The organism is Dehalobacter sp., assembly GCF_030063005.1.
In the GTDB taxonomy this organism is placed as follows: Bacteria; Bacillota; Desulfitobacteriia; order Desulfitobacteriales; family Syntrophobotulaceae; genus Dehalobacter; species Dehalobacter restrictus.
The window spans coordinates 37,579-95,249 of record NZ_JAPDHR010000001.1 but is presented as its reverse complement, the minus strand read 5'-3'; the positions used below and the strand labels follow the sequence as shown (position 1 = coordinate 95,249).

The window sequence follows — 57,671 nt, the reverse complement described above, 5'->3', positions numbered from 1 at the left end:
ACTATATGTAGCCCTTATTCACGCACCTGTCTACAACAAAAATATGGAGCAGATCGCAACGTCGATAACCAACCTTGACTTGCACGATATTGCCCGAAGCTCAACTACTTATGGAGTGAATACCTATTATGTTGTCCATCCCGGTCCGGCTCAGCAGGATCTAGCCCGGCGGATCATGGGCTTTTGGCGGGAAGGGTATGGCGCTGAATATAATCCCAATAGATATGAAGCTTTTGAGAAAGTGAAGCTTGCCTCGACGCTGGAAGAAGCTGTCCAGGAAATCAAAATCAAGAATCCCGGCAAGAAATTATTCACGGTTGCAACGGATGCGAGACTGTACCGGAATACGATTGAATATTCCGACCTGCGCCGGAAGCTCGAGGAAACTGATGAGGACTTTCTGCTGCTTTTCGGAACAGGTTGGGGCATCATAAAGGAAGAAATGGAAAAAGCAGATTATATTCTGAAGCCGGTTTACGGTTTCGGAGACTATAATCATCTGTCTGTCCGTTCAGCTGCGGCAATTATTTTGGACAGGCTCAGAGGCCATTAATTGGTTATTTTTTGAATTGACAAGGCACAAGAATAAAGTGTTTTTTTTCGGAGAAAATAGTGCTGGGGTGAGCTTATGAAAAACACTTTAATTCTGGGTGGGGGAATCGGCGGTATTGTTGCCTCCAATATTCTTAAAAATGTGGCGGGGGATTCCATGCAGGTAACGGTCGTGGACCGGGAACTCAATCATCACTTTGCAGCCTCTTATCCACTCCTTATGATCGGTCAGCGAAAACCAGCGGATATAACAAGGAAGTTAACCAATTTAAAAAAGAAGAATATCCATGTTTTGCATCAGGAAGTACAAAAAATTGATTTAACCGGACATCAGGTCTCAACAAATCAGGGAGTCTTGCCTTTTGACTATTTGATTATTTCTTTGGGAGTGGAGTATCACACGGAGACCGTACCCGGATTCACAGAATATGCTTTAAATGCTTATGATTTTGATGGGGTAAGAAAGATAAATCAGCAATTAAACAATTTCTCCTCCGGACGAATTGTTTTTTTTATATCCAGCTTGCCATACAAATGTCCATCTGCTCCTTATGAAATAATGTTTCTTTTGGACCAGTTTTTTCGGAAAAGGGGAATTCAAAATAAAATTGAGCTTACCTTGGTGACGCCAGATTACTCCCCGGAGCCATTAGCCAAGCCCAAGGTTGGGCAAAGTGTAAGGAAAATGCTTGCTGAAAAAGGGATAAAATTGATCACGGAAGCGAAAGTGCTCAGGATTGAGGAAAAAGCTTTGATCCTGGATCATGACACGAAAATTGCTGCGGATCTTTTGTTAGGTATTGCGCCTCACTGGACCCCGGAGGTATTACGAAAGTCAAATTTGGTGGATAGCAGCGGATTTGTTCAAGTAGACCTTCACACTTTGGAAACAAATTACCCGACAATCTATGCCATTGGTGATGCTGCAGCGGTAAAGCTTCCGGTAATGGGGGCCTACGCACCGAAAGCCGGTGCGTTTGCGCATTACCAGGCGGATGTTGTGGCAAGAAATATCTATCTTCTGTCCAGGGGGGCAAAGCCGGAATATACCTATAAAGGAAAGGGTACCTGAATCATGAATACCGGGTTCGGTCGGGCCCGATATTCATCGGTTCAGTATTATAAAAAACCAAGCCCATCGATCTCTCTATGGAAGCCAACGCGGACAGCCTATTTGGCAAAACTTGGATTTGAAAAATACTGGTTTGGCCGTTTTATATAATCCTGGAATCAGAAAGATCAGAAAAACAGAAATGAAAAGCAGATATGAAGGACAAGCAAAAATTGACGCTGTATCGAAAACTTGAAGAAATTAACTAGAGGAAATTAACTAGAGGAAATTAACTAGAGATTTAGTAAAAAAGATATAGCATATTGCGCATTTTTGGTGTGTGTGGTAATATGATACAGTGTAAAAAACGGATGGTCCTCTGGCTTGATGTAAGAAGTTAAGAACATCTAGGCAAGGAAGGGGGTAATTTATTATGGATTATATTCGTATGATTGAAGAGCAGCAGCTTAAAGATAATATTCCTTCATTCCGTCCTGGAGATACAGTCAAAGTACATGTACGTATTATCGAGGGTACTCGTGAGCGTATTCAGGTCTTTGAAGGGCTTGTGATTAAAAGGAAGGGCGATGGCTTAAGGGAGACTTTCACCGTGCGCCGTGTTTCCAACGGAGTAGGTGTAGAAAGAACATTCCCCCTTCATTCTCCGCGTATTGACAAGATTGAAGTTGTACGTAAAGGTATTGTCCGCAGAGCGAAACTTTACTATCTGCGTGACCGTTACGGCAAATCGGCCAGAATCAGAGAACGCCGCTAATAACAGAGAAGATGGAAAAGAGCTGGAGAAATTCAGCTCTTTTGTTTTCTATGGAGGATTATGAACATTCAATGGTATCCTGGTCATATGACCAGAGCGAAAAGAAAGCTCGAAGAACAACTGGCTTGGGTTGATATTGTCATGGAACTGGGAGACGCTCGTTTGCCACTGAGCAGCAGGAATCCTCTGCTGAAGCAGCTGCTTGGGAACAAGCTCCGCTTGCTTTTGCTCAACAAATCGGACCTTGCTGACAAAAAGAGGATTGACCAGTGGCTTGTGAAACTTGGCAAGGAAGGACCTGTTTTAGCGATTAGTTCCATGACCAATGTTGGCGTCAAAAAAATTGTCCCGCTGCTCGAGGAACTGATGACGGATAAAAGAGAACGGCTGGCCGCCAGGGGAGTGCGGGGAAGACCTATTCGCGTCATGGTTGTTGGTATACCCAATATTGGCAAGTCTACGCTGATTAATCAGCTGACCGGCGGTTCACAAGCCAAGACGGGCAACAAACCAGGTGTTACGCGCGGCAACCAGTGGATCAGGATACATGATAAAGTCGAGCTGCTTGATACTCCGGGTATGCTTTGGCCCAAATTTGATGATCCTGAAGTAGGCAGGAAACTCGCTGTGACCGGTGCGGTAAGAGATGAAGTGTTCGATCAGGAAGAACTTGCTCAGTGGCTGCTCGCCTGGCTTAAACAGAATTATCCTCTGGAACTGCAAAGCTTTTACAAACTTGGGGAAAACGAGACCGATCTTGAAGGGATTGGCCGCAGAAGGGGCTGTCTAGTCAGCGGTGGCAGAATTGATACCTTCAAAGCCGCCCAGATCTTTCTTCGTGAATTCCGCAGCGGTAAGATTGCCAAAGTGACTATGGACTAAAAATTTGACGCTTCTATACATTACGGAGACTGGTCTCTAGAGTATGTGCCACATTTTATTCAGCTGGGGAGATGAAGGAATGGATGAAATCGAAAGGATAGGGAAACTCCTGGAGATAGAAAAAGGTTTGTTTGCTGAAGGATATTCACGGATTGCCGGTATAGATGAAGCAGGAAGAGGTCCGCTTGCCGGTCCTGTCATTGCCGCTGCTTGTATCTTGCCAAGGGAGTTTGAGCTTCCCGGCCTGAATGACTCGAAGAAATTATCGGAAAAGAAAAGAAGGAACTTAGCTGAAGAAATCAAAAAGCAGGCTGTTGCTTTTGCACTGGGAAGTGCGACGCCCGGCGAAATTGACCTGTTAAACATATTAAGGGCCACAAAGCTGGCGATGATAAGGGCCCTGGAAAACCTGAAAATCAACCCTGATTACGTCATTATTGACGGCAGGGACATGCTGAATATGGATACGGCTCAGAAAGCCATTATTGGTGGAGACGCTCTTAGTGCGAGTATTGCCGCAGCTTCAATTCTGGCCAAGGTTACCAGGGATGCGCTGATGGATGAGATGCATCAGATTTATCCGGAATATCATTTTGATCAACACAAGGGTTATGGAACCAAGCTGCACATGGAGGTAATAAACCGCTTTGGTCCTTGTCCAATCCACAGGCAGAGTTTCTCGCCGATCAAAGAGATAATCGCCGGGACACAGTATAAACTCGGGTAATATCTGAGATTGGGACCGGCATACAGTGTACATAAAAAAGATTTGAGACTTAAGGATTACAATAGAATTTATTTCAGTAACAGATAAGGAATAGCTGCATTGTACGCGGCTATTCCTTTTTGATTTTTATTCAATGACGTATCCAATATTTCCAACTATTTTACTCTGATTCTTTCACCAACATAAATACGATGTCTGCGCTTTCTTAAATGGGGATTCAAATTTAATAAGATGATGACAGTCACGCCGTGCTGGCGTGCAATCTTAGATAAATTGTCTCCCTTGTGAACCTGATGATGCAAACGGATCACTCCTTTAACTGAACTATATATCCATATTATGGAGTGACCCAGATTGTTCGTGTATGTACATATGGATTATCTTTTGTAATTAAATTTATGATTATACTTTGCTGAACTTATTTGATTACTTCATTGATTCGTCTTCGTTCTGTCCAAAGCCCTGTACTGCAATGATTCGGCTAGATGTTCCGCCTGTATATTATCAGATTCGGCCATATCGGCGATCGTTCTGGCTACACGCAGGATACGGTCGTGGGCCCGGGCACTGAAGAGGTTTTTATCAAAAACTTTTTGCAGGAGGGATTCACCGGCGCTGTCCAATTGGCACAGCACTTTTGTTTCGCGACCGGTCATCTCGGAATTTGTCCGGCTTCCTTTTAATCTTTTTTGCTGGAGTTCTCTGACTTTGATCACCCGTTCCTGAACCATAACGGAGGTTTCCCGGTTATCCCCGCGCTTTAGCTCGCCATAGCTTAAACGAGGGACTTCCAGCTGGATGTCAAACCGGTCCAGTAGGGGTCCGGAAACCTTTCCGCGGTAGTGGCTGATTTGAAGTGGCGTGCAGGAACATTCCCGGCCATTCTCTCCAAAATAGCCGCACGGACACGGATTCATCGAAGCGATGACACAAATGCGTGTCGGAAACTCCATTCTGCCTCTCAGACGGATTAACGTCAGTTTTCGGTCCTCGAGCGGCTGACGGAGTGCTTCGAGGACTTCCCGGGAAAACTCAGGCAGCTCATCCAGAAAGAGAACACCGTGATTGGCCAGGGCAAGTTCCCCGGGCTTAATTTTCTGTCCCCCGCCGATGATTCCGGCAACTGTAGCCGTATGGTGAGGGCTGCGGAAAGGCCTTTGCGTAATCAGCTGCCCATTTCCCCGGATAATACCAGTCAGGCTGTGAAGCTGAGTCACATCAAGACTCTCCTCAACCGTGAGCGGCGGCAGAACCCCGGCAAATGCTCTGGCCAGCAGCGTTTTCCCAGAGCCGGGCGGACCAACCATCAACAGGTTGTGCCCCCCGCAGGCGGCAATTTCCAGTCCGCGTTTGACCTGCATCTGCCCGTGAATATCCGACCAGTCCACAGATACCTTTTCAAAGATTTCAGCAGAGGGCGGGGAAGGAATAACGGAAAAATGATCTTCTCCGTTCAGAATCCCCACTAACTCAGCAAGACTGATTACGCTTGCACTTTCTATTTCGGTTACAAGCCTTGCTTCGGCCAGATTCGCAGGCGGTATAATCAGGACTTGTTTTTCCGGCCCGCTTTTTAAAGCCAGCGCCATGGTCAGAACACCTGGTATCGGACGTAAAAGGCCTTCCAGGGAAAGTTCACCGGCAAAAACATAGCGGTTCAATACGGAGTTATTCAGTTCTTCCATGGCAGCCAATATACCCAAAGCGATCGGTAAATCCAGACCGGAGCCTTCTTTGCGCAGGTCTGCAGGAGCAAGATTAACTGTAATTTTTTTCAAAGGGAAATCGAAGCCTGAGTTTTTCAACGCTGACCGGACTCTGTCTCTGGCCTCTTTCACAGCAGTGGCCGCAAGGCCTACAATTTCCAGACAGGGAAGACCATTGGCAATATCCACTTCGACACTGACCGGCTGGGCTGAGAGATTGTCGACAGACATTCCGCTGACAGAAGCAAACATTTTTTTCACCTCAAAAACAAAATTCGCTTCTGACAGCAAATATCCTTCTATAAAGTTACATTAATGGATTAATATAGTTGAATTTTGGCGATATTTATGGAATCAGACAGAATGTCAGACAAAAACATTAGACAGAACATTAGACAGAAACGGAAAGAAAATAAGCATTTATAGTGCCCCTTGGATCCAGTTGAACTCGGGAACGCCTTCAGCCATGTTAATGGCGAAAATATCAAACCTGATTTGCGGCCATTGATGATAGTGTTGTTCCAGAAGATAATACGAGGCAATACTTTTAAGCCTTTGGATTTTCCAGAGGCCGATGCTTTCTTCTGCGGATCCCCGGATATTGGAGCTCCTCAGTCTGACTTCGATAAATACAATTGTTTTCCCATCCCTGGCGATAATGTCGATCTCTCCCTTGGGACAGCGATAATTGCGCTGGATAATGTTCAATCCGGCTTCCTTAATATGTTCCAAAGCCATATCTTCGCCCCGCTGCCCCAACTGTCTTTTATTCAATGTTTCAGGACCTCCTAAGAGTAAAAACTCCCGTACATATTCAACGTAACAGATCAACTTGTATATAATGATTAATATTACCAAAAATGGGATGAAATAGTAATGTATTATTTGTGAATAATTGTATCATGAAAGAAAAAATACCGCCAGGATGTTCACGATTCAGTGTTGTTCGCAATTCAGGTTGACTGAACGATAAGCATATAAAGCTACAGGCTTTCTTCAATCAGCCAGATATATTCCCAGGCTTCCTGGCTGCTTTGCAAACCGTCATACCATGGAATCCCCGAGACGGGTCTTTCGGAAAAATAACGCGCTTTCAGAATGATTTCCGGACGGTATTCGTAATGCATAATATCGAAATTTCCCCATTTGCCGCCCCAGATAAAACCATATTTTTCAAAGATAGCAGAGACCTCCTGGGGATAGGCATTAAGCCTTTTCTGACCTTCTTCACGGGTGGACCAGCGCCAATAATCGTATTTATTACTGTTAAGATCGATTGCGATACCGTAGGCATGGGAACTCAGCCTGTTTGTACCGCCGATCAGCCGGTAATTGAAAGCCCCGCTGCTTGGAAAAGAAGCAGCGTACACCTTATGGCTTTGGCGGGACAACGGAAGCAGTTCTTTCATAACCGCCTTTAAGGATTCTGCAGCTTTATTGTTCCCGTTAAACTCTACATACTTGTAGCCAATGCTGACTTTGATCAGATTGGACAGGATTGATTTCTTGCTCATTCCGTAGACTTCTTTCAGAAGCGGATAAACTCTTGCACAGCCAGGGTTGTAGTAATTAGGCAAAACTTCGGTAATCTTGGACAATGAGTAGAGCTGATCCATCATATCCTGGAGATCGGGGTTTCCCGATTTCTGCCAGGCGTTTTTTTCTTTTCTGTCATCATATAAGATTTTTTTCCCGGATTTTAAAAGGACATAGACCTCATTTCCGGATACTTTATCCACACCGGTAATGGTTTCGGGATAGGCCAGCATCAGACATAGAATATCCCTTTTCATTACGGCCTCATATTCCCAATCGGAAACTGGGGATACTGCGGCTGCGTTTACGGTTATTAAATGTCTATTCCAGATGATTTTGCAGCCTGTAATTAACAAGACAATCACAATCAGACTTAAGATAAATCGTTTAAAGTTCATGGCTCGTTCATCCTTCCGGGGAACCTTGAGAAAGGCTAATCATAATTATTTATGCCTGAACAAAACAGGATAGACCTGCAAATCTCGTATAGTGCAATAGCATGCGGTAATAATATTCTTTGAACTGAAAAAATCGCAAAGTATAAGATAACAGGGTACGAAAGACCGCAGAAGGGATGTAAGGGTATGGTGAATAAAGATGTTCCAGCAAAACCTCTCATTATCTGGCTCGGGACGAATACCTGTGCCGGCGACATGCTTTCCCTTCTTAATGCCAAGGATCCGGGCTACCAGGAGTTGATCAGCAGCATTGCAGAGCTTCGTTTTGATTATCTTTTGGGGGCGTCCGAAGGCAGTGATGCCATCAATGTTCTTGATGATCTCCAGAAAAATCATAAAGCGGCATACATCCTGGTGGTTGAAGGGAGCATCCCAACGAGATCCAATGGCCTGTATTCTGTGATCGGTTATCGGAACGGCAAGGCTTGGACGGCTTTGCAGGCAGTGCGGGAACTGGGTGCTGAAGCTCGTTACGTGGTTGCTGCCGGTACCTGCGCAGCGTTCGGAGGGATCTATGCTGCAGCTCCGAACCCTTCTAAATGTGTATCATTACAGGCTGCTCTAGACAGAAAAGTTATCAATGTGCCTGGATGCCCAATCAACCCCGAATGGATGATGGGCACTTTGAACCATTTAATTCAGTACGGTGAGCCAGCACTTGATGATTATAGCCGGCCCAAACTTTTCTATGGAGAAACAATCCATAACCTTTGCCAGCGGCGGGATTATTTTGACAACAGCATCTTTGCCGCTAAGCCGGGAGAACCGTGGTGCATGTATAAGATTGGCTGTAAAGGGCCGGTCACCTATGCAGATTGCCCTGTCCGCCAGTGGAACGGAGAGCATCTAAGCTGGCCGGTAAAAGCCAATACCCCTTGTATCGGCTGTGCCAGCCCGGAGTTTCCCGATGGAGACGTTCCATTCTTTGAACACTTACCAGATGTAAAGCTTCCTGGGATCAAAGTAACGGCAAATAGGGTGGGCCTATTGACAGGGGTTGTGACCGCGCTTGGTATTGGCGCTCATCTGTTAGGAAGCATCCTGACCGGCAGATTGCGGAAACACTGAAAAAGGATCTTCCAGGCGGAAGCAAGCCAAAAATCAAGGCTCAACTTAAAAAGGTCATAAGTAAGAAAACGGCAGGTAAAAGATTGTATGAAAACGCGAATAAAGGAAAAGGACTGACTTCATGAAAAAGATTGTCATAGGGCCGCTTACCAGGGCTAACAACTCCTGCGCCGTAGAGGTCACAGTTGAAGACAAAAAGGTGGTAGATGCCCGCTGCAGCGGGATCTTTTTCAGAGGATTCGAATTGATACTGCAAGGAAAAGATCCGCAGGACGCCGCGTACCTTACGGAAAGAATCTGCGGGATCTGTTCATCTCTGCATGGAGCAGCTGCCTCCTACGCCTTGGAAGACGCTGCCGGGATCAGACCGCCCCGCAATGCCAACATTTTGCGAAACCTGATCATCGGGGCAGATATGCTTCAGAATCATATCCGTCATCAGTATTTGTTTTCCCTGGTGGATTATTTGACTTTGCCAGAGAGGGCCCCTTTTGTTCCAGGTTATACCAAAGATAAGCGACTGAAAAAAAAGAAAAACGACGCGATGGTGCAGAATATGTATTTAGCGCTGGAAATAAGCCGCCTGGCTCACGAAATGGTGGCCCTGCTAGGCGGAAAAGCTCCGTTTCCTCATGGGATATTGGCTGGAGGGGCTACAGTTCCGCCTTCTGCCGATGTGGTCATGAATTTCCGGTCGAAGCTCCAAAAAATCAATCGGTTTATCCAGAGTCAGATGGTACCCGATGTATACATCCTTGCAGAAGCTTACAGTGATTACTTTGAACTCGGCCAAAGAACCCCAAATATGCTTGAGTACGGACTGTTTCCATGCACTGAGCAAGATCGGGGGAGATATTTTCCCGGTGGAGCAATGCTGAACGGCCAAATCCAGAAGCTTGATCTGGCGTTGATTAAAGAACATACGGCAAGGTCCTGGTATGCAGCAGAGTCCGGACCGCGAAACCCATCTGGAGGCCAGACAGTCCCTGAACGGGAAAAAGAAGACGCCTACTCTTGGATAAAGGCGCCCCGTTATTCCGGTGTGCCACTGGAAGGGGGACCGCTGGCCAGGCTCTGGATCAAAGGAGATTACCGAAAGGGCATATCGACGATGGACCGGATGATCGCCAGGGCACTTGAGGCCCAAAAAATAGGGGCCTTGATGGAATCCTGGCTCGATGAGCTTGAGCCGGAGGGACGCATATTCGTACCCTTTGAAGTGCCGAAAAATGCCGAGGGTATTGGCCTCACCGGAGCAATGCGCGGTCCGCTCGGACACTGGCTGCGGATTGAAAACGGCAGGATTGCCCAATACCAGATCATTACACCCAGTGCCTGGAATTTTTCGCCTCGGGATAATCAGAATTGCAGAGGACCGGTCGAGGAAGCGCTGATCGGAATTCCAATTGCGGATGAAAAACAGCCCATTGAAATCGGCCGGGTGATCAGGGCATTTGACATCTGCTCCTCTTGTTCGACGCATTTAATAACCACCAGAACATCGATCGGGGAGATCATGATATGAACTGGAAAAAGCAACGTCATTCAGGAACAGCCAGACTGCTTCACTGGGTTTATGCGCCAGCTGTATTGGCTTTAATTCTTAGCGGGCTTTACATTCACAGCCCATCGCGCGCTTTTGGTTTCAAACGGATGGACTCAGCCCGGAAGACACACGCCGTCGCCCAGTTTTTACTGTTGAATTCGTATCTGGCACGGATTTGCTACGGGATGAAAGACAAAAACTATAAAGAGATCATTCCGAACCGCAAGACCTTAAAGGCAATGCCCGGATTTTTAAAATACGAATTCTTCCTATCCGGAAAAAAGAAGAAGTATCCCAAATACAATCCAGGTCAGAAAATATTGATCACCTCGCTCGCAGGATTGATCCCGGTCCAAATTATTACCGGGATGGCCCTCTACTTTAAGCCCCTGCAGAGAGCGGTCAAACCGACAGGAGGATTAAACCCTGTACGCTGGCGGCATTATCTGGCGGCATTAATGACGGCCTCATCTGTATCCGTTCATCTTTATTTTGCTCTGACGAATGGCCTTAAAAAACTTAAATCAATATTTACAGGCTATGCGTAGATTCCGATTCAAAGAGCGTGGCGTTTGAACCCAAGGCAGAAAAGGCTAAAAAAGAATCATGCAGAGAATCGTACAAGGAAAAAATTAGAAAAGTAGAAAATAGAGAAGTAGAAAAATAGAAAAATAAATTGACCATAAAAAATATAAGGTATATGATAATATATGAACAAGTATTCAAGTATTCAAGTATTCAAGTATTCAAGTATTCAAGTATTCAAGTATTCAAGTATTCAAATAAGCGTAATTGCAAAGGAGCGGTTTGTTTTGATGGAGGGGAAAGCGGAGAATTTGCGGTGTGACTGCCTGGTTATTCATGAAGAAATTGTCGGTAAGGTTAAAGAAGCGATGCCGCAGGAAGAAAATCTGTATGATCTTGCCGAACTGTTTAAAGTATTCGGTGATACGACAAGGATAAAAATTCTCTGGGCGCTTTCCGAAGCAGAAATGTGTGTCTGCGACCTGGCCTTTCTATTGGATATGACCCAGTCGGCAATTTCCCATCAGCTGCGGATTCTTAAGCAATGCAGGCTGGTAAAAAACAGAAAAGAAGGAAAAATCGTATTCTATGCGCTGGATGACGAGCATATCAAAGGCATTTTCAGCCAGGGAATGCTCCATGTCAAAGAAGGATAAGGATGCGTGAGGAGAAAAAAGATATGGCTATAAAAAGTCAGGAAGCAGTCATCCTGCTTGCCGGTCTTGGCTGTGCAAACTGCTCGGTTAAAATCGAACAGGAAGTAAGGAAGCTGGATGGCATAATAACTGCAAATATTGATTTTGCAGGCAGTAAACTCTATCTAGAGGTAAATGATTCTGAAAAAATCACAGATATTGCCGTCCAAATTGAAAAAATCGCTTCCGGGATTGAGGCCGGGGTAAGCATTACTGGGATCAGGTCCAAAGATATGGGTGCAGCCAGTAAAGAAGAGAAAACCACGGAACAAGAAAAACAAAAAGAACAAAAAGAACAGAAGGAACAAAGAGAACAAAGAGAACAAAAAAAACAGAAAGTTAATGCCGAGCTGTTTTGCTTTGTCATTGGAGCCGTTATTTTTGCTGCTGCGTTTCTGCTAAAATTGAAACCTGCCGTTGAAATTGTATTGTTTCTGATCAGCTATTTATTGGTTGGCAGTCAGATTATCTGGGCGGCGCTTCGGAATTTTGTCCGCGGCAAGTTTCTCGATGAAAACTTTCTGATGCTGATTGCTACAGTTGGGGCGCTGGCTATTCAGGAATATCCCGAGGCGGTAGCTGTGATGCTGTTCTACCGGGTCGGTGAATTTTTCCAGGACAGTGCTGTCAACCGTTCCCGCCGCTCGATCAGTGAACTGATGGATATTCGTCCGGACTATGCGAATTTAATGAAGGGAGATTCCATAAGCAAAGTGCCGCCGGAGGAAGTCAGGGAAGGCCAGATGATTCTGATCAAACCAGGAGAGAAAGTTCCCCTCGATGGCACAGTGCTTGTGGGCAGGTCTGTTTTGGATACCTCGGCGCTCACCGGAGAATTTATTCCGAGGGAGGTCGAAGCCGGCAGCAGCATTCTGGCTGGTTTTATTAATAAGACCGGGGTCTTAACCGTAAAAGTTACGAAGGTTTATGAGCAGAGCACGGTTGCACGGGTTCTGGATCTGGTGGAAAAGGCCACCTCTAAAAAAGCTAAGACAGAAAATTTCATGACAACATTTGCGCGTGTCTATACACCGGTTATTGTGCTCGGAGCTGCACTTTTAGCTTTTCTGCCCCCGCTGTTTATTGAGGGGGCCACGTTCAGCGAATGGCTGAACCGGGCTTTGGTCTTTCTCGTGGTGTCATGTCCCTGCGCACTGGTGATCTCCATTCCGTTAAGCTTTTTTGGGGGTATCGGAGGCGCTTCCCGAAACGGCATCCTGATCAAGGGAAGCAACTACCTGGAAGGCCTGAATCAAGTGCGTACGGTTGTCTTCGATAAGACTGGTACGCTAACTGAAGGTGTATTTGAAGTTACCGGAATACAAGTTGCTCAGGGGTTTGATGAAGATACTTTGCTGGAATATGCTGCCGCGGCTGAATATTTTTCAGGTCATCCCATTGCGGCCTCGATTTTGAAACGATACACCGAAGATGATACAAAAAAACTGAACACGAAGGGCATTGATCAGAAGGATATCCATCAGTACCAAGAAATACCAGGTTATGGCGTAAAAACAGTATATCAGGGAAAAGAAGTCATGGCCGGCAGCGCTAGGCTCCTGACTGAGGAAGGAATCTCCCTGACGCAAATACCCGAGGTTGGAACGATTGCCTATATCGCGATTGACCGTCAATATGCCGGCTATATCCTGATTACGGACAGAGTCAAAAAAGATGTTCAGGAGGCTTTGCGGGGCTTGAGACAGGCAGGGGTCAAGAAATTGGTTATGCTGACCGGAGACACGAAGGCGATCAGTGAACAGGTTGGACAGCAGTTGGGGTTTGACCAAGTTTACGCTGAATTGCTTCCCGATCAAAAGGTTGCTGTTCTGGAAGAACTGGAGGAGCAGAAGGAAAACGGCAGTAAACTCGTTTTTGTCGGAGATGGGGTCAATGATGCGCCGGTCCTGGCCAGGGCCGATATCGGGGTTGCCATGGGCGGACTCGGGTCGGATGCAGCGATTGAGGCCGCGGATATTGTCCTGATGACGGACGAACCTGCCAAACTGCTCGAGGCAATCCGGATTGCCCGGAAAACGAAAGGAATTGTCTGGCAAAATATTGGTTTTGCGCTCGGAATAAAGATAGGTGTCCTCATCCTTGGAGCGATGGGTGCCGCGACAATGTGGGAAGCTGTATTTGCTGATGTAGGCGTGGCTGTGATTGCGATCCTGAATGCAATGCGGGTGTTAAAGAAGAAAAAAGTTAAGGAATATGATATAGTAATATAGGCAAAAACACGCACGTAAAAAAGGAAAGGGAACTTGATGGAAAAGACGACGAACCAGAATCAGATTAAACCCAGAAGGACATTTGCAATTATTTCTCACCCGGATGCTGGGAAAACGACCTTAACAGAAAAGCTGCTGTTTTTTGGCGGGGCTATCCGGCTGGCTGGTACGGTAAAAGGAAGAAAAGCAGCCAAGTATGCAACTTCCGACTGGATGCAGATTGAAAAAGAACGTGGCATTTCCGTAACTTCGAGCGCCATGCAGTTTTCATATAACGGAATTCATATCAATATTTTAGATACACCCGGGCACGAAGATTTTAGTGAAGATACCTATCGCACGCTGATGGCAGCCGACAGCGCCGTCATGCTAATCGATCTGGTCAAAGGTGTCGAAGCCCAGACCATCAAGCTGTTTAAAGTCTGCCGGATGAGAGGCATACCGATTTTTACGTTTATTAACAAGCTGGACCGTTTTGGCAAAGACCCGCTGGATGTCCTTCAAGAGATTGAGGATGTTTTAGGCATTAATACGGTTCCTTTGAATTGGCCGGTCGGAATGGGAAAAGATTTCAGTGCAATCTACGACCGGCGGCATCAATGTCTGGAGCTTTACCGGGACGGCGAACGGAAACGGATTGAGGCGGGCGAACGCGGACTTGAAGATCCCGCTCTCAAAGACTGTCTCGAACCTGCCTTATATGATAAGCTTCGCGAAGATCTGGAATTATTGGATATTGCAGGGGATCCGTTTGACGAGGAAATGATTCAGGAGGGGATGCTGTCTCCGGTCTTCTTCGGCAGCGCGCTGAGCAGTATTGGCGTCCAAACTTTTCTGGAGCAGTTCCTGGAAATGGCGCCTGAGCCAAGACCGCAAAAAAGTTCGGTTGGCTACATTCAGCCGACCGATCCTCAATTTTCAGGTTTCATTTTTAAGATTCAGGCCAATATGAACCCGGCCCACAGGGACCGGATTGCGTTTATGCGGGTCTGTTCGGGCAGGTTCGAACGCGGAATGGCAGCCAATCATGTCCGAAGCGGCAAGAAGATCAAGCTTCCACAACCACAGCAGTTCTTGGCACAGGAACGCGATATCCTGGAAGAGGCATATCCCGGAGATGTGGTGGGTTTGTTTGATCCGGGCATTTTTCGGATCGGCGATACCCTGAGTGAGGAAGGGACCTTTGAATTCGAAAAGCTGCCGCAGTTTGCGCCGGAGTATTTTGCCAAGATTATCAATCTGGATTTTTCCAAGTACAAACAGTTTCAGAAGGGAATCAAGCAGCTGACGGAAGAAGGGACAGTGCAGGTCTTCCGGACCTTTATGGATGGGCCGGAGGAACTGATTGTCGGCGTTGTGGGAAAGCTTCAGTTTGAAGTCCTGGAATACCGCCTCGAAAATGAATATGGAACAAGAATTCAGCTTCATCATCTTCTGCATCATATGGCCCGCTGGGTCAGAAGCGACAAACTTGTTGATCCGGCCAATTTGCGCGGACTCCGTAATCTGTGCGTCAAAGATCAGGATGACCAGATGGTCGTTCTTCTTGAGGACGAATACTACCTGGACAGACTGAAGGATAAGTACCCGGAGATTACGTTCCATACATCCTCTAACGACTAGTATACCGTTCTCTAAATAACCAGACATTTAAACCTTCATAGCTGGGTCTGTGTGCCACAGTTCCAGCGTAAGCGGAGCATGAATGCGGAGCGCGGCTGTCTGTCATGATACATCCAAATTTTTACAATCTGCGAAATAAAGGTAAATGATTAAATTTTTTCAAGGATAAAGTCGAGATCTTGGCAGCTCCTGCTGTTCTGTCCATTTTTCAGCGGAGCAAAGAGATCTCCTTTATCTTTCAGCCTGCTGCTGATATTCAGCAGATTAAGATCCTGGGGTTTGACCCCGTGCCGCAGCTCCCCCCATTCCAGCGGAGCGGCAACGGAGGCGTAGGCCGTTGCCCTTGGAGAATAAGGACTGATGATGGTTTTACCCTGCCACATCTGCAGATAGTCAAAATAGAGCTTATGGCCTCTTTTGGCGACACTGCGCTCCAGGGTAATTTGCCGGGGGTATTTCTGGCTGAAATAAACCGCAAAAAATTCGTTGATTTTTCTGGCGGTATCGTAATCATACTTCCCGCCTGTCGGAATATGGATCTGAAGTCCGCTTGCCCCGGAAGTTTTGATATAGCTTGTAATCTGAAGCGCTTGAAGCTCTTCAAAAATCAGCAGGGCCGCTTCCGTGACATCCTCAAAGGTCTGACCTTCGGAAGGGTCCAGATCGAAAACCAGTGCAGAAGGATACTGATCCCTGTCATAGGGGTTAAATGGAATGTGGAATTCCAGACAGGCCTGGTTTCCGAGCCAAATGAGGATTGCTTCTGATGCTAAAATGATATACTGATTATCCCGCCATTCGATCGTCGGAATCCACCCAGGGGCATAATCAGGGATGTTTTTCTGAAAGAAGGACTTGCCCTGGAAACCATCAGGATAACGGATCGTCGTCAGTAGACGGTCTTTGACGTGAGGCAGAAGGTACGGGGCTAATTCCAGCAGGATTTTCAAATAATCAAGCTTGCGGATACCGAGGTCAGGCCATAATAATTTTTCAGGATTGGTTATAGTGAGCGTTTTGCCGTCAACTTCCAGGTTCATTCCGTGATGAATTCCTTTCCTTGGGCTTCAGAGGCAGGATCTTTGCTGAAACCAATAATTTTAGGGTGGCGGAGACTCCTGCTGTCTGTCCATTCCAGGAAACTTACCCAGCAGGTCAAGACCGGTTTGAGCCAGGTCGTATCCTTCATTTTTTTAAGGTTGTCGAACGGGCTGCTTTCCTGGGTATAATCCGAAGCGTAAGCCTTGAGAAGCTGGAAGTCTTTCTGGGCCAGTCCAAGACTCGCATTCCCGATGTAGAGGTACTGGTCTCCCTGGAAGATACCAAGCAGCAGTGAGTTTGGAAATTGCTCTTTCCAGGATAATCCGCCGACAATGGCCAGGATTTTTTTGCTGATTTTGGTTTTGAACCAGTCATTATGTTTTTTGCCAGCTTGGTAACGGCTGTTCTTTCTCTTGCTAACGATTCCCTCGTAATTTCTTTCTTTCATTAGCTTAAACAGAGCTGAACCGTCCGTAAAATCATCGGTAACCGTGATGTTGGAAGAAGATGACACCTTGGTCCGAAGAAGATCTTGTCTCTCTTCTAGAGGACGGTTACGCAAGTCTGTGCCATTAAAGAACAAAAGATCAAACAAGATGTAGCAGACCGGGTATTTTTGCTGATAGACGGGCAGATTAGAACTGTTTCTGAGGCGTTCCCGATTCATGATCAGATGAAAGGATGGTCTGTTCCCGGTATTGAAAACAACCAGTTCACCATCCAGTACGGCCTGATGGCCGTTCAGCAGTTTTGGAGCTATCTGGATTTCAGGATAGAAAGAAGTTCGCTCCCTGCCACTTTTGGTGTAGATCTGGACGCTGCCGTCTTCAATATAGGATAACCCTCTGATACCGTCCCATTTAATCTGGTGGATCCACGCATCACCTGTCCTGATTTCAGATGACAGCACAGGCTCCATTACTTCCAGCAGTTTCATAAAAATCTCCAGGCACATTAAGTTTGACGTCTATGGATAGATTAATATGTTTATTTTAGAGTTGACAAGGTACTAGCTTGCGGTTGTCTTTTTCTCTTCCTGGGCATCAGTATCCGGGTTGGTTTTTTCTGCAGTCTTTGTTTTGCCCCTGGAAGGTTTCTTCTTGGTTTCTTTTAAACTGGCCTGAAGGGCTTCCATCAAGTCAATGACATTACGGTGGGGCGCTTCAGGTGCGACTTCTATTTCCCTGCCTTCAATCTTTTTGTTGATCAGCTCTCTCAGTGCTTCCCGGTAATTATCCTTATATTTTTCCGGCTCGAATGGTGCAGTTAAGTTGGTAATCAGCTGGGTCGCGATATCAAGCTCTTTTTCGTTGACACCCTGCTGCTCGCTGATTCCCGGTACCTCGCTGACGGGTCTTATTTCATCTGGATAGAAAATGGTTTCCAGGACCAGGACCTTATTGTAAACCCTTAAGGCAGCCAGCGTCTGTTTATTGCGGATAGTCATTTTAGCCAGGGCAATTTTGCCGGTATCATTCATGGACTGTCGCAGGAGATGATAGGCTTTGCCGCCGGTATCCTGCGGTGCTAGGTAATAGGATTTGTCGTAATAAATCGGATCAATTTCTGCAAGATTAATAAAATCAAGGATTTCAATTGACTTCTCTTCCACTTCAGATTTTAAGGCAATAAGATCTGTCTCATTGATAATAATAAAATGACCGGTTTCATATTCGTACCCACGAACGATTTCCTCTTCTTTTACTTCTTTGTTACATGTCGGACAATGCTTTTCATACTTAAGAGGGGTACTGCACTCCTTATGGATGTATCTGAAATGGATGTCCTTCTCTTCGGTAGCAGCAAACATTTTGATGGGAATATTGACCAAACCAAAACTTATGGAACCTTTCCACATTGTATGCATCCTGTTCAGCCCTCCATTTTTCAGATATAGGTAGTATGAACATTACGCGGTAAAAATATGAAAAAGCCTGATGTTGGTGGAACAGACAGAAAGAGCATGTATAGCGCTGAGTAATGAACTTGAATAGTGGCTCAAAAAGAGGTAGAATCAAAGAGAAAATTACTTTGAATATCAAAATAATTTGAAATTTGAAAATTAATTAATGAAGAAAACTGTTAGAAAGAATTAATGTTTGCAAAAATTATTCAAGAAATTGTTGAAGAAATTATTGGAGGGCTGTATTTTGAAGTTACCTGTGTTAAGAGTAGGAGGTCTGATCCCGAAGTATCCGATCATCCAGGGCGGGATGGCTATTAGAATTTCCACTTTTCAGCTGGCTGCGGCTGTGGCCAACGCTGGTGGAATAGGGATTATTGCTGCGACGTCTTTGGATGAAACTGAGTTAAAAGGTGAAATCAGGAAGGCCAGGGAGAAATCCAAAGGAATCATCGGAATAAATATTATGTTTGCAGCAACGCGTTTCAAAGAACTTGTCTGCGCTGCGTTGGAAGAAGGCATTGACCTGATTATCCAGGGAGCCGGTTTTTCCAGGGATATTTTTCGCTGGTGCGCTGAGGCAAAAACCCCTTTAGTCCCGATTGTATCGACGGCCAAGCTTGCCAGGATTTCTGAAAGCTTGGGAGCGGCAGCGGTCGTAGTAGAAGGGAAAGAAGCGGGAGGACATCTCGGAACAGATCAGTCCATGAGAATTCTTGTTCCTGAGGTCAAGGCGGCTATTTCTATCCCGGTCATTGCGGCAGGAGGCATTGTGGATACGGGAGATTTACAGGAGGCGTTTAGCCTTGGTGCTGACGGCGTGCAAATGGGGATCCGTTTTGCAGCCAGTGAAGAGGCGAACGGAGCACCGGCCCTCAAAGAAGCTTATCTGAGAGCAACGGCAGAAGATATTGTCATCATTCAAAGTCCCGTCGGGCTGCCCGGGAGAGCAATCCGAAATAAATTTACAGATGAAATCCTTTCGGGGAAAGTAAAATCCCCACAAATATGTGAGGGCTGTTTAAAAAAATGCACAGCAACTTTTTGCATAAAGGAGGCCTTGATCAATGCTCAACAGGGTAATTTGGATCAGGGACTGATTTTTTCAGGACAATATATTGAAAAGATAACTGAAATCCTACCTGCAGGGAAAATGATCAGTGATTTGGTTAAAGAATATGAGGAAATTGAGGAAATGTGATCATTTAAAGAAGAGGATGGAAACCATCCTCTTGATCAGTACTAGAGTCTTCCACCGTTGTTCACCATGTTACTTTCGGCAAATTCAATCATCTTTTTAACCATATTTCCACCGATTTTTCCGCCAATTTGACCGCCAATCCGGCCGGCATCCCTTGATGTGATGTCTCCGTTATATCCCTTGTTTAACTGGATGCCCAATTCATTGGCTACTTCATATTTGGCGTTGTTCAGATACTGCGCATATTCCTGCGGTCCGCTGTTCATGATACCCAACTCCTTGGAAACTTCATATTTTAGTTGATTCAAATCAGAATTTGATTTTCTCCCCAAACTAAATCACCTCTTTATATTTTTCTTATTTTAGTTTGTTCAATTCTACAACACAAATACGATGAAATGTTTTGCTATTCAGGCAAAAAAATGACAAATCTTTTTATGAGGAAGAATTACAGAAGAAGATAAAACAATGAAGAAAATAAAACAAAGGAAAAAAATGCAAAAAATATAAGAATGATATGAATGTGCAGACAACCTTTTTCTTTGCCTGGCCGGATAAAAAGCATAATCCATCTCCTTACTGCATAAAAAAATGATATAGACTGTCTGGATTTTATTTGGAAAGGAGTTTCGAATCATGCAAGTTGCGCTCCCTTTGGCAGAATCCAATCAGCCCACCTTCGTTCCAAAACAGGTGATTGGCCTAACAGCACTTCTACTGGCCGGAACTGCCGTAGTCCCCTCAAATCCTTATGCCCTGCAGGAAATTGCCTCCTTGCGTACTAAGATTACGGCAGCTCCTGCTAAAACGGTTGACGAAAGCCCTATGCAGACCGACAATATTAGAATCATGGAGGAAAAAGCTGGCGAGAGCAGCTTTTCTTGTGTAAATGTCAGTACCCTTTCCCTCATAGAAGCAAGCAAAGAAAAAGCAGAAATTCAGGCCGGTATCGTAGCTTCGGTACTAAACTGGAATGGGACTGCCTATAAATGGGGCGGCCGGTCGAGATCCGGTGTCGACTGTTCAGGGCTGGTTCAAAGAGTATTTCTTGAGAATGGAATTCAACTTCCAAGGACATCGTATGAACAATTCAGAGAGGGGGTCGGAATACCCAAAACAAGATTAGAACCTGGTGATCTGATCTTTTTTCATACCAACGGAGCCGGAGCAAGTCATGTTGGAATCTATCTCGGTGATAACAAGTTTATTTCTGCGGCCAAGCATTGCGTTCAGGTTTCTTCACTGGATGAACGTTACTGGGCGGAGCATTACCGGGGCAGCAGAAGAGTGATCGCATGACACTGAGGACAGTCAGCTGCCAAGTATGTTGATTCAAAAGACGGATTCTTGACAGAAGAATCAATAAACTCTATAATCAAAATAACCTAAAATTTAGGCAAATCGCTGCAAGGGAAGGTATTACCTCTCGTCTCCATGGGGATGGGAGGTTTAGTTTATTTCAGATACTGGGGGTAGAGTCAGATGAAGATTTTGGTGAATAACAAAGTGGCAGAGGCTGGAATTCAACTGCTGCGTGAAGAACATGACGTGGATACATATTGTACATTATCTCAGGAAGAACTGATCAAAATGATTCCGAAATATGATGCTCTGGTCATCAGAGGCGATACGATTGTCAGCAGTGAAGTCATTGAAGCCGGCAGGAATTTGAAAGTAATCGGAAGGGCTGGTCTGGAAGTTGAGCATATCGATATTCAGGCAGCCACAAAGCAGGGGATTGTTGTCCTGAATGCCCCTCAGGGCAACAGTGCTTCTTCCATTGAATATACCATCGGGATGATCCTGGCTCTGGCCAGAAGGATTCCTCAGGCTTATTCCTCTGTCAAGCGCGGAGAGTGGCAAAGACAGAAGTTCCTAGGAATGGAGCTGAAAGAAAAGGTCTTGGGCATCATCGGCCTGGGGCGGGTCGGCATGGGCGTGGCCAAGCGGGCCAAAGCGTTCGATATGAAAGTGATTGCCTATGACCCGTTTTTAAGTGATGATAAAGGCAGAGAGCTGGGGATTGAGCTGGTGGATCTGGATGAGATCTTAAGTAAAGCAGATTACCTGACACTGCATATTCCGGCGACAGTTGACACGCGCAATCTGCTGAATAAAGATGCGTTTTCCAAAATGAAAAAGGGCATCAAGATTATTAACTGTGCCAGAGGCGGAATCATTGATGAGGAAGCTTTGATCTGGGCACTGCAGGAAGAGATTGTGTCCGGGGCAGCTTTGGATGCGTTTGCTGAAGAACCTCTTCAGCCAGATCATCCGCTGGTGAAGATGGAGAATGTGGTCTGCACTCCCAGGATTGCCTCCCGGACGCAGGAAGCTGAAAACGAGGTTGCGGTTTGCGCAGCCCGCGGCGTGCTCGCTGCGCTGAGATCCGAACCGGTTTCAACTTCACTGAATATTCCGCCTGTATCAAGAGATGTCATGAATATGATCAAGCCTTACCTTCACTTGATGCAAAAAATGTGTGTTCTGGCTGTCAAACTGACTGAAGGAAGAATAAAAAACATTGAAGTCCGCTATAATGGAGATATCAGCACTGCGGATACCAAAATGCTGACGTTGGCAGCCATAAAAGAGGTCTTAAATCCAATCCTTCAGGAAGAGGTCAATATTGTCAACGCGCCTGAAGTTGCGAAAGAACGCGGCATAACCGTCAAGGAGATCAAAAGCAAAGAGGCACAAAGCTTTGTTGATCTGATCAGCATTACCGTTAAAACTGATTTGACTGAGCATAAGGTAGCAAGTACGCTTTTCGGCAAAAGTGAACAGCGGATTGTGGAGATCGACGATTTCAGGGTTGAAATAGATCCTTCGGGATGGTTCCTGCTTATCTCACATGAGGATTATCCGGGAATGATCGGCAAAGTCGGGACTGTATTGGGTGAGCATAACATCAACATTACCAGTATGCAGGTTGGCAAAATCAGTTCCATGAGCAGAAACATTATGATTGTTGGTATTCAAACCGAAGCCGATTCGGAAGTCATCGGCAAATTGAAAGAGATTAAGGGAACCGAAAATGTTGAAGAGATTTTCTTCAATAAATATCTGTCCTAAGGGGAGATCGGCATGAGCATCAAGTTTGGCACGGCCGGAGTGCCTTTGTCTTCCGCGGAAACATCCACCGAGGCCGGAATCCTAAGAATCAGGGAACTTGGAATGGATGCGATGGAAGTCGAGTTCGTTCACGGGGTCAGAATGAAGGAAGATAAAGCGTTAAAGACCGGGGGAACTGCGAAAAAAGAACGCGTATCCCTGTCTTGTCATGCGCCTTACTATATCAACCTGAACTCCAGTGAAACGGAAAAAATTGAGGCAAGCAAAACAAGGATTATTCATACTGCCAGGATTGGCAGGATACTTGGGGCCGGAAGCATCGTCTTTCATCCGGCATTTTATTCCGGGGATACTTCGGCTACCGTCTTAGCCAGAGTAGTCAAAGAACTCAGCGATGTCCGGCAGGAACTTGATCAGGAAGGCAATCAAGTCATCCTGAGGCCTGAAACGACAGGCAAACCCTCCCAGTTTGGCGATCTCGGTGAAACGATCAAAATAGCGCAGGAGGTTCCGGGTGTATTGCCCTGTATTGATTTCAGCCATCTGCATGCCAGAGCCAATGGTCAATTCAATAGCTATGACGAGTTCTGCGCGATTCTTGAGCAGACAGCCGAAGGGCTTGGTGAGAAGTGGACAAGCAATGCGCATTTCCATATTTCCGGGATTGAATATGGTCCGAAAGGCGAAAAGAGACATCTCGTTTTGCAGGAAGCTGACCTGAAATACCGGGAAATCCTTAAAGCCTGCCTGAGCTTTGGCATCCAGGGAACCGTGATTTGTGAAAGTCCGAAGCTTGAGGAGGATGCTCTGATCCTGCAAAAGACCTATCAGGAGCTAAAGGCGGAGCATTAACGAAGAATTTATTTGACCGTTTTGATAGGCTTAATTGCTTATAGGCAGACATATTGAAGAACAGAACTTAGGACGCTTACAGCCGTTTAGGGTATCCCCTGGACGGCTGTATTGTTTTGTTCACCTGCATATTGTTTTTTGAATCCAGGTTAATGTATTCTTTTGGACTTATGCAGAATACCACTATGATGATCAAATTTTGTTGAAAATAGATAAATAAGCGCAATAGCATTTACATATATTTGATAATATGGCAATATATGAGATATTGATATTTATTGGAGGTGATATATGTAATATTAAAGAATTTAATCAAAAAGCAATTTTTTAAGGAGGAGAATAAAATGTTTAAAGCAAAAAGGATGTTATGTCTTGTTCTGAGCTTATTAATGTTGATTTGTTTTACTATACCGGTTTATGCAATCGAGTCAACAAATAAAGTTATTCAACTTTCGCCAGATGCACAAACAGAAAAAATACTGGATAATGTTGAATTAATTATTAACACAGACAGTGCAACGTTAACTGTAAAGGATCATAAAGAGAAAGATGCAGGGCTAGAATCTTATACCGTTACCATTGACAAAGAAAATAATACGTATAAAGCTAGGAAAGCAACAGGTAAAGAATTAGAAAAAATTACAAGCACAATTGAAAGGAACAGTCCTTCTTCTAAGTCTTGTTTATCCAGTCGAGGATCATATTCTTTAAGAGTTGCTGCAACAACATTTGATCCTCCTGGGTATGTTCTATGCCAAACTTATAATGAGTTATATTGGTATAATGAAGGGACTACTAGTTATTTACAAAGCAGATATGAAGACTATTATGCGGCTAATCCATCACCTCCTGGTACACATTGGTACTGTAATGGTCTTTATTGGACAGGCTTAAGTCAGGGGGTGCCTTCAGTAACTAGCTCAAATACTGCTGATTTTTATAACTGGGACTTCATGTTACCTAATTATGCAACATATGTAAACCATAGCATAACTTGTCAAGGTGGTTGGAATGGGAGTGCTTATTATACGGCTTCAACTACAAGGAGTGGAGAGGATTATTTTTTATTAAGCTTTAATTACACGACATATTAACTTTGGGTTTAATTGATGTATCTAAATATTTTACCAAAAACCTTCATTTATTGGAGGTTTTTGAATATAAACAATTGTTTAATTAATATTTCTTTCGGATTCAGCATTGAGTAAACTGATCGTAACAGAGTTGTTAAAACCGTGGTCTTGAATCATAAGAAAATTATTTGATTCAATGTCGGCTATTCACGACAATATTGGAGTATAATCAATTAACATTTTTTTATTTTTCTTTTCAATTTACGAGGAGGTAAGTCTATGAAGTTTCCCTCTTATCGAATACAAAGTAATTATTATCAGAAAGTTGGAGCTTTATTTGGAATTTGTGGCTCGGTAATATCTATTACATTATGGGTATTTATTATCTTTTTTGCGAAAGGACAACATACTTCGAAGCTATACATAATAACCCAAATTCTACCTGGGATTGTAGGGATAGTATCTTCTGTTTTGAAAAAAGTATGGCCTTTAATCATAGTATTCTTAATCTTATTGCCATTAGGTTTATACATGACAATGACCCCTAGTATTTTTAGGTATTTTGGATTAGCTCTAGCTTTTTATCTGTTCTCGATTATATTACTATTGGCTGGAAATAGGATAAGAAAGAAAAAGTTACCTGAATTTGAAGATCAAGATATCGTAATAGAACAAAATAACGATGATATTCATTAGAAATCTTGACTTAGGGAAATAATGTAATTCCGACTATACCGCACCCCGTTGTCAAGACACATTTTGAAAATCTAAGGGAACACTGATTTAATCGACTGTGTCGCAGAAGAATAGTAAATTCAGGCGGAGGTGTTAGCAAATAATTTAATAAACCTAATTATCAAAATCAACTAACCGATGAAAGCATACACTATAGATCAGTACCAGATGTTTCATTTTTTGGTGATGCCTCTAAAGGTGTAACTATATATTGCAGTAAATACGTAACAGTGAAAGTTATGCAGCGTCCCCTTTGGCGTTTACGGATGGCCTAATGCTGCGGCCATGGATGCTTTTGCAATGTTTTGCTCCTTACAGCGTCTTACATGGAATGAGTCCACTAGGACCAGTTTGAATACAGCCGATGTCATACTGCACATTAATAATTGTAATGTATATTTGACATTTATTAATATATATATTATTCTTATCTTGGAGGCGATGACATGGGTAGAAACATTAAAATCAAGGTTGCCCGCGCGGAGCTGGATATGACACAAAAGGCTCTGGCAGAGCAAGTTGGAATATCAAGGCAAACGATGAACGCCATCGAACAGGGCGAATATAATCCGACGATCAAGCTGTGCCGCGCCATCTGCAAAGCGCTGGGGAAAAGCCTGGATGAACTGTTTGGAGAGGAGAATGAAAATGCCTAAAAACCTTCTGGATGAAATGCAGGAACAAAGATTACTGAAAATAGAGCATTACGGTGTATGGTTTTGCTTTTGGGCGCTGGGGGTGGCAATCATTGTTCAACAATTGTTGGGTTTGCCGTTTGTCCAATATGCTGGGGAGATGATCATTTTCACGATCCTTGCTGTGTATCTGCTGGTTAGCTGCCTGAAAGCGGGGATATGGGACCGTCATTTGCGGCCCACGCTCAAAACGAACCTGATCATCAGCACGATTACGGCGATCGTGTTCAGCTCGGTAGTGACAGTCATGAAATATATCAGATATGAGGCTTGTCGCGAAAACCTATTTCTAACGTTGGGGATATTTGTCATTATAGCTGTTCAACTCTTTATTTTATGCTTTATCGCCTTGTGGCTGACCAGCCGCATTTATAAGAAAAGAAGAAATTGCTTGGAGGATAACTGCGAAATAGAGAAAAATGATCGATGAAATTACAGCCCGTAGATAGATTGTAAATTAAAACGACCCGTCTTCATTCCCGAACACTTCAGATAAATCATGAGCGTTTTCAGGCAGCATGTCAATCCCCAGCTTTTCCCTCAATACCTCCCGCATGTTCTGCACAGACATCGGCTCGTCTTTTTTCCCTAATTGGAAAAGCCAGCTGGGAAACCCGATGACTTTTCTGGCGAATTTTGGGCCGAACATTCTCCGGTACTCCGGCAGACCGGCCGCTACCTGAACAACGACAGCGTCCGCCGCGATTTCCCAGCCTGAAGTATCTGAAGCTTCTGGGATGTGCTCATACGCTTTGTCCATCCTATATAAATGATACTCCAGCCTGGGACCGGCCCAGTAATAGGCCTGGATAAAATCCTCTGCTTCGAAGCCGCAACCCGGCAAGTCCGGGAAAATAACCATATATTTGCCACTTATTTTATCTGGCTCAATAATGGCCGGGAAAACATATTTGCTCTTCATCTTCCACCATTCTTTACTGCGCATCTCCGCCGGGGTGAGCTTGCCTGCTCCACGTCTCGTCTTTAAGCCATACATTTAGAAGATCGTGAACTTTATTCTTATAAATGATGTACGCCTCCTTGTCACTAGGGGCGATCTGGAGCAGCTTATGCTTTACTTCCTTCATGGTTTGATCCAAGTTTTCACAGAGGAAGGCGATATGGTTGGCCCTGACTTTGAGCGACGTATTAATAAAGTTTGTTTTCATTCGCTCGTAGCCCTTGGCGGCTGAGCTTTTTTGGAGCGATTCCAGCGAATCATTCAGCTGTCTGGCCGTTTTAGCGAGTTCTTCTTTGGACGTCTTGACGTTCTCCAATTGGACCTTTAGATTGGCGAGTTCCGCTGTCAGCCCGGTGATGATACCGCTTTGGTCTTCCAATGCTTTCTGGAGATCTGTGTTCTCCTGCAGGGCTAGGTCTTTTTCCTGTAAGGCCTGGTCTTTTTCTTGCCGGGCCTGCGTCCGTTCCTTGACCGCTTTTCTGAGTTCCTGATTCGTCATGCCTTCGACATCCAGATCGACGATGAATTGCGCCCGTTCCTCCTTCGGGATACCTAAAAGAAGCACCGCCTGGCTGTAGTTCAAATTCGGATCCGGATCCGAATTTGAGGAGGTAAGCTGTCCGGCTCCGTACTCTGTGAAGATACGCATCAGTTTATTGGCCCGGCTCTGGGAGAAATCGACCGACTCCTCCAGCCACTTGCCCCATTCTCCATGCTTAAGCAGGCCCTTGGCCTCCGTCAGCCGCCTTCCAATCTCGACAGCGGCGGCAAGGTAGATCCTCTCCGTCTGGTATTTGATCATGTTAATTTCAGCCGCAATGACATGCGGCGTGCGTTCGCTGATGATATCTGTTGCTGTATTAGATACTGGATTAGTTACTGAATTAGTTATTGGATTAGTTACTGGATCAGTCATGATATCCACACTCCTTGGGGCTGATTTCACTCATAGGATACGTGGCCAGGCTTAAAAGTGTGACAAGCTCAGTCGTCAGACTTTTTATTTTAGGAAAGTACCTTTTTTATTTCCCCAAATCTTTAACATTGGACAATCTTTCTCATAGTATATAAGGTCGGGAACGAACAAGCCCGGCTTATCATACTGTTGAAGGGAGGGATGAACCATGGCAGTGACAGAAATAACGTTGGATTCGATCGTGTCAACAAAATACCAAACCGGGACTTTGCCGGCAGGCGGCCCGGTGACCCAGAAGAAAAGCCTGAATTATGTGAAGCCTACTGCCACGAGTCAAGACATCTATGATGTTGTAGCGGCTCTATCCAGTCTGAGCCAGTATCCGCTGCTGAATGTTGTGCTCAGCAAAAACTGGGAGCTTACGAATGAATAAGCAGCGGGAAATCTATCTGAAAGACTAGCTAGCTAAAGTGTGAATGCCAAGGCGATTGTCAAGGCAAATCTTTAGGAGGTGATTGAAATCGCGATTATTACAAGCAAGGTGTTAAAGCTAACGTTTCTTACCACCGGCGGCAAATCCTTCATTATTTCCGTCCCCCAGCCGAGGGAGAACCTGACGCTGGCTGAGGCCCAAACCGTGATGGAAACGGTTATAGCTAAAAATATAATTAACAGCTCCAGCGGTGAACTGGCCGCGATACGGGATATACGGGTGATTGACATGACTACTAACGATCTATACGATCCACCGGTAGCGTAAGCAATTTACCCATAGAAAAGGAGGCGCCTTTTGAACTGTACCCAGTTCTTAAGGCGCTGCCCCTTTCTTCGTTCTCTTCATTCCCAAACATCCCAGATAAATCATGAGCGGCCAACTTACCCTCGTTGATATCCTGGATGGACAAAATGATACAAAATGAATGCTTTAGGCAGGAAAAATATGGAATATGTAGAATCGCTGTTGTTGGAGGGATCATGATGAGGATAATTCAGGAAAAAATCTTTCGAGCAAGTATTTTGACCATTTCAGGGATAGGTAGTCAAAGACTGCGTCAGCTGATAGCCTATTTTGGGAGTGCTGCTGAAGCTCTGGAAGCGCCTGCCGGTGCTTTTTCCGAGTTAGTCCATCTCGTTTGGGTGCAAGAATTTCTGCAGCACAGAGCAGAACTTGATCCTGGAGCGTTTCAGGAAAGACTTCGGAGGGAAGGTATATCCTTGGTTATGCCGGGAGAGTCAGCGTACCCATATTTACTGGCCGAGTGTCCGGATGCGCCTGCCGTGTTGTTTTACAAAGGTGTGCTTCAGGCTCAGCAGGAGGGAATAGCGGTAGTGGGTGCGAGAAAGGCTTCATCCTATGGCAAAGCGGCGGCATCTTTTTTAGCCGGCGGGATTGCCGGAGAAGGTTATGCTGTGGTCAGTGGTCTGGCCCGAGGCATTGACACGGCGGCGCATCAAGGGGCGCTTGAAGCTGGTGGAATCACGTGGGCCTTTATGGCCGGAGGACTCGATACGATCTATCCACACGAAAATACGAAGCTCGCAAATTCCATCATTGAAAAAGGCGCACTATTAAGTGAGTATCCACCGGGTATTCCGCCCGAGCCAGGACAGTTTCCGGCCAGGAACAGGCTGATCAGCGGTTCGTCCCGCGGCGTCATTGTGGTCGAAGCAGCTGAAAAAAGTGGCGCGCTGATTACAGCTGACTGTGCCCTGGAACAGGGACGGGAGGTGTACGCTGTTCCAGGTCCGATCTTCAGCGAGCTAAGCCGGGGAACACATCAGCTGCTGCGGATGGGCGCAAAAGTAACGGAGGACATGAGGGATGTACTGAGCGAACTGGCTCCGTTCACACCCGAAAGCAGGCTAGCAGAAGTTCCAGCATGTCTAGAAGGAATGACTCGGGTAAGGTCTAAGGGAATGATGCAAACAGAATCGAAATGGGCTGAAATCCTGGGGTGCTTAAGCGATGTCCCGCTGCATATTGACCGGTTGGCTGTCTTATGCCGGCTTCCGGCTCAGGACATTGCACTGGGACTGCTGGAGCTCCAGCTTGCCGGAGAGATTTTGCAGCTGCCAGGCCAGCATTATGTCCTTCAACGTTAAAAATGCTATTCATTTTTATAATATTTTGTTTTACCATTGTGGTTTTGAAAATAAATGGTATAATTTGTGTTGCTATTTTTTTTAAGGGTTAAATCAGAAACGATGCATAGGATTAAGGAAGATAAATTCGTAATATTAATCAAATTTTAAACAATATAGATACAATAGAATTACATTGAGAGAAATCATGAGGTGAAGCATGTCGAAAACTTTGGTTATCGTTGAATCCCCGGCCAAGGCAAAATCTATCAGCAAATTCTTGTCTAAGAATTATACGGTCAAAGCTTCCATGGGGCATTTGCGGGATTTGCCAAAGAGCCAGATCGGGGTTGATGTCGATCATAATTATGAGCCGAAATACATTGCAATCAGAGGACGCGGCGATTTGGTCAAAGAGCTTAAAGCTGCAGCTAAAACTGCCGATCGTGTTTTGCTGGCGTCCGACCCCGACAGGGAAGGTGAAGCGATTGCCTGGCACTTGACGCACTTGCTCGGTCTGAATCCCGAAGAGTTGAGCAGGATCGAATTTCATGAAATAACAAAACCAACGATTCAAAATGCCGTAAAGAATCCCCGTAAACTGGATATACATCTCGTAGATGCCCAGCAGGCGCGCAGGGTTTTGGACAGACTGGTGGGCTACAAATTAAGCCCGCTTCTGTGGCGGAAAGTTAAAAAAGGTTTAAGTGCCGGACGTGTTCAATCTGTTGCGGTCAGAATGATCTGTGACAGAGAAGAAGAAATCCGCAACTTTGAACCGGAAGAGTACTGGACTCTGGATGCGGATTTTTTGTGTCGGGGCGGCAGTTTTGTTGCCAAACTGCTTCATAAGCAGGGCAAAAAGATGACAATTTCGAGCCGCGAGCAGATGGAAGAAGTATTGCAGGAACTCCGGGCGGCCGCATTCACGGTCGGAGAGGTGAAAACGAAGGAAAAACGAAAACAGCCGGCACCTCCTTTTACGACCAGCAGTCTTCAGCAGGAGGCCTACCGCAAATTAAACTTTACACCTAAAAAGACGATGATGCTGGCCCAGCAGCTCTATGAAGGACTTGATCTCGGGAAGACCGGTACGGTCGGATTAATTTCGTATATGCGTACGGACTCTGTCCGGATCGCCGACACTGCACAGGAAGAGGCCAAAGGTTTTATCATCGAGACTTACGGCGAAACCTATTATCCCGAGGAGCCGAGGAAATTTGCCAGCAAAGGCCGGACCCAGGAAGCGCACGAGGCAATCAGACCGACATCCGCTCTCAGAACGCCTGAATCCGTCAAAGGCTTTCTCGGACGAGAGCAGTTCAAGCTTTACCGGCTGATCTGGGACCGTTTTGTCGCCAGTCAGATGAGTGCGGCGGTTTATGATACGATTACCGTAGACGTTCTGGCCGGTGATTACCTTTTAAGAGCCAATGCTTCAGCCGTGAAGTTTCCGGGATATCTCACTGTCTATGAAGAAAGCACCGATGAACCGGAAAAACTGGATAATGAGGAAAACTGCTTGAAAGGAGATCTCGCCATCGGGCAGAAGCTGCAGTTAAGGCAGCTTCAGGAGAAGCAGCATTTCACCGAACCCCCGGCGCGTTTTACTGAGGCAACCTTGGTCCGAAAAATGGAGGAAGAGGGGATCGGGCGTCCGAGTACGTATGCGCCGACGATTGAAACGATTCAAACGAGGGGCTATGTAGCAAAGGAAGACAAGAAACTTGTTCCAACCGAACTAGGTGAAATTGTGATTAACTTGCTGAAAGAGCATTTTCCGGATATTGTCGACCAGGAGTTTACAGCCAACATGGAGGAGAAACTTGACGATATCGAAGACGGAAAATCGGATTGGAAGAAAATTGTCGGAGAATTTTACGGCCCGTTTGCCGAGACACTTGATAAAGCTGAGCAGAAGATCGGCAAAATCAAAGTTGAGGATGAAGTTTCAGATGAGGTCTGTGAACTTTGCGGCAGGAATATGGTCATCAAGATGGGACGGTTCGGAAAGTTTTTGGCTTGCCCTGGTTTTCCTGACTGCCGGAATGCGCGACCTTTACTCGAGGAAATCGGCGTGAACTGCCCGAAATGCGGAGAAAAACTTGTCGTCAGGAGATCGAAAAAAGGACGTAAGTTTTACGGCTGCAGCAAATACCCGGACTGTGATTTTATTTCCTGGGAGAAACCGGCACCTCACCCTTGTCCGGAGTGCGGCGGGGTAATGACCGAGAAAAGTACCAGAAAAAACAAAAAATATGTCTGCACCAATCATGACTGCAGGTTTACCGAAGAAATCAAGGAAACAGAATAAAAATAGAATCTAAGAACGATACTACACGACTAGGATGGGTACTATGGCAAAAGCGACAATCATTGGCGCGGGCCTTGCGGGGCCCGAAGCTGCCTGGCAGATGGCCCAGCGCGGGATTGACGTCGATCTTTATGAAATGCGTCCGCTGAAAAACACACCGGTTCATCAAACGGAACAATTTGCCGAGCTGGTCTGCAGCAATTCGCTGAGGGCTGCCGGCCTTGAAAATGCTGTCGGGCTGCTCAAGGAAGAAATGAGGCGTCTGAATTCGCTGATCATGGCGGCAGCAGACCAGACTTCTGTACCGGCCGGAGGGGCTTTAGCTGTTGACAGGAATCTTTTTGCGCAAATGGTTACCGATAAGATCTCCGGTCATCCGAATATTAATATCATCCGCGAGGAAGTGAAAGCGATTCCGGCGGACGAAAAAGTGATCATTGCCACAGGGCCGCTGACAACGGATGAACTTGCTGCGGATATTCTGCGACTGACCGGGAAAGAGGCGTTGTCTTTCTTTGATGCGGCGGCACCGATTGTCGATCTTGGGACCGTTGATCTGTCCAAAGCTTTTTGGGCATCCCGCTATGACAAAGGCGAGGCGGATTATCTGAATTGCCCGCTCAGCAAAGAAGCGTATGAAACTTTTTATGAGGCCCTGATTCAAGCCGAAGCTGCCGAGGTTCAGGGTTTTGAAAAAAATCTGGTGTTTGAAGGTTGTATGCCGATCGAGGTCATGGCTCAGCGCGGGCCCATGACGATGGCGTTCGGGCCGTTAAAACCTGTCGGGATTATGAACCCGCATACCGGTAAACAACCGTTTGCTGTTGTTCAGCTGCGGAAAGAAAATATCCAGGGAAGCCTTTTGAATTTAGTTGGCTTCCAGACGCATTTAAAGTGGAGCGAACAAAAACGCGTGTTCAGGCTGATACCAGGCTTAGAACACGCTGAGTTCGTACGTTACGGCGTCATGCACAGGAATTCGTTCCTGAATGCGCCTGAAGTCCTAAATGCTGATTTTAGCTGCCGGGTGAAACCGGATCTGTTTTTTGCCGGTCAGATTACAGGTGTGGAAGGCTATGTCGAATCAGCAGCCAGCGGGCTTTTAGCCGGATTGAATATGGCCCGCCTGCTGAATGGACAGGATACGCTTGTCTTCCCGCCTGAAACAGCGCTTGGCGGACTCGCCCGCCATTTAGAAGGCTCACCCAGTGTTCATTTTCAGCCGATGAATATGAACTTTGGTCTAATCACTCCTCTTGGAGAACGAATCAAAGGAAAACGGGAAAAAAACGCAAGGTTATCGGCAAGGGCGCTGCACGAGCTGGAAAGATTCATCGAAGAAAAACAACTCTAGAATAGGGTTTCAGAATAACGCTAACTCCAAAAAAGCTTATACTACTCCAGACAAGTCTCCGTAATGGATGTCCAGCGTCAAGCGGAGCATGGATTGCGCAGCGCGGCTTTTTGTGCCATGGATGGCACAACAGCCGAAAGCGGTCATCCATTACGGAGACTAACCCGAACCATAGGCTTTACGGTCTACTACATTATAAAACGGTCTACTACATTATAAATACGGGTGGTGAAACAGGTGCTGGCAGATAAGGCCCTTGATTTGTTCTCCGCTTACCTCAAAACCAGAAATTCCTCCGAACTGACGCTTGCCGCTTATCAGAGTGATATCATTCAGTTCATGGAATTCTCTGCCCATGAACTCGGAATTGAAACCGAAAGTCTTGAAGTTAACCAGATTGATAAATATATTGTCCGCAGTTACATTGGTCAGATGACGGAAAGGGAACTGAAAAGAAAAAGCATTGCTCGAAAAATCGCTGCAATGCGTTCTTTTTTTAAATTTCTCTGCCGTGAAGAAATTGTCAGCCAGAACCCTGTACAGAAAATTGCAACGCCCAAAGTCGGCAAAAATCTCCCGCGTTTTCTTTTCCAGGAGCATATGGAAAAGCTTCTGGAAGCTTCAAATCAGGATGAAAAGAACGGACTGCGCGACCAGGTGATTGTCGAACTGCTTTATGGTTCAGGACTTAGAGTAAGCGAGCTTGTCAACTTGAATAAACCGGATGTGGATCTTGATGGCAGCCTGATCAGGGTGTTCGGGAAAGGGAAAAAGGAGCGGATCGTTCCTTTGACGGAACCGGCGGAAGAGGCAATCAAAAGATACCTACTGCAGCGGGATGATCAACAGGAAGCGCTGATTTTAAACTACAAAGATATGCGGCTAAGTTCGCGCTCAGTGCGCCGGATCCTGGACAAACTGGAGAAAACCGCTAAGCTTAATCAGCATGTTCATCCGCATATGCTCCGTCATACATTTGCAACGCACCTGCTGGAGGGCGGCGCGGATTTAAGAAGTGTTCAGGAGCTGCTGGGGCATAAAAAATTGTCTTCAACCCAGATTTACACGCACCTGTCCAGGGAAAAACTTCGGAGCGTCTACCTGAAAGCTCATCCGAGAGCAAAATGAAGTAATATTTAGAATATTCATAAAAGCTACTGCATTTTTGAAAATTACCCTTGACTCTTCAGAAAATAATAAGTACACTGCAAATTGAGGGGGAACATATTCATGTTTCATGCAACGACGATTATCGCAATCAAAAAGGAATCAAAAGTGGCTATTGCAGGTGACGGCCAGGTTACCATGGGACAAGCGACAGTGATGAAGCATACGGCCCGTAAGATTCGCCGTTTGTATCAAGGAAAAGTCTTGGCGGGATTTGCTGGTTCTGTGGCCGATGCTTTTACGCTTTTCGAAAAATTCGAAGGAAAGCTCGAGGAATATCACGGCAATTTGCAGAGAGCGTCTGTGGAGTTGGCCAAAGAATGGCGGACGGACAGGATGCTCAGAAACCTTGAGGCATTGCTGATCGTGGCCGATAAAAATACGATTTTGCTGATTTCCGGCTCAGGGGAAGTCATTGAGCCTGACGACGGTATTGCCGCGATTGGATCAGGCGGGAATTACGCGCTGGCTGCGGCGCGCGCCCTGAATACACATACGGATCTTAACGCGGGAGAGCTTGTCAGGGAAGCCATGAAAGTGGCTGCCTCTATTTGTGTTTATACCAATGAAAATATTGTCGTGGAAGAACTGGAGGACGTGGACTGATGGAACAGCTTACACCAAAGGAAATCGTCGCCGAACTGGATAAATATATCGTTGGGCAAAAACAGGCCAAAAGAGCCGTAGCCATTGCCCTGCGCAACAGATACCGCCGCTCGCTTCTGCCTGCAGCCCTGCAGGAGGATGTTCTTCCGAAGAATATTTTAATGATCGGGCCTACGGGGGTGGGCAAGACAGAGATTGCCCGGCGCCTGGCTAAGCTCGTCAAGGCTCCGTTTACCAAAGTGGAAGCCACGAAGTTTACCGAAGTCGGCTATGTCGGCAGGGACGTTGAATCGATTATCCGGGATTTGACCGAGATCGCTTTACGCATGGTCAAAAGCGAAAAAATGCAAGAAGTTGAAGCTCAGGCTGAGGTGAACGCGGAGAAACGTCTTTTAACAATACTTGTCCCGGGCAAAAAGAAAGAATCATCCAATATTAATCCATTTCAGTATTTATTCAACCAGGATAATGAACCGGAAAAAGAAAGCCCTGCTTCTCCGGAAGTAGAAAAAGACAGGGAATTCCTCAAAGAAAAGCTTCAAAAAGGAGAGCTCGAGGAGCATACCCTTGAGATCGAAGTTGAAGAAAGTTCTCAATATACGGATATGCTTGGTGCTTCAGGCATGGAGCTCGGCGTCAACATTCAGGACATGATGGCCGGAATGTTTCCGAAGAAACGCAAAAAACGCAAAGTAACAGTCAAAGAAGCCCGCAGAATTCTAGCTCAGGAAGAGGCTCAGAATCTGATTGACCAAGATGAGGCGGTGCAGGAAGCCATTCGTCGGACAGAGCAGGAAGGCATTGTTTTTATCGACGAAATTGATAAGATTGCCGGCAAGGAATCTTCAGGCGGTCCTGATGTTTCCCGCGGTGGGGTTCAGCGAGATATTCTGCCGCTGATTGAAGGATCCACCGTAATGACCAAGTACGGTCCTGTCCGTACGGATCATATTCTGTTTATTGCTGCAGGCGCTTTCCACGTAGCGAAACCTTCCGATCTGATACCGGAACTCCAGGGAAGACTGCCGATCCGTGTCGAGCTGGAATCGTTGAGTGTTGCAGATTTTAAACGGATTCTGATTGAACCGCAGGCTTCACTGATTAAACAGTATGGCGCACTGCTCTCTACAGAGGGCATAGACGTCATTTTTTCCGAGAATGCGATTGAAGAAATAGCCCAGATCGCTTACAATGTCAACGCTTACACGGAAAATATCGGGGCACGGAGACTGCATACCATCGTCGAAAAAGTCTTGGAGGAGCTTTCGTTCGAAGCTTCAGAACTGCCGGAGGATTATTCCATCACCATTAACCGGGAGTATATCCAGAAACGGGTCGGCGATGTTGCGAAGAATCAGGATCTGTCAAATTATATTCTTTAAAAATCGTATTTGTTTCAAAATTATTAACATCCATATAGTTCAAGTTTTTGAGTTCTAAGTACCAAGAATAAGGGGGGTAACCTGTGGAAATTTTACTAGAAAAGACCAGGAAAATTAGCGGACTCATTCAGCGTGCTGCCGGAAAACCTGTGGATTTTGCCGAGATGGCCAAGGTACTGAGTCAGGAGATCGCTGCCAACTGTTATATTGTCGGACGCAGAGGAAAAATTCTGAGCTATAGCTTCATAGGAGATTTCCACTGCGGGGAAATGGAACAAATCGTTCTTCATACGGAAAGATTTCCGGAAAGCTACAATGAAGGTCTGCTAAAAACAACAGAAACAAAAGCAAACACAACGCAAGTTGCGAATGCCTGTGTATTCAGCAAACATCATGAGTGTGTTTTCGGCAATAAGATGACAACGGTTGTGCCTATCCTTGGAGGTGGCGATAGGGTTGGGACGCTCGTTCTGGCCAAGTTTGGCGAGCAGTTCCGGCCGGAGGATCTGATCCTTGCTGAATATGGCGCTACCGTGATTGGTATGGAAATCCTACGGGTCAAGGCTGAGTATGCAGAGGAAGAAGCACGCAAGAAAGCTGCAGTCCAAATTGCGGTGGGAACACTGTCTTACTCGGAACTCGAGGCAGTTGAGCATATTTTTGCTGAACTGGGCGGTGGCGAGGGGCTGCTGGTAGCCAGCAAAATTGCCGACAGGGTTGGCATTACCCGTTCGGTAATTGTCAACGCGCTGCGCAAGTTTGAATCAGCAGGCGTGATTGAATCAAAGTCTCTCGGAATGAAAGGCACGTATATCAAGGTTCTGAATGACTATCTGCTGGACGAGCTGGATAAGTACATTAAACGGCATCGTTAAAGAGAAGGGTAAATGATTATGGATGCGCAAGAATATGGTTACCGCATGAAACCTTTGGTAATTCCGGGAGTGCTATATATCATCCTATATCCGTTGCTGATCGGAGGGATACTGTTTTTGTATACCTTGCCAGAGCTTTATTTGCTGATCCTTTCCGGAATTTATGCAGTTTCGATTCTCTTGATCCTGTTGATCTGGTTGACGGCGAAAACGAAACGGATTGTTATTGATGATCAGGCGATCATCTTCCGGTCCTTGTTCCGAAAAAAGACATTTGAACCGAAAGATATCCGTAAAGCCTCATTCTTTTGGACCAAAAACAATGAAGAAATTGTGCTGCTTAAAGCCGGGAATAATAAAGTATATTACCTTACTGATCTTTATTTCCCCTATAATGAACTGCTTACAGATTTAGAGGAGTTTATCATCTCTCATAATATCCGGTCCAATCTGGCCGCCCATTACGGGATTAATTAAAGTTGCATTCGGGAGTAGGGTATGATATTCTATTCGCAGTGTGATTTTTTGGAGTACACACGCAGTGGGACTTAGCGTACAGGTTCTTTGCGCAAGCAAAGGGTACCAGGAATGAACCTGCGGAGGAAAAAAACAAATGAAGAGAGGAGGTGTAACACAATGGCTGTAATTTCTATGAAGCAACTCTTAGAAGCCGGTGTACACTTCGGGCACCAGACCCGCCGCTGGAATCCTAAAATGGCTCGTTACATTTTTACGGAGAGAAATGGTATCTATATCATTGACCTTCAGAAAACCGTTAAAAAAGTTGACGAGGCCTTCAATTTTATCCGGGATGCCGCAGTAAACGGCGGAACTGTGCTGTTTGTAGGTACAAAAAAGCAGGCTCAGGAATCTGTGAAAGAAGAAGCTGAACGTTGCGGCATGTATTTCGTTAACGAGCGCTGGCTCGGCGGAATGCTGACGAACTTCCAGACGATTCAAAAGAGAGTTCAGAGACTGCATCAGCTCGAAAGAATGGAAGCAGAAGGCGTTTTTGAAGTTCTTCCTAAGAAGGAAGTCGCTGCGCTGCGCCATGAAATGGGTAAGCTGGAAAGATTCCTTGGCGGCATCAAAAACATGAAAAAACTTCCTGATGTTTTATTCATCGTTGATCCGCGCAAAGAAAGAATTGCCGTTGCTGAGGCAAGAAGATTAAATATTCCGATCGTAGGAATTGTCGATACCAACTGTGATCCTGACGAGATCGATGTTGTGATTCCTGCCAATGATGACGCGATCCGGGCTGTAAAACTGCTCACCGCGAAAATGGCTGATGCCATCATCGAAGGACAACAGGGAAGTCTTGACAATACCGAAGAAGTTGAAGAGAGCAATCAAACCGAAGACGAAGAATAGTTAATAAAACAGGGTGAGATTGGGGTATGTTCTTCATGACTTACCCTGTTTTTATATGTGTCGTGAAGTATTCAATAAAGGAGGGTTACCGTATGGCTGAAGTTACTTCTTCTCAGGTGAAAGAACTCAGGGAAAGAACCGGAGCCGGAATGATGGACTGCAAAAAGGCATTGACCGAATGTAATGCCGATATGGACAAAGCGATAGATTTCTTAAGAGAAAAAGGGCTGGCTGCTGCTGCGAAAAAAGAAGGACGAATTGCTGCCGAAGGGACTGTAGAAGCCTACATTCATGGGGGCGGTAGAATTGGTGTTTTGCTCGAATTAAACTGCGAAACCGACTTTGTGTCCCGTGGAGATGAATTTAAGCAGCTGACTAAGGATATTGCGATGCAGATCGCCGCAGCTAAACCGCTTTATGTCAATAAAGAAGATGTTCCGGCTGACGTTGTTGCCCATGAAAAAGAAATATTTAGGGCTCAGGCATTGAATGAAGGGAAACCGGAAAAAATCGTCGACAAGATGGTTGACGGTCGCATAGAGAAGTTCTATAAGGAAGTTTGTCTTGTAGAACAGCCTTTTATCAAGGACCCCGATGTTTTAGTCAAAGACCTGATCATGGCTAAGATTGCCAAGATCGGTGAGAAAATAGCTATTCGCAGATTTACCCGCTATGAGTTGGGTGAAGGAATTGAAAAGCGCCAGGATAATTTTGCCGATGAAGTCATGAAAGAAATAAATCGATAAGAGAACACTTCGGTGTTCTCTTTTTTAGGGGGATCAGAAAGGTTCATTGCTTTCTATTATATCTAAGTGCAGCGGACAAGAGGATTTTTATCTTTGGTGTAGAAATAAACTAAGTACGGAGGTTCGTTTATGACAGATGCACGTTACCGCCGCATAGTGTTGAAACTAAGCGGAGAAGCACTTGCCGGGGAGCAGGGTTTTGGAATTGCGCACAGCATGCTGGAGTCTGTTGCCAGACAGATTTCTGAAGTTCAGAAGCTTGGTGTGGAAATGGCACTGGTCGTTGGCGGAGGAAATATTTGGCGGGGCATCGCCGGGAGTTCTCAGGGAATAGACCGGACAACTGCTGATTATATGGGAATGCTCGCTACTGTAATGAATGCCCTAGCGCTGCAGGATGTTCTGGAACAACACAATATTGTCACGAGAGTATTGTCGGCGATTGAGATGAGGCAGGTAGCAGAACCTTATATCAGAAGAAGAGCGATCCGCCATATGGAAAAGGGCCGTATTATCATTTTTGCAGCAGGGACAGGCAATCCCTATTTTTCGACAGATACGACGGCGGCTTTGCGGGCTGCGGAGATTGAAGCAGACGTTATTTTAATGGCCAAACAGGTTGACGGCGTATTTGACAGTGATCCGATGAAGAATCCTGATGCCAAAAAATTTGAAAGACTGACCTATCTTGATGTGCTCAGCAAAGGGCTGGGTGTGATGGACTCGACAGCAACTTCGTTGTGTATGGACAATGACATTCCAATCATTGTTTTTAACTTGAAAGAAAATGGCAATATTATTAAAGCACTTAAGGGAGAACCGATAGGTACCTATGTAGGGAGGTAACGAAAAATGCTCAATGATTTTCTGAATGACGCTGAAGAAAAAATGCATAAAACAGAGGAGGTACTCAAGAAGGACCTCGCATCTGTCAGGGCAGGAAGGGCGAATCCGGCAGTTCTGGACAAAGTTTCTGTTGATTATTACGGGACTCCTACCCCGATTAACCAGCTGGCCAATGTCTCAGTTCCTGACCCACGGATGATCACCATTCAGCCCTGGGATAAATCTTCGATTAAGGATATTGAGAAGGCGATTCTTAAATCCGATCTTGGACTTACGCCTTCGAATGACGGCATGGTCATCAGGCTAAATATTCCGCAATTGACAGCGGAACGCCGTGCAGAGATTGTCAAGACGGTTAAGAAGAAAGCGGAAGATGCTAAGGTTGCTGTCCGGAATATCAGACGGGAGCTTATTGATGATATAAAACAGCTCGAGAAGGACAAAACTGTCTCTGAGGACGATTCTAAAAAAGGACAGGAAAAAGCGCAGAAACTTACCGATAAAACTGTGAAGGATATTGACGAGATCCTCGAGAAAAAAGAAAAAGAAATTATGGAAGTGTAGCGTGTTGCGCTGGCTCGGAAAAAAGTGGGACGACGTTGAAGGGGAATTGACACAAGAAAGCGCGAATTTCTGTTATGAGATAACCAGCCCTGTAGGAAAGGCTGTTCCCTGTGGAGATTTACGTGTGGCCAGAATAAGTTGTACCAATGGTTATTTGAAATTTATTCTAATCCATGATAGATTTATAAGGTAGTTTTTTATTTGGCCCCCTACGGAACAGGGGGTCTTTCCGCAGCCGTTCCAGTATCTTGTCAGCTCTAAAATGCATGACATGGTACTAAGTACAGATATAAAGAGGAATGCTTGTGATAATGTGGAAAAAAGACAGTGGAGATGTTCAGCTGAAAAACATTGATATGAAAAGAATCCCTCGACATCTGGCAATCATTATGGACGGAAACGGAAGATGGGCCCAGCAGAAAGGATTGCCTCGTTCTGTCGGTCACCGGGCCGGAGTAGAAGCACTGCGGGAGGTCGTCAGGGGCAGTGATGAGCTTGGAATCAAATATCTGACCGTATATGCTTTTTCGACCGAGAACTGGAAAAGGCCGCAGTCGGAGATCGGGATTCTTATGTCGCTCTTGAAGGAGTATATCCGCAAAGAGCTTGCGGAGCTGCATGCGAACAATGTTAAGATATGCATTTTCGGGCAGGAAGAAGATATACCGAAGGATGTCCTGAAGGCTTATAACGAGGCTTGTGAAAAAACAAAGAACAATACCGGATTAGTGCTGAATGTAGCTCTGAATTACGGAAGCAGGATCGAAATCCTCAAAGCAGTCAAGGAAGTTGCGCAGGAGGTCCAAAGCGGAGCGTTGAATGTTCAGCAAATTACCGAGGAAATATTTGAAAAGCATTTGTATACGAAAGATTGTCCTGATCCGGAGCTTCTTGTCAGGACTTCAGGTGAAATGCGCTTAAGCAATTATCTGCTCTGGCAGGCCGCCTATTCAGAAATCGTGATTGTGAATGAATGCTGGCCGGATTTTAACAGAGCATTATTATTTGAAACGATTCGGATTTTTCAAAACCGGGAACGCAGGTTTGGCGGCGTAAAAGAAGGTTGAGGGATAGAAAATGGTTAAGAGAATCTTGAGTGCTCTGATCGGAGCCCCCCTTTTATTGGTTTTAACTTGGCTCGGAGGATGGTATTTGTCCATTGCTGTTGTGATTCTCGCTTTACTTGGACTTAAAGAGTTTTTGCAGATTGGACAAAAAGCCGGTTTAGTAAACAAGTTATGGCCAGCGGTCGTGTACAGCATCTTGTGGCTGGCTATTTTTCTTCTTGGCCGCACGGAATGGATGCTGCCGCTGGCGATCATATGGTTCATGCTGACATTTGGAAGTTATGCGCTGCGCTATCCAAATCAGTCTTTAGCGTCTTCAACGTATTATTTTCTGGCGCTGATTTATCCGGTCTTTCTGTTTACCTATCTCTACTCCTTAAGAGAATTTGGCGTTTCTTGGTGTTTTCTTGTTTTCTTACTGGTCTGGCTCACAGATACCGGAGCTTTTTTTGTCGGCAATACGTTTGGCAAAAGAAAGCTTGCCCCGAAAGTCAGCCCGAACAAGACAGTCGAAGGGGCTGTTGGCGGCCTGGTGATGGCTTTAGCCTGCGGTTTTGTTTTCTGGTTGATTACCAAGCAAGCAACGCTCCCGGCTATCCTTGTCCTGTCACTCTTGACCGGCATTGCCTCCCAGATCGGTGATCTTTTTGAATCCGCACTGAAACGGACTGCCGGGGTGAAGGATTCCGGCAGGCTGATCCCAGGCCATGGCGGTATCCTGGATCGCTTTGACAGCTTTTTGTTTGCGCTGCCATTGGTGTTTTTTTCTATTAACCTAGGATTGGTGGGATAAGCATGAACGATACGACCAAGAACTCCCTAAGGGTGAATCTGAACAGGTTGGTTATGATTGCAGCTGCATTACTCGGCCTGAAACTTTTTACCTATACGATCGTCGAGTTTTTCCCTGTCTTTGGCTCAACGCTTGGAACAGTGGTCTCGGCTCTGTTGCCCTTTATTTTGGCATTTATCATTTCTTTTCTGCTGGAACCGCTTATATTAAAACTGATTAATGTGCTCAAAATCAAGAGAACCTACGCATCTTTGGTTGTAGTTGTCCTGGTTTTAATTATATTTGTGCTGCTGCTGGTTTTGTTCGGGAGCCGGATATACCGCGAGTTAGCCGAATTATATACCGCTTTTCCGATGATTTATCAGCAGACCTTGGCAATGCTGACAGAAAAGATCGGCTTAGTTCAGCAGTTTATTCAGCTGAATCCTGAGATCAACAGTGCGATTCAGTCCAATATGGAAAAAATACTCGCGGCACTCCAGGTCATTCTTAAAAACGGCAGTCTTGGCTTGCTGAATTTTCTGGGTGCGCTGCCGGGCTTGATGTTTGTGATTGTGATTACAACTGTAGCAACACTGCTGACGAGCATGAGTTTTCCGGCCGTTAAGGAATGGCTGTTTGGCAGGGTAAAAGGGAAATATCTTGGCAAAACCAGACAAATTGCTGCAGACCTTGGTTCAGCACTGGTAGGATTCTTAAGAGCTCAGACCTTTCTTGTCTGCATCACATTCGCTGTGATCACAATTGGACTGTTGATCATCGGTAATAGCTATGCCTTTACGCTTGGCATTCTGGCCGGCCTGCTCGATCTGATACCGGTTATCGGACCGGCCCTCATATTTATCCCGTGGATCCTGGTGCTGCTTTTTACCGGCAGTATTGCCTCAGCAGTCAAACTCTTGGTCATCTACCTTGCCGCTACAGTGATCCGGCAGGCCCTGGAACCAAAGATTTTGTCTCAAAATATCGGGCTGCATCCGCTAGCCACCCTGATGTCCATGTATATTGGATTGAATCTTTTCGGAGCAGTAGGACTGATCATCGGCCCCGCTCTGGTCGTCATGTATGAAGCCGTCAGGAAAGCCGGCTTTTTTAAGGGAGAGTAGCAAAGCTATTCTCTAACCTAGATAGATTATGTACTAGGTAGACCATCGCTATTTTTAAGTAAAACTTAAGCATGATGAATTAAGCTAGATTGAAATTTGAATTGGAGATATCAAAGTGAAAATAATTTCGGTCTTAGGTTCCACCGGTTCAATTGGCACGCAGACACTGGATGTGGTCAGAAACTCGGAAGGAAAATTAGCTGTCTATGCTTTGTCGGCCAATTCTCGGGCCGACCTTTTTGAACAGCAGATCCGCGAGTTCAGGCCGAGGATTGCCGTAATGATGCAGGAAGAAAAAGCACTTTACCTGAAACAACAGGTTGTTGACCTGCCTGTTAAGGTGCTGGTAGGTATGGAGGGACTGCTTGAGGCAGCGACTGCAGCAGAGGTTGACACGGTTGTGACCGCAGTCAGCGGCAGTATTGGTCTTGAACCTACACTGGCTGCACTGAACGCAGGAAAAAATATTGCGCTGGCCAACAAAGAAACGCTCGTTGCCGCAGGGGAACTTGTAATGCAGACAGCAGAACGGAACGGCTGTTCCATCATTCCTGTTGACAGTGAGCACTCTGCTGTGTTCCAGTGTCTCAGCGGCAACGAAAATGCAGTTAAGAAAATCATTCTGACTGCTTCAGGCGGCCCTTTCAGAGGATGGAGCAGGGAAAGGCTGGCTGAGGTAACACCGGTAATGGCGCTGAAACATCCGAACTGGAATATGGGCGCCAAGATCACCATTGATTCGGCAACCATGATGAACAAAGGTTTGGAAGTTATTGAGGCAAAATTTCTTTTCGGCGTAGATTATGACCAAATTGATGTCTTGGTTCATCCTCAGAGCATTGTTCACTCGATGGTTGAATTCCGTGACGGCACTGTTCTTGCCCAGCTTGGCATACCGGATATGCGCATTCCGATTCAGTATGCGCTGACCTATCCCGAACGCTGGGAAAACCGTTTGCCGGAACTTTCGCTTGCCGGAAAGAGCTTAACGTTTGAGAAGCCCGATTTGGCTGCTTTCCCATTTTTGAAATTCGCTTGTTCCTGCGGTCAGACGGGAGGGACACTTCCTGCTGTCATGAATGCTGCCAACGAAATCTGTGTACATGCTTTCTTGGCAGGACGCATAAAATATCTTGAGATGCACGAACTTGTGGAACGCACTTGTCAGGCCCATCAGGTTCTGGAGATAAAGGACCTGGATACCGTACTGACTGCGGACAGATGGGCTAGGGAGTATGCTGCATCACAAATAAATTTGGGTTGAGGTGAATGGTTTGTTTGAAATATTGAAAACGGTAATTGCTTTTATCGTAATATTTGGCGTTTTGGTATTTGTGCATGAATTTGGGCATTTTATCATAGCCAAGAGATCGGGGATCAAAGTGCTGGAATTTGCTTTTGGCATTGGGCCAAAGCTTTTTGGGTTCCAGGGTAAGGAAACGCTTTACTCCGTCAGGATACTGCCTCTGGGAGGGTTTTGCAGATTCTTAAGTGCTGAAGAAGTCGAAGAAAGCGATCAGGTCAGCAGGGAGGAACTGTTGGCCCGAAGTTTTGAAAGCAAATCAATCTGGAAGAGAATGGCCGTCATTGTGGCCGGACCGCTCATGAACTTCATCCTCGGTGCGGTGCTTTTTGTGGTTGCTTTTGCCTTTTTTGGTGTAGCCGTAGCCGATAACCAGAACCTAATCGGTGAGGTGTCACTGGGTAAACCTGCAGCCACGGCGGGACTCGCCGCCGGAGACAGAATTATTGCGATCAATGGCACAGAGACTCCAGACTGGAATTCTGTAACGCAGCAAATTCACACCAACCCCGGAGAAAAGATGTCGTTTGCCGTAGAAAAAGCGGATACGAAACAAATTGTCACGATTGAGATTACCCCGGCCTATGATCAGGAGCTTGGAAAAGGATTGATCGGGATTGCGCCTTCTTATACCATGCAGAAAGTATCCGTCCTGAAATCCATTCAATATGGTTTTCTGCAGACGGTAGAGTTTACTAGACAACTCGTCCTTTATCTGATTCATATGATTACCGGTAAGGCGCCGGTTGAACTTTCGGGTCCGATTGGTGTTGCCCAGGTCATCGGGGAAGGCGTAAAACAGGGCATGTCATCGCTATTTACCCTGGCTGCTGTGCTCAGCATCAACTTTGGTGTATTAAATATTCTGCCGCTGCCGGCGCTCGATGGCGGTCAGCTGGCCGTGATGACTTTTGAAGGAATCCGGCGTAAGCCTTTAAGTATCGAAAAGAAAGGCTGGATTCAGCTGACAGGCTTTGCGCTGCTCATTGCGCTGATGATCGCGGTGACGTATCAGGATATACTGAGGATTGTTACGAAGTAGACTTTTTTGGTTTAAGAAAAGCGGATATGTCTCTATAGCGTTTGAATTATGAATGTTATTTGAAACCCTATTGTTTGGGCAAGGCTGCGGGCCACAATATCGCTTTTCGGCCGTTGTGTCCTCCTTGACACAAAAGCCGCGCTACGCAATCCTTGCTCCGCTCACAGCGAAACTGTGGCCCGTAGCCTGATTTTTAGGGTAATTGGCATGACTTATACGGAAGTTGCAGTTCTTCTATGTAGAGAATACAATTATAGTTCTCTTGCTGGGAATTCATACTAGATTTTAATCACGAATAAAAAGCGTGTTTATCTGATTTGATTTAAGCACGGATTATTCTTTAGCCTTTAAGTTCCCAACGCTATGCAAACGAATGACGTTAGCTAGGTCAATCATCATCTGAATGCATCCAATCGATGATATCAGAGCGCTTGAAGGAGCTTGGCAGGCTTCTTCTTCATAGAGATACTTTCTGGCTCCTTGATCTAGCTTGCAAATTAAACTTAAGAATTAGTCTGGGGGCCACAGTTCCGCTGTCAGCGGAGCACGATGCGGAGCGCGGCTTTTTGTGCCACGGAGGGCACAACAGCCGAGAAGCGGCATTGTGGCCCACAGACTAGCCCAAGATAAACTACGTCAAAATAGGAGGGTTAATCGATTGAAACGTAGGATTACGCGAGAAGTGAAAATCGGATCGGTGGCGATTGGCGGTAGTAATCCGGTCGTGATTCAGTCGATGACCAATACGGATACCCGGGATGTTCAAGCCACCCTCAATCAGATCAGGCACTTGGCTGGCATTGGCTGTGAGATTATCCGGATAGCTGTCTTAAATGAGCAGGCTGCGCTTGCATTGAAAGACATCTGCAGCCTAAGTCCGATCCCGGTAGTTGCGGATATTCACTTTGACTACCGGCTTGCACTTAAAGCTGTTGCAAATGGGGTTCATGGACTCCGGATCAATCCGGGAAATATTGGTGAGCGCTGGAAAGTACAAGAGGTGATCAACGCGGTCCGCGAAAGAAACATCCCGATCCGGATCGGAGTCAATACCGGATCTCTGGAAAAGGAAATCCTTGAGAAATACGGCGGACCGACCGCGGAAGGGATGGTCGAAAGCGCTTTGGGCCATGTCGGCATCCTGGAACAGGAAAACTATCATCATATCAAGATCTCCCTGAAATCGTCCCATGTTCCGTTGATGATTGACGCTTACCGCATGATTGCCCATCGGGTGGACTATCCGCTGCATGTCGGGGTAACCGAAGCCGGTACGGTCAGATCCGGGGTGGTAAAGTCTGCAATCGGCATAGGAACACTTCTGGCTGAAGGCATCGGCGATACGATCAGAGTCTCACTGACAGGCGATCCTGCAGCAGAGATTCCGGTTGCCCAGCAGATTCTGCGGGTACTGGATCTTAAGAAAGGCGGATTCGAATTAATCAGTTGTCCGACCTGCGGCAGGACTCAGGTGGATTTAGTTCATCTGGCAGAGGAAGTAGAACAGAGACTTGAAGCTTTACCGGCACCATCCAAGAGCGTATCCATAGCCGTGATGGGCTGTGTGGTCAATGGCCCTGGGGAAGCCCGGGAAGCCGATTTTGGCATTGCAGGAGGAAAAGGCAGGGGGCTGCTTTTTGCACGGGGTGAGGTCATCGCACAGCTGCCTGAAGATGAATTAGTGCCGGCTTTGATGGAGAAAATCGAAGACGATTTAAGTCTATCAGAAAAACACTAAACATTTTCTGATAGATCTTTAAAAATAAATCAGCGGTTTTCCGGTTGTTTAATCCTGTGTGAAAATGGTAATATTGAAGAGCAAGAACTTTTTAAGAGCAAGCACTTGTTGAAAGGAAGAAATAAACAATGAAAGTTAGCCAATTATTGAATCCGACCTTGCGGGAAGTGCCTGCAGAAGCCGAAGTGATCAGTCACCAGCTCATGCTGAGAGCCGGATTTATCCGCAAAGCTGCAGCCGGGATTTATACATATCTTCCTCTGGGACTCAGAGTAATTAAAAAGATCGAGCAAATCGTGCGCGAAGAGATGGATGCCAAAGGCGGGCAGGAAGTCATGCTGCCGATTGTCCAGCCGGCTGAGCTGTGGAAAGAAACCGGACGCTGGGATGTCTATGGTCCGGAGATGTTCCGATTAAAAGACCGGCATGACCGGGAATTCTGTCTCGGACCCACGCATGAAGAAGTCATCACCGACTTGGTCAGAAGTGAAGTCCGTTCCTACAAACAGCTGCCGCTCCTTCTGTACCAGATTCAAAATAAATACCGTGATGAAAGAAGACCACGTTTCGGACTGATGCGCGGCAGAGAATTTATCATGAAGGACTTATATTCTTTTGACAGGGATCCTGAAGGTTCCAGGGAAAGCTACCGCAAGATGTATGAGGCTTATGAACGGATTTTTACGCGCTGTGGGCTGACTTTCCGTGCTGTCGAGGCAGATGCCGGTGCGATTGGCGGAACAGGCGGAACCCATGAATTTATGGTGCTGGCCGAATCCGGAGAGGCTGCGGTGGTATTCTGTCCAGATTGCGATTATGCCGCCAATGTCGAGAAAGCTGAATGTCTGCCGCATCCAGACACTGATCAGGATATTCTGGCAGGCCGGACAGGTGAGGTTCATACCCCCAATATTAAAACGATTGACCAGCTGGCTGATTTCTTAAAAATCAACAAGTCTTCTCTGATAAAAACGCTTTTGTATAAAGGCGACGACCGTTTTATACTTGTCCTGGTTAGGGGAGACCGGGAAGTCAATGAAATCAAGGTCAATAATATGCTCGGACCGTTCCTGAACCTCAGAATGGCTGACCCGGAGGAAGTCCGAGAGGTTTTCAACTGCGAGCACGGGTTCATCGGACCGGTTGGACTTAAGGATGTCTATGTTGCCGCAGACCTTGAAGTAGCTGAGATGAAACAGGGAGTCTGCGGAGCCAATAAAAAAGATTATCATCTGCTCGGTGTTGCTTGCGGAAAGGATTTTATTCCTGCCAAAATAGCAGACCTCAGAATGGTAACGCCGGGTGAACCCTGCCCGAAATGCCAGGGACGGCTCCAGGAAGCCCGTGGGATTGAAGTCGGACAAGTCTTCAACCTTGGCACGAAATACAGTCAGGCCCTTCAGGCAACCTACCTCGACGATACTGGTAAGGAAAAGGTCTGCTATATGGGCTGCTATGGGATAGGCGTCAGCAGAACAATGGCTGCCGCCATTGAGCAGAATTATGATGAGAACGGAATTATCTGGCCGATGCCGATTGCCCCGTATCATTGTATTATCGTCCCGGTTTCCTTAAAGGACGAAAATGTCGTTGCCACTGCTGAACGGCTTTATGAAGAATTAAAAGCCCTCGGAATCGAGACAGTATACGATGACAGGGACGAACGTCCCGGCGTAAAATTCAAGGATGCGGATCTCGTCGGATATCCTCTAAGACTGACCATCGGCGCTAAAGCACTCGCTGAAGGCAAAGTTGAACTGTACAACAGAAGCACCCGGCAAGTTGAGCTGGTTGAGGCGGACCGCGTTTGCAGTCTTGTAACAGAAATTATCAAAGAAGCCTGTCGTGTCTAGAGCCACGTTTTCAAAATCTTACACAAATTGTTGATTATTGAGTATTAAAAAACCGTTATGTATGGCAGGTCTGGGGGCCACAATACCGCTTTTCGGCCGTTGCGTCTTCCTTGACGCGTCGCTCCTTGCCATCCATGGCCGTCAAAAGGCCGTGCTTCGCCATCCAGGCGCGGGAACTGTGGCCCCCAGACTGATCTTAGGGTTATTCAAGCAAGTCTGCATGTCAGAATGTAGATTATTCTTGAGAATTTATTAAAAGAAAAGAACAGTGTACTCGTTATACTTCTCAAAGTTACATGCTTAATTTAAGCAAACATTATAATCTTATTATCCAAAGATTATCCAAAGATTATCCAAAGATTATCCAAAGATTCAGTCTGTGTGCCACAATTCCAGCGTCAAGCGGAGCATGGAGTGCGAAGCGCGGCCTTTTGTGTCATGGATGACACAACGGCCGAAAGCGGATTTGTGGCATACAGACCAACCCCAAATAAGTTACATAGTAAGTTACATAGTAATATGCAGTGATGTGAAATTGCGTTTGGATACAGAGGAGGCATTCATTGGTGTTAAATGCGGCAGTCAAACTGGAAGCAACACCGTTTTATCAGGAACTACCAAGTGATGTCAGCATGAGGCTGGATACTTTTCTAAATTACATACTGCTGGAGAGGGTGGAGATTGTTCCTGAACAAAGAAAGTGGATACTCCATCTTTCTTTATCCTGTCCGGTCCAGGAAGAGATTCTGGGCCTCTTAACTGAATCCCTAAAGAAAAGATTAAATAGTGGGAACGAAAATAACGGAATCACGATTGAGATAAAAACAAAAATGTCTCCCGATTTTACCCTAGAGATGCTTTGTCAAGAACATTGGCTGCAAATCATCCAGGATATTCACGAGAAAGTGCCTTCCCTTAAGGTCTGGCTGAATGCTTCCGTAAAATACGAGGTTGTTAATAACAGATTGACCTTCTTCGTTCCGAGCATGATGGCGATGGAATATTGTCAGTTGAAACAGGATAGTCTGGAAAGCTTCTTTCAGCAGAAATATGGTATGGAGGCAAGAATTTTCTGGGAAATTGAAGAGACTGCTGCTGAAGAAGAAATCTATTTTGACGCGGAAAAAGAAGAGCAGAAGTATGTAGAGGAAATCCTGTCCAAAAAGTCTGAAGAGAAAAAAGAGAAGAAAGAGCAGAATGCTGTTTTGCTTGGCAGAGAGATAAAGGGTACGCCGGCTCCGTTAGCCGATATTCATGACGAGGAGAAACAGGTCATTGTAGAGGGTGAGGTCTGCGAAACAGAAATCAGACGATTAAAAAGCGGACGTCAATTATTGTCGTTCGGGTTGACAGACAAGACAAACTCAATAGGCTGCAAACTGTTCTTTGACGAAGGGAAAAAACCTCTGGAAATCAACAAAGGTGACTGGCTCAGAGTGAAAGGGGCCGTGCAGTTCGATCGTTATACGACCGAGCTGACGTTGATGCCAAGGGATATGATGACTGTTTCGAAGACGTCCAAGCCGGATCTTGCGGAAGAGAAACGGGTTGAACTGCATCTGCACACCAAGCATTCGGAAATGGATGGTGTTTCATCGATCCAAAACATGGTGAAGCGAGCCGGTGAATGGGGACATACCGCGATTGCTGTAACAGACCACGGGGTCGTTCAGGCTTTCCCGGATGCAGCTGAAGCCGGGAAAAAGTACGGTGTCAAAATCATCTATGGCATGGAAGGCTATTTGGTCGAGGATGCTGGAACTAATCCGGTCGAGTTGAGCCGCAGCCGTTCTTTTCATATTATTATTCTGGCTAAGGATTATATCGGCTTAAAAAATCTGTATAAACTTGTTACCGCTTCCCATATGGAGTATTTTTACAGACGTCCCCGCATTCCACGTTCACTGCTTGATGCCCACAGGGAAGGTTTGATCCTTGGTTCGGCCTGCGAATCAGGAGAACTGATGCGGGCAATCTTGCAAAAAAAAGATGCGGCAGAAATCAAAAAAATTGCTTTGTATTACGATTATCTGGAAATCCAGCCGCTGGGGAACAATCAGTTTATGCTGAAAAACGGTGAGGTTTCCAGTGAACAAGAATTGATCGATATTAATCGGCGCATTGTCTCTCTTAGCAAGGAACTTGGTATTCCTGTCGCGGCTACCTGTGACGTCCATTTTCTTGATAAGGAAGATGAAGTTTACCGAAGAATTTTGATGGCCGGGAAAGGCTTTGCCGATGCCGATGAGCAGGCTCCGCTGTATTTCAGGTCAACGGATGAAATGCTCAAGGAATTTGCTTATCTTGATGAAGAGGATGCCTATCGGGCGGTAGTTGCAACACCGAGAATGATTGCTGAACAGGTCGCTGAAATCAAACCGTTCCCGGACGACTTTTTTGAACCGAAGATTGAAGGCGCTGCCGATAAAATCCGGGATATGACGATGACCAGAGCGTATGAGCTGTACGGCAATCCTTTGCCGGAAATGGTTCAGAAAACCTTAAATAAGGAACTGGATTCCATTATCGGCAACGGTTTTGCTGTGTTGTACCTGATTGCGCATCTGCTCGTAAAAAGATCGAACGAGGATGGTTATCTGGTCGGATCAAGGGGTTCCGTCGGTTCATCACTCGTCGCAACTTTTACCGGCATCACGGAGGTCAATCCGCTTCCGCCACACTATCGTTGTGCTAACCCGGAGTGTCTTTATTCAGAGTTTGTGACGGACGGAATCGCCGGAGCAGGTGTGGATCTGCCGGATAAAATATGTCCGCAGTGCGGCAGGGAACTGGTCAAAGACGGACATGACATCCCGTTTGAAACCTTCCTGGGCTTTAAAGGAGACAAGGTTCCTGATATCGATCTAAATTTCTCGGGAGAATATCAGCCCAGAGCTATGAAATACACCGAGGAGATATTTGGCAAGGAAAATGTTTTTCGGGCCGGAACGATCTCCACGATTGCTGAAAAAACTGCCTATGGTTTTGTGAAAAATTACCTTGAAGAAAGAAAGGTCAAATATAACCAGACAGAACTGAACCGGCTGGTTAACGGCTGTACGGGCGTAAAAAGAACAACAGGACAGCACCCGGGAGGATTAATGGTTATCCCGAAAGAATGCGATGTCTTTGATTTTACCCCGCTGCAAAGGCCAGCTAACGACACCTCCTCAGATATTATTACGACCCACTTCGACTACCATTCCATCTCCGGGCGTTTAACCAAACTGGACCTGCTCGGTCATGACGATCCGACGTCGATTAAAATGCTGGAGGACCTGACAGGGCTTGATGCCAAGAAAATCCGACTCGATGACACGCAAACCCTCTCACTTTTTTCGAGTACGGATGCGCTTGACGTGACTGCGGAGGAAATCGGGTCCACGACCGGAACACTCGGTATCCCGGAATTTGGTACAAAATTTGTAAGACAGATGCTGGAAGACACCAAACCTTCAAGCTTTTCCCATTTGGTCAGAATATCCGGACTTTCCCATGGTACGAATGTCTGGGTTGGCAATGCCCAGGACCTTGTCTTAAACGGTACAGCTGACATCTCCAACATTATTGCCTGCCGTGATGACATTATGATCTATTTGATTCAGATGGGACTTAATTCCAGCCATGCCTTTAAAATTATGGAGTCGGTCCGCAAGGGTAAAGGACTCAAAGATGAAGATATTGAGGCTATGAAAAAACAAAATGTTCCGGATTGGTATATTGACTCTTGTCAGAAGATCAGCTATATGTTTCCGAAGGCCCATGCTGTAGCTTATGTGACAATGGCTTTCAGGATCGCTTGGTTTAAGATCAATTATCCTGAAGCGTTTTATGCCACATTTTTTACCGTCAGGGCAGATGAGTTTGATGCGGAACTGATCTGCAGCGGTGTGAAAAAGTGCCGGGAGGCTATCAAAGAAATTGCCGCCAAAGGCAACAATGCAACGGCTAAGGACAAGAACCTGCAGACGATCCTTGAGATTGTGGTGGAAATGTACTGCCGGAAGATTAAGCTGCGCAAGGTTAATCTGTGGGAATCAGATGCGGTACGTTTTCAGGTAACACCTGATGGGCTCCTGCCGCCACTGTCATCCCTGCAGGGAGTCGGTGAAACGGCTGCGGCGAGTTTGGTCAAACTCAGGGAACATGGAACGATCAAATCTGTCGAAGATATCCAGGCCCGATCCAACGGAAAGATCAGCAAAACCGTCATTGAAACGCTTCAGCAGCACGGGTGTCTGGAAGGGCTGCCCGATAAAAATCAGCTGAGTTTGTTTTAAACTGGACATTAGGAATATTGCAGACGGAAACAGTATATGATATAGTAAAAGCAGGAATTTTATTCTAAGCAGATTTTTGGTTCAGAGTGGGGATTACCCACTCTTTCATTTGGTATGATGAAAAAATAAAAAATGCTTAACTCTAAAAGGAGTACACGATGAGCAATTCTATTCTAAACAAAGTTAGAAGTTTGGCAGAGCCACTCGTAATGGAGCTGGGACTGGAATTCGTCGATGTCGAGTATGTTAAGGAAGGTGCTTACTGGTATCTGCGATTATATATTGATAAGGAAGGCGGAGTAGAGATTGACGACTGTGCCGAGGTAAGCCATCAAATTAATGAGGTTCTGGATAAAGAAAACCCGATTCCTCAGGCCTATATGCTGGAAGTCTCTTCTCCCGGAATTGAGAGACCGCTTAAAAAGAGAGAAGATTATATTAAATATACAGGAAAGCTTGTCAGTATTAATACGACAGAAGTGTTTGAGGGATACAGCCGCTTTACCGGAAATTTAAAAGGACTGGCTGATGACCAGGTTATCCTAGAATATGAGGGGCGGAAGATTGCCATTCCTTTGTCGCTAATTGAAAAGGCCCATCTTACTTTTGATTTTTAAAATGATTTTGAGGAGGGATTCAGACAGATGAACATGGAGTTCATTGAGGCAATTCACGAATTAGAAAAAGAAAAAGGTATTTCGACAGAGATATTGTTTGAAGCGATTGAAGCTGCTCTGATATCGGCATATAAAAAGAACTTTTCCTCTTTACAGAATGTAAGGATCCATATAGACCGCTTGAATGGAGAAATTAAAGTATATGCCCGCAAAAACGTTGTGGAAATTGCGGATGATCCTCGCACCCAAATATCATTAGAAGAAGCTAAAAAAATGGACCCGAACTATTCAACTGAAGATATTGTTGAATTTGAAGTCACCCCGCGTGACTTTGGCCGCATCGCAGCGCAGACTGCTAAGCAGGTTGTTGTCCAAAGAATACGTGAGGCTGAACGTGGATTAATATACGATGAATATATTAATCGCGAGGGAGATATTGTCACCGGTATTGTCCAACGCTATGAACAGCGTAACGTCATTGTGGATCTTGGCAAGGTGGAGGCCGTACTGCCTGCCTCAGAGCAGAATCCCGGAGTAAACTACCAGCCTTTTGAAAGAATCAAGGCCTATGTTGTTGAAGTGAAGAAAACGACCAAAGGCCCCCAAATTTTACTTTCCCGCACCCATCCAGGACTGATCAAACGATTGTTTGAGCTGGAAGTTCCGGAGATTCACGATGGAATTGTAGAAATCAAAGCAGTTGCAAGGGAAGCAGGTGCACGCTCTAAAATTGCCGTTTACTCGAAAGACAAAAACGTTGATCCGGTTGGAGCGTGTGTTGGACCAAAGGGCAGCAGGGTACAGAATATTGTGAATGAACTGAAAGGCGAAAAAATGGACATCATCAACTGGTCGGCTGATCCGATTGATTTTGTCTCCAATGCGCTTTCCCCGGCCAGAGTCCTGGGTGTTTATCCGCGGTATGAAGACAAGGTAACGTTGGTGGTCGTGCCGGACTATCAATTATCCCTCGCTATCGGGAAAGAAGGACAGAACGCCAGACTGGCTGCAAAGCTGACCGGCTGGAAAATCGATATTAAGAACGAAACGCAGGCGCTCGCTCAGAATTTGATCCCGGAAGACAGCTATCAGGATGAAGAATATGAGAGTGAGTACTATGAACAGGCGTATGAACCCTATGAAGAAGGAGAATATACAGATTATGAAGACGAACCCTACGGCGATTATGTAGAAGGCGAGTATGAAGAATCTGAAGAAGAATATCAGGAATATGATGAAGGCTATCAGGACTACACAGAAGAAGGATACGATGAATATGGTGACGGGAGTTATCAGGAGGACGAGGATAGCCAATACTACGATGAATACGATGAATCTGCAGAATATGACGGCGATGAAAATGCCCGAAATGAAAACAGTGATGCTGATGTGTCATATTCAGAATTAGAATCACCTGCTAATGAAGCTTCCCAAGTAGATGAACAGCAGGAAGCAGAGAAACCCAAGAAAAAGGCCAAATCTTCAAGCAAGAAAAAATAGGCTTCAGTGACCAAAAGTAATTCCTGAAAGGTGAGAAAATGAAGGTACGAAAAATCCCTCTGCGCATGTGTCTTGGCTGCCAGGAAATGAAACCAAAAAAAGAATTATTGAGAATCGTGAAAACATCTGAGGGAGTATTGGAATTTGATCCTTCTTCCAAGAAAAATGGGCGTGGAGCTTACCTTTGCCAGTGTCCAGATTGTCTGATAAAAGCTCTGAAACAAAACCGTTTTGAAAAAACTTTTGGCATCAAACCGACCAAAGAGATGCTGGCCGAAATTGAAAGGCAGATGAATTCTTCTTGACACCAAAAATATTATCATTGCTTGGAATGGCAAGGAGAGCCGGGAAAATTTCTTCCGGAGAATCACAGGTTGAAGCATTCTTAAAAAAACAAAAGGGCTCGTTATTGATTATTGCAGAAGATTCACCGGGCTCTATCACCAAGTACACGCAATGGGCCGATGATCTTCATATTCCGGTTATGATCTGCAGCACGAAACAAGAACTCGGGACGGCTGTCGGATTATCACCAAGAGCACTTATACTGATTATGGATGACGGTTTCGCCAAAGCAATCATCAGGTTGGGGGACACACCTGAAAATGAGCGGGTTTAAATGTTTTAATGTCCCCAGTAAGAGATAAGGAGTTGAAAGGTTATATTTCTATTTTCGTTTTTGGGGGGTGACAATGTGACCAATATTCGAGTTCACGAACTGGCTAAAGAATTGAATATATCCAGCAAGGCTTTAATGGAAAAGTTTAATGATATTGGGGTACCAGTGAAAAACCACTTAAGTGCGGTATCCACGGAGGAAGTTGAAAAAGTTAAAAAAGCGCTGACCAAGACAGGCGAATCACAGCAAAAAGAAGTAAGCAAGCCGGTTAAGGCTGCCGGGGCTGAGGAAAAAGTCCCTGCCAGAAAAAGGACCGAAGAAGATATTCCCCCGGAAAGCTTCAGAGATGCAGAAGGTCACAAAAAAAGTCAGGATCAAAGACCGTCAGGTGAGATGAGACCGCAGGGTCAAAGACCGCCAGGCGAGATGAGACCGCAGGGCCAAAGACCGCCAGGTGAGATGAGACCGCAGGGCCAAAGACCGCCAGGCGAGATGAGACCGCAGGGCCAAAGACCGCCAGGCGAGATGAGACCGCAGGGCCAAAGACCGCCAGGCGAGATGAGACCGCAGGGCCAAAGACCGCCAGGCGAGATGAGACCGCAGGGCCAAAGACCGC

Annotated in this window: 55 protein-coding genes (1 of these 55 running past the window's edge); 46 read left to right on the top strand and 9 right to left on the bottom strand. The window is 45.8% G+C overall.

Annotated elements, in window-relative coordinates; genetic code table 11:
* The 5 genes from OKX56_RS00550 to rnhB all read left to right on the top strand — a co-directional run.
* Positions 1-553, top strand: partial view of an RNA methyltransferase gene (locus OKX56_RS00550; RefSeq protein WP_019225642.1) — the 3' portion only. The gene continues 8 nt to the left of window position 1, outside the view; 553 of the gene's 561 nt are visible here — the last part of the coding sequence; its start codon lies beyond the left edge, outside the window; it ends in the stop codon at positions 551-553.
* A gap of 75 nt (positions 554-628) precedes the next feature.
* On the top strand, positions 629-1,774 hold the full coding sequence (locus tag OKX56_RS00545) for an NAD(P)/FAD-dependent oxidoreductase (protein WP_419724129.1): 1,146 nt from the start codon (positions 629-631) through the stop codon (positions 1,772-1,774).
* A 262-nt stretch (positions 1,775-2,036) separates the two neighbouring features.
* Positions 2,037-2,378 (top strand): 50S ribosomal protein L19, encoded by a 342-nt coding sequence (gene rplS / locus OKX56_RS00540; protein ID WP_015044180.1) that lies wholly within the window; start codon positions 2,037-2,039, stop codon positions 2,376-2,378.
* 60 nt (positions 2,379-2,438) lie between these two features.
* Positions 2,439-3,260, top strand: coding sequence for a ribosome biogenesis GTPase YlqF (gene ylqF / locus OKX56_RS00535; protein ID WP_019225639.1), 822 nt, complete (start codon positions 2,439-2,441; stop codon positions 3,258-3,260).
* 79 nt (positions 3,261-3,339) lie between these two features.
* Positions 3,340-3,987 (top strand): ribonuclease HII, encoded by a 648-nt coding sequence (gene rnhB, locus OKX56_RS00530; protein WP_019225638.1) that lies wholly within the window; start codon positions 3,340-3,342, stop codon positions 3,985-3,987.
* Between the two features lie 431 nt (positions 3,988-4,418).
* Here rnhB and OKX56_RS00520 read toward each other — a convergent pair whose 3' ends face one another.
* The 3 genes from OKX56_RS00520 to OKX56_RS00510 form a co-directional block, all read right to left on the bottom strand.
* On the bottom strand, positions 4,419-5,945 hold the full coding sequence (locus tag OKX56_RS00520; RefSeq protein ID WP_025205374.1) for a YifB family Mg chelatase-like AAA ATPase: 1,527 nt from the start codon (positions 5,943-5,945) through the stop codon (positions 4,419-4,421).
* A 168-nt stretch (positions 5,946-6,113) separates the two neighbouring features.
* On the bottom strand, positions 6,114-6,467 hold the full coding sequence (locus OKX56_RS00515) for a YraN family protein (RefSeq protein ID WP_019225636.1): 354 nt from the start codon (positions 6,465-6,467) through the stop codon (positions 6,114-6,116).
* 209 nt (positions 6,468-6,676) lie between these two features.
* On the bottom strand, positions 6,677-7,627 hold the full coding sequence (locus tag OKX56_RS00510; protein ID WP_019225635.1) for a M15 family metallopeptidase: 951 nt from the start codon (positions 7,625-7,627) through the stop codon (positions 6,677-6,679).
* A gap of 186 nt (positions 7,628-7,813) precedes the next feature.
* Between OKX56_RS00510 and OKX56_RS00505 the strand changes: the two genes are divergently transcribed.
* The 6 genes from OKX56_RS00505 to OKX56_RS00480 all read left to right on the top strand — a co-directional run bounded on the left by OKX56_RS00505 (position 7,814) and on the right by OKX56_RS00480 (position 15,375).
* Entirely contained in the window at positions 7,814-8,755 is a 942-nt protein-coding gene (locus tag OKX56_RS00505; RefSeq protein WP_025205375.1) for a hydrogenase small subunit, read from the top strand.
* A gap of 121 nt (positions 8,756-8,876) precedes the next feature.
* A complete protein-coding gene (locus tag OKX56_RS00500) occupies positions 8,877-10,280 on the top strand; it encodes a nickel-dependent hydrogenase large subunit (protein WP_019225634.1) in 1,404 nt (467 codons plus the stop codon).
* Positions 10,277-10,849, top strand: coding sequence for a cytochrome b/b6 domain-containing protein (locus OKX56_RS00495; RefSeq protein WP_019225633.1), 573 nt, complete (start codon positions 10,277-10,279; stop codon positions 10,847-10,849). The genes OKX56_RS00500 and OKX56_RS00495 overlap by 4 nt, the downstream gene beginning before the upstream one ends.
* Positions 10,850-11,116: 267 nt before the next feature.
* Positions 11,117-11,482, top strand: coding sequence for an ArsR/SmtB family transcription factor (locus OKX56_RS00490; protein ID WP_019225632.1), 366 nt, complete (start codon positions 11,117-11,119; stop codon positions 11,480-11,482).
* Positions 11,483-11,484: 2 nt separating this feature from the next.
* Positions 11,485-13,752 (top strand): heavy metal translocating P-type ATPase, encoded by a 2,268-nt coding sequence (locus tag OKX56_RS00485; protein ID WP_019225631.1) that lies wholly within the window; start codon positions 11,485-11,487, stop codon positions 13,750-13,752.
* Positions 13,753-13,788: 36 nt separating this feature from the next.
* Positions 13,789-15,375, top strand: a complete 1,587-nt coding sequence (locus tag OKX56_RS00480) for a peptide chain release factor 3 (RefSeq protein WP_019225630.1) — start codon at positions 13,789-13,791, stop codon at positions 15,373-15,375.
* 149 nt (positions 15,376-15,524) lie between these two features.
* Here OKX56_RS00480 and ligD (OKX56_RS00475) read toward each other — a convergent pair whose 3' ends face one another.
* From ligD (OKX56_RS00475) to ku, 3 genes are all read right to left on the bottom strand, one after another.
* Positions 15,525-16,415, bottom strand: coding sequence for a non-homologous end-joining DNA ligase (gene ligD, locus OKX56_RS00475; protein WP_019225629.1), 891 nt, complete (start codon positions 16,413-16,415; stop codon positions 15,525-15,527).
* A complete protein-coding gene (gene ligD / locus OKX56_RS00470) occupies positions 16,412-17,353 on the bottom strand; it encodes a non-homologous end-joining DNA ligase (protein ID WP_019225628.1) in 942 nt (313 codons plus the stop codon). The genes ligD (OKX56_RS00475) and ligD (OKX56_RS00470) overlap by 4 nt, the downstream gene beginning before the upstream one ends.
* 72 nt (positions 17,354-17,425) lie before the next feature.
* Positions 17,426-18,283 carry a non-homologous end joining protein Ku gene (gene ku / locus OKX56_RS00465; RefSeq protein WP_019225627.1) on the bottom strand — a complete coding sequence of 286 codons (858 nt, stop codon included), beginning with the start codon at positions 18,281-18,283 and terminating at the stop codon, positions 17,426-17,428.
* Positions 18,284-18,566: 283 nt separating this feature from the next.
* Here ku and OKX56_RS00460 point away from each other — a divergent pair, with 283 nt between their 5' ends.
* Positions 18,567-19,520, top strand: coding sequence for an NAD(P)H-dependent flavin oxidoreductase (locus OKX56_RS00460; RefSeq protein ID WP_019225626.1), 954 nt, complete (start codon positions 18,567-18,569; stop codon positions 19,518-19,520).
* A 41-nt stretch (positions 19,521-19,561) separates the two neighbouring features.
* On the opposite strand, the gene OKX56_RS00455 is transcribed toward OKX56_RS00460, so the two are convergent.
* Positions 19,562-19,786: an alpha/beta-type small acid-soluble spore protein gene (locus OKX56_RS00455; protein WP_025205380.1), complete on the bottom strand. Its 225-nt coding sequence runs from the start codon at positions 19,784-19,786 to the stop codon at positions 19,562-19,564.
* Between the two features lie 370 nt (positions 19,787-20,156).
* Between OKX56_RS00455 and OKX56_RS00450 the strand changes: the two genes are divergently transcribed.
* The 7 genes from OKX56_RS00450 (at position 20,157) to OKX56_RS00420 (ending at position 26,380) form a co-directional block, all read left to right on the top strand.
* On the top strand, positions 20,157-20,819 hold the full coding sequence (locus OKX56_RS00450; protein WP_019225623.1) for a C40 family peptidase: 663 nt from the start codon (positions 20,157-20,159) through the stop codon (positions 20,817-20,819).
* A gap of 183 nt (positions 20,820-21,002) precedes the next feature.
* The gene (gene serA / locus OKX56_RS00445; RefSeq protein ID WP_019225622.1) at positions 21,003-22,595 is read left to right on the top strand and encodes a phosphoglycerate dehydrogenase; all 1,593 of its coding nucleotides are present in this window, start codon (positions 21,003-21,005) and stop codon (positions 22,593-22,595) included.
* A 12-nt stretch (positions 22,596-22,607) separates the two neighbouring features.
* Complete coding sequence (locus OKX56_RS00440) at positions 22,608-23,447, top strand: TIM barrel protein (RefSeq protein WP_019225621.1); 840 nt, start codon at positions 22,608-22,610, stop codon at positions 23,445-23,447.
* Between the two features lie 344 nt (positions 23,448-23,791).
* Complete coding sequence (locus tag OKX56_RS00435) at positions 23,792-24,541, top strand: hypothetical protein (protein ID WP_019225620.1); 750 nt, start codon at positions 23,792-23,794, stop codon at positions 24,539-24,541.
* A 258-nt stretch (positions 24,542-24,799) separates the two neighbouring features.
* Complete coding sequence (locus OKX56_RS00430) at positions 24,800-25,216, top strand: hypothetical protein (protein WP_019225619.1); 417 nt, start codon at positions 24,800-24,802, stop codon at positions 25,214-25,216.
* A gap of 485 nt (positions 25,217-25,701) precedes the next feature.
* Positions 25,702-25,911: a helix-turn-helix transcriptional regulator gene (locus OKX56_RS00425; RefSeq protein ID WP_019225618.1), complete on the top strand. Its 210-nt coding sequence runs from the start codon at positions 25,702-25,704 to the stop codon at positions 25,909-25,911.
* Positions 25,904-26,380 (top strand): DUF6773 family protein, encoded by a 477-nt coding sequence (locus OKX56_RS00420; protein WP_019225617.1) that lies wholly within the window; start codon positions 25,904-25,906, stop codon positions 26,378-26,380. The genes OKX56_RS00425 and OKX56_RS00420 overlap by 8 nt, the downstream gene beginning before the upstream one ends.
* 27 nt (positions 26,381-26,407) lie before the next feature.
* Here OKX56_RS00420 and OKX56_RS00415 read toward each other — a convergent pair whose 3' ends face one another.
* Positions 26,408-26,872 carry a type II toxin-antitoxin system HicB family antitoxin gene (locus OKX56_RS00415; protein ID WP_025205388.1) on the bottom strand — a complete coding sequence of 155 codons (465 nt, stop codon included), beginning with the start codon at positions 26,870-26,872 and terminating at the stop codon, positions 26,408-26,410.
* A 13-nt stretch (positions 26,873-26,885) separates the two neighbouring features.
* Entirely contained in the window at positions 26,886-27,827 is a 942-nt protein-coding gene (locus OKX56_RS00410; RefSeq protein ID WP_019225615.1) for a DUF3102 domain-containing protein, read from the bottom strand.
* Positions 27,828-28,035: 208 nt separating this feature from the next.
* On the opposite strand from OKX56_RS00410, the gene OKX56_RS00405 reads away from it, so the two are divergent.
* The 27 genes from OKX56_RS00405 to OKX56_RS00275 form a co-directional block, all read left to right on the top strand.
* Entirely contained in the window at positions 28,036-28,260 is a 225-nt protein-coding gene (locus tag OKX56_RS00405) for a DUF1659 domain-containing protein (RefSeq protein WP_019225614.1), read from the top strand.
* A 78-nt stretch (positions 28,261-28,338) separates the two neighbouring features.
* Positions 28,339-28,587, top strand: coding sequence for a DUF2922 domain-containing protein (locus OKX56_RS00400; RefSeq protein WP_019225613.1), 249 nt, complete (start codon positions 28,339-28,341; stop codon positions 28,585-28,587).
* 215 nt (positions 28,588-28,802) lie between these two features.
* Entirely contained in the window at positions 28,803-29,930 is a 1,128-nt protein-coding gene (dprA, locus tag OKX56_RS00395) for a DNA-processing protein DprA (protein WP_019225612.1), read from the top strand.
* Positions 29,931-30,129: 199 nt separating this feature from the next.
* On the top strand, positions 30,130-32,223 hold the full coding sequence (gene topA / locus OKX56_RS00390; RefSeq protein ID WP_019225611.1) for a type I DNA topoisomerase: 2,094 nt from the start codon (positions 30,130-30,132) through the stop codon (positions 32,221-32,223).
* Between the two features lie 43 nt (positions 32,224-32,266).
* Entirely contained in the window at positions 32,267-33,577 is a 1,311-nt protein-coding gene (trmFO, locus tag OKX56_RS00385; protein WP_019225610.1) for a methylenetetrahydrofolate--tRNA-(uracil(54)-C(5))-methyltransferase (FADH(2)-oxidizing) TrmFO, read from the top strand.
* Positions 33,578-33,814: 237 nt separating this feature from the next.
* Positions 33,815-34,705 carry a tyrosine recombinase XerC gene (gene xerC / locus OKX56_RS00380; RefSeq protein WP_019225609.1) on the top strand — a complete coding sequence of 297 codons (891 nt, stop codon included), beginning with the start codon at positions 33,815-33,817 and terminating at the stop codon, positions 34,703-34,705.
* 102 nt (positions 34,706-34,807) lie between these two features.
* Positions 34,808-35,350, top strand: a complete 543-nt coding sequence (hslV, locus tag OKX56_RS00375) for an ATP-dependent protease subunit HslV (protein WP_019225608.1) — start codon at positions 34,808-34,810, stop codon at positions 35,348-35,350.
* Entirely contained in the window at positions 35,350-36,732 is a 1,383-nt protein-coding gene (gene hslU, locus OKX56_RS00370; RefSeq protein ID WP_025205392.1) for an ATP-dependent protease ATPase subunit HslU, read from the top strand. Before hslV ends, hslU begins: the two co-directional genes overlap by 1 nt.
* Before the next feature lie 83 nt (positions 36,733-36,815).
* On the top strand, positions 36,816-37,607 hold the full coding sequence (codY, locus tag OKX56_RS00365; RefSeq protein ID WP_019225606.1) for a GTP-sensing pleiotropic transcriptional regulator CodY: 792 nt from the start codon (positions 36,816-36,818) through the stop codon (positions 37,605-37,607).
* Between the two features lie 18 nt (positions 37,608-37,625).
* The gene (locus OKX56_RS00360; protein WP_242871477.1) at positions 37,626-38,084 is read left to right on the top strand and encodes a hypothetical protein; all 459 of its coding nucleotides are present in this window, start codon (positions 37,626-37,628) and stop codon (positions 38,082-38,084) included.
* A gap of 159 nt (positions 38,085-38,243) precedes the next feature.
* Positions 38,244-38,981, top strand: a complete 738-nt coding sequence (rpsB, locus tag OKX56_RS00355) for a 30S ribosomal protein S2 (RefSeq protein ID WP_015044137.1) — start codon at positions 38,244-38,246, stop codon at positions 38,979-38,981.
* A gap of 92 nt (positions 38,982-39,073) precedes the next feature.
* Complete coding sequence (gene tsf, locus OKX56_RS00350) at positions 39,074-39,727, top strand: translation elongation factor Ts (protein ID WP_025205395.1); 654 nt, start codon at positions 39,074-39,076, stop codon at positions 39,725-39,727.
* A gap of 129 nt (positions 39,728-39,856) precedes the next feature.
* Positions 39,857-40,573 (top strand): UMP kinase, encoded by a 717-nt coding sequence (gene pyrH / locus OKX56_RS00345; protein ID WP_025205397.1) that lies wholly within the window; start codon positions 39,857-39,859, stop codon positions 40,571-40,573.
* A 6-nt stretch (positions 40,574-40,579) separates the two neighbouring features.
* The gene (frr, locus tag OKX56_RS00340) at positions 40,580-41,137 is read left to right on the top strand and encodes a ribosome recycling factor (protein ID WP_025205398.1); all 558 of its coding nucleotides are present in this window, start codon (positions 40,580-40,582) and stop codon (positions 41,135-41,137) included.
* Between the two features lie 305 nt (positions 41,138-41,442).
* Positions 41,443-42,204 carry an undecaprenyl pyrophosphate synthase gene (gene uppS, locus OKX56_RS00335; protein WP_025205400.1) on the top strand — a complete coding sequence of 254 codons (762 nt, stop codon included), beginning with the start codon at positions 41,443-41,445 and terminating at the stop codon, positions 42,202-42,204.
* 10 nt (positions 42,205-42,214) lie between these two features.
* Positions 42,215-42,997: a phosphatidate cytidylyltransferase gene (locus tag OKX56_RS00330; RefSeq protein ID WP_025205402.1), complete on the top strand. Its 783-nt coding sequence runs from the start codon at positions 42,215-42,217 to the stop codon at positions 42,995-42,997.
* 2 nt (positions 42,998-42,999) lie between these two features.
* Positions 43,000-44,103 carry a sporulation integral membrane protein YtvI gene (gene ytvI / locus OKX56_RS00325; protein WP_287895214.1) on the top strand — a complete coding sequence of 368 codons (1,104 nt, stop codon included), beginning with the start codon at positions 43,000-43,002 and terminating at the stop codon, positions 44,101-44,103.
* Positions 44,104-44,218: 115 nt separating this feature from the next.
* Entirely contained in the window at positions 44,219-45,367 is a 1,149-nt protein-coding gene (locus OKX56_RS00320; RefSeq protein ID WP_025205404.1) for a 1-deoxy-D-xylulose-5-phosphate reductoisomerase, read from the top strand.
* 1 nt (position 45,368) lies between these two features.
* Positions 45,369-46,448: an RIP metalloprotease RseP gene (rseP, locus tag OKX56_RS00315; RefSeq protein ID WP_242837045.1), complete on the top strand. Its 1,080-nt coding sequence runs from the start codon at positions 45,369-45,371 to the stop codon at positions 46,446-46,448.
* A 604-nt stretch (positions 46,449-47,052) separates the two neighbouring features.
* Positions 47,053-48,186 (top strand): flavodoxin-dependent (E)-4-hydroxy-3-methylbut-2-enyl-diphosphate synthase, encoded by a 1,134-nt coding sequence (gene ispG, locus OKX56_RS00310; protein WP_282433238.1) that lies wholly within the window; start codon positions 47,053-47,055, stop codon positions 48,184-48,186.
* A gap of 128 nt (positions 48,187-48,314) precedes the next feature.
* On the top strand, positions 48,315-50,039 hold the full coding sequence (locus tag OKX56_RS00305; protein WP_025205407.1) for a proline--tRNA ligase: 1,725 nt from the start codon (positions 48,315-48,317) through the stop codon (positions 50,037-50,039).
* A 566-nt stretch (positions 50,040-50,605) separates the two neighbouring features.
* Positions 50,606-54,319 (top strand): PolC-type DNA polymerase III, encoded by a 3,714-nt coding sequence (locus tag OKX56_RS00300; protein ID WP_025205409.1) that lies wholly within the window; start codon positions 50,606-50,608, stop codon positions 54,317-54,319.
* 158 nt (positions 54,320-54,477) lie between these two features.
* Positions 54,478-54,936, top strand: a complete 459-nt coding sequence (gene rimP / locus OKX56_RS00295; RefSeq protein ID WP_025205410.1) for a ribosome maturation factor RimP — start codon at positions 54,478-54,480, stop codon at positions 54,934-54,936.
* Positions 54,937-54,963: 27 nt separating this feature from the next.
* Positions 54,964-56,436: a transcription termination factor NusA gene (gene nusA / locus OKX56_RS00290; RefSeq protein WP_025205411.1), complete on the top strand. Its 1,473-nt coding sequence runs from the start codon at positions 54,964-54,966 to the stop codon at positions 56,434-56,436.
* A gap of 38 nt (positions 56,437-56,474) precedes the next feature.
* Positions 56,475-56,741 carry an RNase P modulator RnpM gene (rnpM, locus tag OKX56_RS00285; protein ID WP_025205412.1) on the top strand — a complete coding sequence of 89 codons (267 nt, stop codon included), beginning with the start codon at positions 56,475-56,477 and terminating at the stop codon, positions 56,739-56,741.
* The gene (locus tag OKX56_RS00280; protein ID WP_015044122.1) at positions 56,738-57,055 is read left to right on the top strand and encodes a L7Ae/L30e/S12e/Gadd45 family ribosomal protein; all 318 of its coding nucleotides are present in this window, start codon (positions 56,738-56,740) and stop codon (positions 57,053-57,055) included. Before rnpM ends, OKX56_RS00280 begins: the two co-directional genes overlap by 4 nt.
* A gap of 75 nt (positions 57,056-57,130) precedes the next feature.
* A partial coding sequence (locus OKX56_RS00275; protein WP_287895209.1) for a translation initiation factor IF-2 N-terminal domain-containing protein occupies positions 57,131-57,671 on the top strand: 541 nt, incomplete at its 3' end.

Coding starts and splice junctions, on each gene's coding strand:
- rplS (WP_015044180.1), top strand. CDS start 2,037: ATGGATTATATTCGTATGATTGAAGAGCAGCAGCTTAAAGATAATATT.
- ylqF (WP_019225639.1), top strand. CDS start 2,439: ATGAACATTCAATGGTATCCTGGTCATATGACCAGAGCGAAAAGAAAG.
- rnhB (WP_019225638.1), top strand. CDS start 3,340: ATGGATGAAATCGAAAGGATAGGGAAACTCCTGGAGATAGAAAAAGGT.
- OKX56_RS00520 (WP_025205374.1), bottom strand. CDS start 5,945: ATGTTTGCTTCTGTCAGCGGAATGTCTGTCGACAATCTCTCAGCCCAG.
- OKX56_RS00510 (WP_019225635.1), bottom strand. CDS start 7,627: ATGAACTTTAAACGATTTATCTTAAGTCTGATTGTGATTGTCTTGTTA.
- OKX56_RS00505 (WP_025205375.1), top strand. CDS start 7,814: ATGGTGAATAAAGATGTTCCAGCAAAACCTCTCATTATCTGGCTCGGG.
- OKX56_RS00500 (WP_019225634.1), top strand. CDS start 8,877: ATGAAAAAGATTGTCATAGGGCCGCTTACCAGGGCTAACAACTCCTGC.
- OKX56_RS00495 (WP_019225633.1), top strand. CDS start 10,277: ATGAACTGGAAAAAGCAACGTCATTCAGGAACAGCCAGACTGCTTCAC.
- OKX56_RS00490 (WP_019225632.1), top strand. CDS start 11,117: ATGGAGGGGAAAGCGGAGAATTTGCGGTGTGACTGCCTGGTTATTCAT.
- OKX56_RS00485 (WP_019225631.1), top strand. CDS start 11,485: ATGCGTGAGGAGAAAAAAGATATGGCTATAAAAAGTCAGGAAGCAGTC.
- OKX56_RS00480 (WP_019225630.1), top strand. CDS start 13,789: ATGGAAAAGACGACGAACCAGAATCAGATTAAACCCAGAAGGACATTT.
- ligD (WP_019225629.1), bottom strand. CDS start 16,415: ATGAACCTGGAAGTTGACGGCAAAACGCTCACTATAACCAATCCTGAA.
- ligD (WP_019225628.1), bottom strand. CDS start 17,353: ATGAAACTGCTGGAAGTAATGGAGCCTGTGCTGTCATCTGAAATCAGG.
- ku (WP_019225627.1), bottom strand. CDS start 18,283: ATGCATACAATGTGGAAAGGTTCCATAAGTTTTGGTTTGGTCAATATT.
- OKX56_RS00455 (WP_025205380.1), bottom strand. CDS start 19,786: ATGAACAGCGGACCGCAGGAATATGCGCAGTATCTGAACAACGCCAAA.
- OKX56_RS00450 (WP_019225623.1), top strand. CDS start 20,157: ATGCAAGTTGCGCTCCCTTTGGCAGAATCCAATCAGCCCACCTTCGTT.
- serA (WP_019225622.1), top strand. CDS start 21,003: ATGAAGATTTTGGTGAATAACAAAGTGGCAGAGGCTGGAATTCAACTG.
- OKX56_RS00440 (WP_019225621.1), top strand. CDS start 22,608: ATGAGCATCAAGTTTGGCACGGCCGGAGTGCCTTTGTCTTCCGCGGAA.
- OKX56_RS00435 (WP_019225620.1), top strand. CDS start 23,792: ATGTTTAAAGCAAAAAGGATGTTATGTCTTGTTCTGAGCTTATTAATG.
- OKX56_RS00430 (WP_019225619.1), top strand. CDS start 24,800: ATGAAGTTTCCCTCTTATCGAATACAAAGTAATTATTATCAGAAAGTT.
- OKX56_RS00425 (WP_019225618.1), top strand. CDS start 25,702: ATGGGTAGAAACATTAAAATCAAGGTTGCCCGCGCGGAGCTGGATATG.
- OKX56_RS00420 (WP_019225617.1), top strand. CDS start 25,904: ATGCCTAAAAACCTTCTGGATGAAATGCAGGAACAAAGATTACTGAAA.
- OKX56_RS00415 (WP_025205388.1), bottom strand. CDS start 26,872: ATGAAGAGCAAATATGTTTTCCCGGCCATTATTGAGCCAGATAAAATA.
- OKX56_RS00410 (WP_019225615.1), bottom strand. CDS start 27,827: ATGACTGATCCAGTAACTAATCCAATAACTAATTCAGTAACTAATCCA.
- OKX56_RS00405 (WP_019225614.1), top strand. CDS start 28,036: ATGGCAGTGACAGAAATAACGTTGGATTCGATCGTGTCAACAAAATAC.
- dprA (WP_019225612.1), top strand. CDS start 28,803: ATGATGAGGATAATTCAGGAAAAAATCTTTCGAGCAAGTATTTTGACC.
- topA (WP_019225611.1), top strand. CDS start 30,130: ATGTCGAAAACTTTGGTTATCGTTGAATCCCCGGCCAAGGCAAAATCT.
- trmFO (WP_019225610.1), top strand. CDS start 32,267: ATGGCAAAAGCGACAATCATTGGCGCGGGCCTTGCGGGGCCCGAAGCT.
- hslV (WP_019225608.1), top strand. CDS start 34,808: ATGTTTCATGCAACGACGATTATCGCAATCAAAAAGGAATCAAAAGTG.
- hslU (WP_025205392.1), top strand. CDS start 35,350: ATGGAACAGCTTACACCAAAGGAAATCGTCGCCGAACTGGATAAATAT.
- OKX56_RS00360 (WP_242871477.1), top strand. CDS start 37,626: ATGGATGCGCAAGAATATGGTTACCGCATGAAACCTTTGGTAATTCCG.
- rpsB (WP_015044137.1), top strand. CDS start 38,244: ATGGCTGTAATTTCTATGAAGCAACTCTTAGAAGCCGGTGTACACTTC.
- tsf (WP_025205395.1), top strand. CDS start 39,074: ATGGCTGAAGTTACTTCTTCTCAGGTGAAAGAACTCAGGGAAAGAACC.
- pyrH (WP_025205397.1), top strand. CDS start 39,857: ATGACAGATGCACGTTACCGCCGCATAGTGTTGAAACTAAGCGGAGAA.
- frr (WP_025205398.1), top strand. CDS start 40,580: ATGCTCAATGATTTTCTGAATGACGCTGAAGAAAAAATGCATAAAACA.
- OKX56_RS00330 (WP_025205402.1), top strand. CDS start 42,215: ATGGTTAAGAGAATCTTGAGTGCTCTGATCGGAGCCCCCCTTTTATTG.
- ytvI (WP_287895214.1), top strand. CDS start 43,000: ATGAACGATACGACCAAGAACTCCCTAAGGGTGAATCTGAACAGGTTG.
- OKX56_RS00305 (WP_025205407.1), top strand. CDS start 48,315: ATGAAAGTTAGCCAATTATTGAATCCGACCTTGCGGGAAGTGCCTGCA.
- rimP (WP_025205410.1), top strand. CDS start 54,478: ATGAGCAATTCTATTCTAAACAAAGTTAGAAGTTTGGCAGAGCCACTC.
- nusA (WP_025205411.1), top strand. CDS start 54,964: ATGAACATGGAGTTCATTGAGGCAATTCACGAATTAGAAAAAGAAAAA.
- rnpM (WP_025205412.1), top strand. CDS start 56,475: ATGAAGGTACGAAAAATCCCTCTGCGCATGTGTCTTGGCTGCCAGGAA.